Source organism: Bradyrhizobium barranii subsp. apii (assembly GCF_011516635.5).
Taxonomy (GTDB): domain Bacteria; phylum Pseudomonadota; class Alphaproteobacteria; order Rhizobiales; family Xanthobacteraceae; genus Bradyrhizobium; species Bradyrhizobium barranii.
Genome location: NZ_CP096255.1, coordinates 4523482 through 4578297 on the forward strand (window position 1 = coordinate 4523482; position 54816 = coordinate 4578297).

General features: G+C 63.7%; 59 protein-coding genes and 3 pseudogenes (1 of these 62 only partly in view). 32 read left to right on the plus strand and 30 right to left on the minus strand.

The genetic code is table 11. From position 1 onward, the window contains the following. Both HAP41_RS21425 and HAP41_RS21430 read left to right on the plus strand, forming a co-directional pair. Positions 1 to 557, plus strand: the 3' portion of a protein-coding gene (locus HAP41_RS21425; protein WP_039147674.1) for a vWA domain-containing protein. The gene continues 187 nt to the left of window position 1, outside the view; 557 of the gene's 744 nt are visible here — the last part of the coding sequence; the start codon falls outside the window, past its left edge; its stop codon occupies positions 555 to 557. A gap of 59 nt (positions 558 to 616) precedes the next feature. Then, complete coding sequence (locus tag HAP41_RS21430; RefSeq protein ID WP_063982763.1) at positions 617 to 1342, plus strand: DnaJ domain-containing protein; 726 nt, start codon at positions 617 to 619, stop codon at positions 1340 to 1342. Between the two features lie 218 nt (positions 1343 to 1560). Here the strand turns inward: HAP41_RS21430 and HAP41_RS21435 are convergent, their stop codons facing one another. After that, positions 1561 to 3411, minus strand: coding sequence for a D-alanyl-D-alanine carboxypeptidase (locus tag HAP41_RS21435; RefSeq protein ID WP_166097126.1), 1851 nt, complete (start codon positions 3409 to 3411; stop codon positions 1561 to 1563). 389 nt (positions 3412 to 3800) lie between these two features. On the opposite strand from HAP41_RS21435, the gene HAP41_RS21440 reads away from it, so the two are divergent. From HAP41_RS21440 to clpA, 4 genes are all read left to right on the plus strand, one after another. After that, positions 3801 to 4139 (plus strand): phasin family protein, encoded by a 339-nt coding sequence (locus tag HAP41_RS21440; RefSeq protein WP_014494653.1) that lies wholly within the window; start codon positions 3801 to 3803, stop codon positions 4137 to 4139. Positions 4140 to 4303: 164 nt separating this feature from the next. Beyond that, positions 4304 to 4666 carry a hypothetical protein gene (locus HAP41_RS21445; protein WP_166050421.1) on the plus strand — a complete coding sequence of 121 codons (363 nt, stop codon included), beginning with the start codon at positions 4304 to 4306 and terminating at the stop codon, positions 4664 to 4666. Between the two features lie 299 nt (positions 4667 to 4965). Then, entirely contained in the window at positions 4966 to 5298 is a 333-nt protein-coding gene (gene clpS / locus HAP41_RS21450) for an ATP-dependent Clp protease adapter ClpS (RefSeq protein WP_014494655.1), read from the plus strand. 291 nt (positions 5299 to 5589) lie between these two features. Next, complete coding sequence (gene clpA, locus HAP41_RS21455) at positions 5590 to 8004, plus strand: ATP-dependent Clp protease ATP-binding subunit ClpA (RefSeq protein ID WP_166097125.1); 2415 nt, start codon at positions 5590 to 5592, stop codon at positions 8002 to 8004. A 71-nt stretch (positions 8005 to 8075) separates the two neighbouring features. Here the strand turns inward: clpA and HAP41_RS21460 are convergent, their stop codons facing one another. The 10 genes and pseudogenes from HAP41_RS21460 to HAP41_RS21505 all read right to left on the minus strand — a co-directional run. Then, positions 8076 to 8534 carry a PEGA domain-containing protein gene (locus tag HAP41_RS21460; RefSeq protein ID WP_092193127.1) on the minus strand — a complete coding sequence of 153 codons (459 nt, stop codon included), beginning with the start codon at positions 8532 to 8534 and terminating at the stop codon, positions 8076 to 8078. Between the two features lie 122 nt (positions 8535 to 8656). Then, a complete protein-coding gene (locus tag HAP41_RS21465; protein WP_166097124.1) occupies positions 8657 to 10078 on the minus strand; it encodes an MFS transporter in 1422 nt (473 codons plus the stop codon). Positions 10079 to 10261: 183 nt separating this feature from the next. Further along, positions 10262 to 11287 carry an aldo/keto reductase gene (locus HAP41_RS21470; RefSeq protein WP_085405546.1) on the minus strand — a complete coding sequence of 342 codons (1026 nt, stop codon included), beginning with the start codon at positions 11285 to 11287 and terminating at the stop codon, positions 10262 to 10264. 116 nt (positions 11288 to 11403) lie between these two features. Next, positions 11404 to 11640 (minus strand): hypothetical protein, encoded by a 237-nt coding sequence (locus HAP41_RS21475; RefSeq protein WP_028150544.1) that lies wholly within the window; start codon positions 11638 to 11640, stop codon positions 11404 to 11406. A 99-nt stretch (positions 11641 to 11739) separates the two neighbouring features. Next, a pseudogene (locus HAP41_RS21480) lies at positions 11740 to 12234 on the minus strand (helix-turn-helix transcriptional regulator); the annotation flags it as partial. Positions 12235 to 12276: 42 nt separating this feature from the next. Further along, positions 12277 to 12879 carry a plasmid pRiA4b ORF-3 family protein gene (locus tag HAP41_RS21485; protein ID WP_166055583.1) on the minus strand — a complete coding sequence of 201 codons (603 nt, stop codon included), beginning with the start codon at positions 12877 to 12879 and terminating at the stop codon, positions 12277 to 12279. Next, positions 12876 to 14441, minus strand: a complete 1566-nt coding sequence (gene tnpC / locus HAP41_RS21490; RefSeq protein ID WP_166055670.1) for an IS66 family transposase — start codon at positions 14439 to 14441, stop codon at positions 12876 to 12878. The genes HAP41_RS21485 and tnpC overlap by 4 nt, the downstream gene beginning before the upstream one ends. Positions 14442 to 14492: 51 nt before the next feature. Next, a complete protein-coding gene (gene tnpB / locus HAP41_RS21495) occupies positions 14493 to 14846 on the minus strand; it encodes an IS66 family insertion sequence element accessory protein TnpB (RefSeq protein ID WP_166065968.1) in 354 nt (117 codons plus the stop codon). Next, positions 14840 to 15262, minus strand: coding sequence for an IS66-like element accessory protein TnpA (tnpA, locus tag HAP41_RS21500; protein ID WP_166055731.1), 423 nt, complete (start codon positions 15260 to 15262; stop codon positions 14840 to 14842). The genes tnpB and tnpA overlap by 7 nt, the downstream gene beginning before the upstream one ends. An 86-nt stretch (positions 15263 to 15348) precedes the next feature. Next, positions 15349 to 15819 (minus strand): annotated as a pseudogene (locus HAP41_RS21505) (cupin domain-containing protein); the annotation flags it as partial. A 195-nt stretch (positions 15820 to 16014) separates the two neighbouring features. On the opposite strand from HAP41_RS21505, the gene HAP41_RS21510 reads away from it, so the two are divergent. Together HAP41_RS21510 and HAP41_RS21515 are read left to right on the plus strand one after the other, a co-directional pair. Further along, positions 16015 to 17031, plus strand: coding sequence for a carbon-nitrogen hydrolase family protein (locus tag HAP41_RS21510; RefSeq protein WP_166097123.1), 1017 nt, complete (start codon positions 16015 to 16017; stop codon positions 17029 to 17031). 28 nt (positions 17032 to 17059) lie between these two features. Next, a complete protein-coding gene (locus tag HAP41_RS21515) occupies positions 17060 to 18100 on the plus strand; it encodes a phenylacetaldoxime dehydratase family protein (RefSeq protein ID WP_166097122.1) in 1041 nt (346 codons plus the stop codon). On the opposite strand, the gene HAP41_RS21520 is transcribed toward HAP41_RS21515, so the two are convergent. Then, complete coding sequence (locus HAP41_RS21520; protein ID WP_166097121.1) at positions 18097 to 18735, minus strand: HAD family hydrolase; 639 nt, start codon at positions 18733 to 18735, stop codon at positions 18097 to 18099. The two genes, HAP41_RS21515 and HAP41_RS21520, sit on opposite strands and share 4 nt — an antisense overlap. 298 nt (positions 18736 to 19033) lie before the next feature. Here HAP41_RS21520 and HAP41_RS21525 point away from each other — a divergent pair, with 298 nt between their 5' ends. The 6 genes from HAP41_RS21525 (at position 19034) to HAP41_RS21555 (ending at position 23799) form a co-directional block, all read left to right on the plus strand. Continuing rightward, positions 19034 to 19228 (plus strand): hypothetical protein, encoded by a 195-nt coding sequence (locus tag HAP41_RS21525; RefSeq protein WP_063982774.1) that lies wholly within the window; start codon positions 19034 to 19036, stop codon positions 19226 to 19228. Between the two features lie 56 nt (positions 19229 to 19284). Next, on the plus strand, positions 19285 to 19533 hold the full coding sequence (locus HAP41_RS21530; RefSeq protein WP_071913045.1) for a type VI secretion system-associated protein TagO: 249 nt from the start codon (positions 19285 to 19287) through the stop codon (positions 19531 to 19533). A 108-nt stretch (positions 19534 to 19641) separates the two neighbouring features. Next, on the plus strand, positions 19642 to 21927 hold the full coding sequence (locus HAP41_RS21535; protein WP_166097120.1) for a glycosyltransferase family 4 protein: 2286 nt from the start codon (positions 19642 to 19644) through the stop codon (positions 21925 to 21927). Positions 21928 to 21961: 34 nt separating this feature from the next. Further along, positions 21962 to 23260 carry a glycoside hydrolase family 130 protein gene (locus HAP41_RS21545; RefSeq protein WP_166097119.1) on the plus strand — a complete coding sequence of 433 codons (1299 nt, stop codon included), beginning with the start codon at positions 21962 to 21964 and terminating at the stop codon, positions 23258 to 23260. 59 nt (positions 23261 to 23319) lie between these two features. After that, complete coding sequence (locus HAP41_RS21550; protein ID WP_063982778.1) at positions 23320 to 23562, plus strand: hypothetical protein; 243 nt, start codon at positions 23320 to 23322, stop codon at positions 23560 to 23562. Positions 23563 to 23604: 42 nt separating this feature from the next. Then, entirely contained in the window at positions 23605 to 23799 is a 195-nt protein-coding gene (locus tag HAP41_RS21555; RefSeq protein ID WP_063982779.1) for a hypothetical protein, read from the plus strand. 82 nt (positions 23800 to 23881) lie between these two features. On the opposite strand, the gene HAP41_RS21560 is transcribed toward HAP41_RS21555, so the two are convergent. The 3 genes from HAP41_RS21560 to HAP41_RS21570 form a co-directional block, all read right to left on the minus strand. Then, on the minus strand, positions 23882 to 24730 hold the full coding sequence (locus HAP41_RS21560) for a TRAP transporter substrate-binding protein (protein ID WP_224580782.1): 849 nt from the start codon (positions 24728 to 24730) through the stop codon (positions 23882 to 23884). A gap of 120 nt (positions 24731 to 24850) precedes the next feature. Next, on the minus strand, positions 24851 to 26194 hold the full coding sequence (locus HAP41_RS21565) for an IS1380 family transposase (protein WP_166091063.1): 1344 nt from the start codon (positions 26192 to 26194) through the stop codon (positions 24851 to 24853). Between the two features lie 94 nt (positions 26195 to 26288). Continuing rightward, positions 26289 to 26534, minus strand: coding sequence for a hypothetical protein (locus HAP41_RS21570; protein ID WP_224580781.1), 246 nt, complete (start codon positions 26532 to 26534; stop codon positions 26289 to 26291). 219 nt (positions 26535 to 26753) lie between these two features. On the opposite strand from HAP41_RS21570, the gene HAP41_RS21575 reads away from it, so the two are divergent. The 4 genes from HAP41_RS21575 to tsaA all read left to right on the plus strand — a co-directional run bounded on the left by HAP41_RS21575 (position 26754) and on the right by tsaA (position 29315). After that, complete coding sequence (locus tag HAP41_RS21575; RefSeq protein ID WP_414643254.1) at positions 26754 to 27596, plus strand: transglycosylase SLT domain-containing protein; 843 nt, start codon at positions 26754 to 26756, stop codon at positions 27594 to 27596. A gap of 108 nt (positions 27597 to 27704) precedes the next feature. Then, the gene (locus HAP41_RS21580; protein ID WP_166097118.1) at positions 27705 to 28445 is read left to right on the plus strand and encodes an AzlC family ABC transporter permease; all 741 of its coding nucleotides are present in this window, start codon (positions 27705 to 27707) and stop codon (positions 28443 to 28445) included. Further along, positions 28442 to 28792, plus strand: coding sequence for an AzlD domain-containing protein (locus HAP41_RS21585; protein ID WP_063982782.1), 351 nt, complete (start codon positions 28442 to 28444; stop codon positions 28790 to 28792). Before HAP41_RS21580 ends, HAP41_RS21585 begins: the two co-directional genes overlap by 4 nt. Before the next feature lie 31 nt (positions 28793 to 28823). Then, the gene (tsaA, locus tag HAP41_RS21590; RefSeq protein WP_014494668.1) at positions 28824 to 29315 is read left to right on the plus strand and encodes a tRNA (N6-threonylcarbamoyladenosine(37)-N6)-methyltransferase TrmO; all 492 of its coding nucleotides are present in this window, start codon (positions 28824 to 28826) and stop codon (positions 29313 to 29315) included. A gap of 121 nt (positions 29316 to 29436) precedes the next feature. On the opposite strand, the gene HAP41_RS21595 is transcribed toward tsaA, so the two are convergent. From HAP41_RS21595 to HAP41_RS21610, 4 genes are all read right to left on the minus strand, one after another. Beyond that, a complete protein-coding gene (locus HAP41_RS21595; protein WP_063982784.1) occupies positions 29437 to 29865 on the minus strand; it encodes an HIT domain-containing protein in 429 nt (142 codons plus the stop codon). A 51-nt stretch (positions 29866 to 29916) separates the two neighbouring features. Continuing rightward, positions 29917 to 31158, minus strand: a complete 1242-nt coding sequence (locus tag HAP41_RS21600; RefSeq protein WP_166097117.1) for a GNAT family N-acetyltransferase — start codon at positions 31156 to 31158, stop codon at positions 29917 to 29919. Between the two features lie 217 nt (positions 31159 to 31375). Further along, positions 31376 to 32122 (minus strand): glycerophosphodiester phosphodiesterase, encoded by a 747-nt coding sequence (locus HAP41_RS21605; protein WP_063982786.1) that lies wholly within the window; start codon positions 32120 to 32122, stop codon positions 31376 to 31378. 16 nt (positions 32123 to 32138) lie between these two features. Next, on the minus strand, positions 32139 to 32606 hold the full coding sequence (locus HAP41_RS21610) for a RidA family protein (protein ID WP_014494672.1): 468 nt from the start codon (positions 32604 to 32606) through the stop codon (positions 32139 to 32141). 233 nt (positions 32607 to 32839) lie between these two features. On the opposite strand from HAP41_RS21610, the gene HAP41_RS21615 reads away from it, so the two are divergent. After that, positions 32840 to 33685, plus strand: coding sequence for a cell envelope integrity EipB family protein (locus HAP41_RS21615; RefSeq protein WP_166097116.1), 846 nt, complete (start codon positions 32840 to 32842; stop codon positions 33683 to 33685). Between the two features lie 72 nt (positions 33686 to 33757). Further along, positions 33758 to 34159 carry a RidA family protein gene (locus HAP41_RS21620; RefSeq protein WP_166097115.1) on the plus strand — a complete coding sequence of 134 codons (402 nt, stop codon included), beginning with the start codon at positions 33758 to 33760 and terminating at the stop codon, positions 34157 to 34159. Between the two features lie 87 nt (positions 34160 to 34246). On the opposite strand, the gene HAP41_RS21625 is transcribed toward HAP41_RS21620, so the two are convergent. Then, on the minus strand, positions 34247 to 34648 hold the full coding sequence (locus HAP41_RS21625; protein WP_166097114.1) for an ACT domain-containing protein: 402 nt from the start codon (positions 34646 to 34648) through the stop codon (positions 34247 to 34249). A 202-nt stretch (positions 34649 to 34850) separates the two neighbouring features. On the opposite strand from HAP41_RS21625, the gene HAP41_RS21630 reads away from it, so the two are divergent. Next, positions 34851 to 35006 (plus strand): hypothetical protein, encoded by a 156-nt coding sequence (locus tag HAP41_RS21630; RefSeq protein WP_166097113.1) that lies wholly within the window; start codon positions 34851 to 34853, stop codon positions 35004 to 35006. Positions 35007 to 35022: 16 nt separating this feature from the next. Here HAP41_RS21630 and HAP41_RS21635 read toward each other — a convergent pair whose 3' ends face one another. Beyond that, entirely contained in the window at positions 35023 to 36315 is a 1293-nt protein-coding gene (locus tag HAP41_RS21635; protein ID WP_071913065.1) for a DNA polymerase IV, read from the minus strand. Next, a complete protein-coding gene (locus HAP41_RS21640; RefSeq protein ID WP_166097112.1) occupies positions 36312 to 36623 on the minus strand; it encodes a DUF3572 domain-containing protein in 312 nt (103 codons plus the stop codon). Before HAP41_RS21640 ends, HAP41_RS21635 begins: the two co-directional genes overlap by 4 nt. Positions 36624 to 36851: 228 nt before the next feature. On the opposite strand from HAP41_RS21640, the gene HAP41_RS21645 reads away from it, so the two are divergent. Continuing rightward, entirely contained in the window at positions 36852 to 37217 is a 366-nt protein-coding gene (locus HAP41_RS21645; protein ID WP_008566616.1) for a response regulator, read from the plus strand. A 14-nt stretch (positions 37218 to 37231) separates the two neighbouring features. Continuing rightward, complete coding sequence (locus HAP41_RS21650) at positions 37232 to 38605, plus strand: PleD family two-component system response regulator (protein ID WP_028150565.1); 1374 nt, start codon at positions 37232 to 37234, stop codon at positions 38603 to 38605. A 326-nt stretch (positions 38606 to 38931) separates the two neighbouring features. Here the strand turns inward: HAP41_RS21650 and HAP41_RS21655 are convergent, their stop codons facing one another. Beyond that, positions 38932 to 39537, minus strand: a complete 606-nt coding sequence (locus tag HAP41_RS21655; protein ID WP_166097111.1) for a TetR/AcrR family transcriptional regulator — start codon at positions 39535 to 39537, stop codon at positions 38932 to 38934. Positions 39538 to 39666: 129 nt separating this feature from the next. On the opposite strand from HAP41_RS21655, the gene HAP41_RS21660 reads away from it, so the two are divergent. Next, complete coding sequence (locus HAP41_RS21660) at positions 39667 to 40905, plus strand: MFS transporter (RefSeq protein WP_166097110.1); 1239 nt, start codon at positions 39667 to 39669, stop codon at positions 40903 to 40905. A gap of 189 nt (positions 40906 to 41094) precedes the next feature. On the opposite strand, the gene HAP41_RS21665 is transcribed toward HAP41_RS21660, so the two are convergent. Further along, a complete protein-coding gene (locus HAP41_RS21665) occupies positions 41095 to 41442 on the minus strand; it encodes a hypothetical protein (protein ID WP_166105865.1) in 348 nt (115 codons plus the stop codon). 274 nt (positions 41443 to 41716) lie between these two features. Between HAP41_RS21665 and HAP41_RS21670 the strand changes: the two genes are divergently transcribed. The 8 genes and pseudogenes from HAP41_RS21670 (at position 41717) to HAP41_RS21705 (ending at position 48684) form a co-directional block, all read left to right on the plus strand. Further along, a complete protein-coding gene (locus HAP41_RS21670; protein ID WP_029085027.1) occupies positions 41717 to 42577 on the plus strand; it encodes a tyrosine-type recombinase/integrase in 861 nt (286 codons plus the stop codon). A gap of 20 nt (positions 42578 to 42597) precedes the next feature. Beyond that, complete coding sequence (locus tag HAP41_RS21675; protein ID WP_166061603.1) at positions 42598 to 43824, plus strand: IS91 family transposase; 1227 nt, start codon at positions 42598 to 42600, stop codon at positions 43822 to 43824. A 393-nt stretch (positions 43825 to 44217) separates the two neighbouring features. Then, positions 44218 to 44628, plus strand: coding sequence for a helix-turn-helix domain-containing protein (locus tag HAP41_RS21680; protein WP_166097109.1), 411 nt, complete (start codon positions 44218 to 44220; stop codon positions 44626 to 44628). A gap of 82 nt (positions 44629 to 44710) precedes the next feature. Next, positions 44711 to 44899, plus strand: a complete 189-nt coding sequence (locus tag HAP41_RS21685; protein ID WP_166097108.1) for a transposase — start codon at positions 44711 to 44713, stop codon at positions 44897 to 44899. A 151-nt stretch (positions 44900 to 45050) separates the two neighbouring features. After that, positions 45051 to 46592 (plus strand): IS21 family transposase, encoded by a 1542-nt coding sequence (istA, locus tag HAP41_RS21690; RefSeq protein WP_166065845.1) that lies wholly within the window; start codon positions 45051 to 45053, stop codon positions 46590 to 46592. A 16-nt stretch (positions 46593 to 46608) separates the two neighbouring features. Further along, the gene (gene istB / locus HAP41_RS21695; RefSeq protein WP_166063422.1) at positions 46609 to 47370 is read left to right on the plus strand and encodes an IS21-like element helper ATPase IstB; all 762 of its coding nucleotides are present in this window, start codon (positions 46609 to 46611) and stop codon (positions 47368 to 47370) included. 102 nt (positions 47371 to 47472) lie between these two features. Then, a pseudogene (locus tag HAP41_RS21700) lies at positions 47473 to 47784 on the plus strand (transposase); the annotation flags it as partial. A 543-nt stretch (positions 47785 to 48327) separates the two neighbouring features. Then, positions 48328 to 48684 carry a hypothetical protein gene (locus tag HAP41_RS21705; RefSeq protein WP_223154002.1) on the plus strand — a complete coding sequence of 119 codons (357 nt, stop codon included), beginning with the start codon at positions 48328 to 48330 and terminating at the stop codon, positions 48682 to 48684. 41 nt (positions 48685 to 48725) lie between these two features. On the opposite strand, the gene HAP41_RS21710 is transcribed toward HAP41_RS21705, so the two are convergent. The 6 genes from HAP41_RS21710 to HAP41_RS21735 all read right to left on the minus strand — a co-directional run bounded on the left by HAP41_RS21710 (position 48726) and on the right by HAP41_RS21735 (position 54718). After that, complete coding sequence (locus HAP41_RS21710) at positions 48726 to 49856, minus strand: L,D-transpeptidase family protein (protein ID WP_166097107.1); 1131 nt, start codon at positions 49854 to 49856, stop codon at positions 48726 to 48728. Between the two features lie 350 nt (positions 49857 to 50206). Beyond that, entirely contained in the window at positions 50207 to 51055 is an 849-nt protein-coding gene (locus HAP41_RS21715) for an SDR family NAD(P)-dependent oxidoreductase (RefSeq protein WP_166097106.1), read from the minus strand. Positions 51056 to 51494: 439 nt separating this feature from the next. Beyond that, the gene (locus HAP41_RS21720) at positions 51495 to 51821 is read right to left on the minus strand and encodes a BA14K family protein (protein WP_014494689.1); all 327 of its coding nucleotides are present in this window, start codon (positions 51819 to 51821) and stop codon (positions 51495 to 51497) included. Further along, positions 51808 to 52122 carry a hypothetical protein gene (locus HAP41_RS21725; protein ID WP_166097105.1) on the minus strand — a complete coding sequence of 105 codons (315 nt, stop codon included), beginning with the start codon at positions 52120 to 52122 and terminating at the stop codon, positions 51808 to 51810. Before HAP41_RS21725 ends, HAP41_RS21720 begins: the two co-directional genes overlap by 14 nt. Positions 52123 to 53017: 895 nt before the next feature. Continuing rightward, the gene (gene rpmG / locus HAP41_RS21730) at positions 53018 to 53185 is read right to left on the minus strand and encodes a 50S ribosomal protein L33 (protein ID WP_007603295.1); all 168 of its coding nucleotides are present in this window, start codon (positions 53183 to 53185) and stop codon (positions 53018 to 53020) included. A 207-nt stretch (positions 53186 to 53392) separates the two neighbouring features. Continuing rightward, positions 53393 to 54718: an LLM class flavin-dependent oxidoreductase gene (locus tag HAP41_RS21735; protein WP_166097104.1), complete on the minus strand. Its 1326-nt coding sequence runs from the start codon at positions 54716 to 54718 to the stop codon at positions 53393 to 53395. Positions 54719 to 54816 lie beyond the last annotated feature (98 nt).

Consider the following 54816-nt stretch of genomic DNA (forward strand, 5'->3'; position numbering starts at 1 on the left):
AGCCGACCTGGGACATGGCCTGCGCGCTCCAGGCGGACATGTTCCGCGAGGCCGCAGCGATCGGCAGCCTCGACATCCGGCTCGTCTATTATCGCGGCTTGAACGAGTGTCGCGCCACGGGCTGGATCTCCGACAGCGCGAAGCTCGCGACGTTGATGAGCAAGATCGACTGTCGCGGCGGCGACACCCAGATCGGCAAGGTGCTGAGCGACGTGCGGCGCGAGGCGGTCGCCTCGGGCGTGCGCGCGGTCGTCTTCGTCGGCGATGCCATGGAGGAGAAGGTCGACGAGCTCTGCGCCAAGGCCGGCGAGCTCGGCATGCTCAAGGTGCCCGTGTTCGTGTTTCAGGAAGGCGCCGACGCCGTGGCCGAGCAGGCCTTTCGCGAGATCGCGCGGCTGACCGGCGGGGCCTGGTGCCGGTTCGATCCCGGCGCGGCGGCGCAGCTTCGCGAGCTGCTGCGCGCGGCCGCGGCTTATGCCGCCGGCGGCCGCGAGGCGCTGTTGAAACTCGCCAAGAGTGCGAGCGGTGCGGCCAAGCTGATCGGGCAGATGAAGTAGCGGCCCGCGTCGGAGACGGACGCCATGCATTTTGCCGTGAGGGCGACTATATTCCGGCCATGACCCTGATCGCCGGCGCCATCGCCGTTATCACGCTTTATCTGCTGCTCCAGATGTTCCGCTCCGCCAATCCGGCGGTGCTGGCGCGCACCATCAAGTTCGGTGGCGGCGTGGTGGCGCTCGCGGTCGCAGCGTTCACTGGCCTGCGGGGCGAGCTGGCGGTGGCGATCCCGCTCGGGATTTTCGGCGCCGGGCTTCTGGGCTGGACGCCGCTGGCGAATGCCGGCTTCGGCAATATCGGCGGGCTGTTCGGCGGTGGCGCAACGCGCCCGGCCGGACAGGCCTCGCGCGTACGCTCGCAATTCCTGGACATGCGGCTCGACCACGATTCGGGGCAACTCGCCGGCCAGATCGTCGCCGGTCCTCACGCCGGGCGCGATCTCCAGGAGTTCGATCTCGCTGGCCTGCTGGCGATGGCTCCGGCGTTCGACGCCGAGAGCGTGGCCCTACTTGAAAGCTATCTGGACCGCCGGTTTCCCGCTTGGCGTCAGAACGCGCAGGGCGATGCGGCAGGGCGGCAGCGCCGCACGGCGCCGAGCGGCAAAATGACGGCGGAGGAAGCCTATCAGATCCTTGGCCTGCAGCCGGGCGCGGGGCGCGACGACATCAGCCGGGCGCACAAGTCCCTGATGAAGAAACTCCATCCCGACCAGGGGGGCTCGACGTATCTCGCTGCCCGTGTGAACGAGGCCAAGGATACTCTGCTTCGCACGCATAACGGCTAACTCCGGCACTACGCTACAAACGCCCGTACCGCGTAAGCTCCGCTTGCTCTGTCTGCCGTCGCCCCGATGCCCGCCTTTGTCGGCGTGGTCGATCCCTTGAGTAAAGTTTTAACCGTAAATCCTTGACGAGAGGTTGTCGCGGAACTGGCATCGCCGCATCCCCCAAACAAAAATGCCCGCGCAAGGCGCGGGCATTTTGATTGGACCGGTGAGACAGATCAGTTGCGGACGGTGATGCAGGAGATGTCGGCGCGCTTCAGGGCGCGGCAGACGGCTTCGGCCTGGTCCCGCTCGAGCCCGGCGAAACGGGCCCGGTAAAGCTTGCGATTGTCCTTGGCGAGGACCGGCTCGGTGAACGGGTCGGCCTTGCTGAGCAGGCCGCGGGCCGAGCTGCGGGCGGCGTCGATGCGTTGCTGGGCTTCGTTCTCGCTCTCGAGTGCGCCGACCTGGACGATCCAGCCGCTATGGGTGACGACCGGCTTGGTGGTGGCGCTCATCTGGATCGGCTGCGGCACAGGATCGGCCGAAGCGAGCTTCGCAGCAGCCGGAGTGGGCGCGGCGGCCGTTGCGGCCGGCAGCACGCCGAGGATGCCGTTGCCGGTGCCGAAGCCCGCCGGCTGACGGGGCATCTCGGTGCGGGCGAGCTCGGCCTTCGGCGCTTCCGGCTGGCTCGCCATCTCGGGCTTGTTGATGAGATCGGCGCGGGCGACGACGGCGCCGGAGGTCTCCGCGACCTCGGAGCGGGCCGCAATCGTGCTCGTGACCTGCGGTGCGACCTGAGCCGGGGCGGTGGAGGCAACCTTCACGGTGCCGGCCTTGACCTGAACAGTCTTCACCCGGACCGGCTTCATCGGCTCGGACGAGCCGGGGATGATGGAGAGCGGCTGGCTGGAGATCACGCCATTGGTGAGCGGCGCGGGCTCGATCCTGGATTCAGTCGGCCGAACCTCAGGCTTGCTGGTGTCAGGCCTGGCTTGAGCCGGCGGCATCGCGGCGGTCGCGGCCGCCAGCGCCGACAGGCGCGAGGCGAGACGTTGCGGGGCCGTCTCGGGGGCAGGGGCGGCCGCGGCCTGCTGGACCTGCGGAGCGGGGCGGGCCGGGGTCTCCGATGCATCGGCGACGTCGGTATTGGCATCTGCGCCGTTGCGCTCGGTGACAGCGACGACGGTGTGGGTGGTGGCGCCCTTCTCGAGGTTCTCCGCGAGCAGGTTGCGCATGGTGGCGTCGCGCGAGCCGCCGCTGCGGCCGCCGAGCACCACGCCGATCAGGTGGCGGTTGCCGCGACGCATCGAGGTCACGAGGTTGAAGCCGGAGGCGCGGGTGTAGCCGGTCTTGATGCCGTCCACGCCCTCGACGCTGCCGAGCAGGTGGTTATGGTTGCGGATCGACTGTCCGCGCCAATTGAACGTCGAGGTCGCGAAATAGCGATAGTAGCGCGGGAAGCGCTCCTGGATGGCGCGGCCGAGCGTGGCCTGGTCGCGCGCGGTCGTGACCTGCTCGTCGTTGGGAAGGCCGTTGGCGTTGCGGTAGACCGTCTTGGACATGCCGAGCGAGCGCGCCTTGCGCGTCATCATCTGGGCGAAGTCGTCCTCGTCGCCGCCGATCGCTTCCGCGATCACGACGGCCGCATCGTTGGCGGAGCGGGTGACGAGGCCCTTGATCGCGTCCTCGACGCGGATGGTCTGGCCGGCACGGAGGTTCAGCTTGGTCGGATCCTGATCGGCGGCGTGCTGCGAGACCGGCATCTCGGTGTCGAGCTTCATCCTGCCGGACTCGAGGCGCTCGAACAGCAGATAGAGCGTCATGATCTTGGTGAGCGAGGCGGGGTGGCGGATTCCGTCTGGGCTCGTTGCCTGGAGCACGGAGCCGGAATTGCCGTCGACGATGATCGATGCGAATTTCGGGCTGGAGCTGTCGGACACATCGCGCTGCACCCGGTGGTGAGCGTATTGGCGCCGGTGACGCCGTGCCTCGGCAGCATCGGTGAAGATGACTACGGCGGTGACCGTAAGAAGCCCGAAAACGCCAACCCGCGCCAAGCGCGAGGAAGACAAGTTTTTACGAAGCATGAAACCCCGTCCCCGTTTCTGACTTGATCACCGGCCCGTGAGGCGAAATTGTGCCCACTCGACCCGGGATCATTACCTGCTCAGGCTGTCTCTCCGCTGGTGTTCGCTGCGGGAAACGTTGGGCCTAAGCCGCTGTTCTGGCTAAGGTGATGTTCTCGAACGGCTTTTGACCGTTCGCGGAAGCTGAACACGTCCAGGGAATCAGGGTAGGGGTCCGCGGTTTCCAAAAGCTTAAGGAACCATTGCGGGAAACCCCGGGAATCTCAGCGATTTGCATCTAATTTTGTGCGTCGCACAAGATTCTTGACTTTTTTGTGCGTTGCACTATTTTTGGGCGGAGTCAGGGAGCCGGGGCTTCCGGACCAAAGCCAGGGAAAAAGGATTCCGAAATGTTCAAGGTTGAAGACTTTCAGAGCTACGGGAAAGAGCAGTTCGAGCAGTGCGTTGCTTCCGCGACCTCGATGCAGCATGGCCTCCAGGCGATCGCCAGCGCGTATGGCGACTACACCAAGAAGTCGTTTGAAGACACCAAGTCCTTCGTCGAGAAGCTTTCCGGCGTGAAGTCGCTGGACAAGGCCGTGGAAGCGCAGACCGACTTCGCCCGTTCCAGCTACGAGACCTTCGTTGCGGAATCGCAGAAGATCGCCGGCCTTTACAGCGACCTCGCCAAGCAGGCGTTCAAGCCGGTCGAGACCATCGTTTCGAAGTTCACCCCGGCTGCCAACTAACTTCCTCTGGAACTCCTGGAATCGAAAAGCCCGGCTGGTTCAGCCGGGCTTTTTTTGTCGCGACAGAGATCCGGTTCAGCGCGCCACGCGCAGCTTCGACAGCGACGTACCGGCGGCAACCCCACACGGTCTGACTCGCCGACATCACCGGACAGAACGCGTCGATGCCGCTCGCCTTGGCGTCGTCGCGCAGCTTCTTCCGCCGCGTGCGAGGCATTGCTGTACCACCAGCGATTCTGCGCATCGAGACCGCCGGCGAGGAGCACGAGGCCACTGAGCTGATCGACCAGGTTCTTCGCGGCCGTCGGCCCGACATCTTGCCGTCCTGGGCCATCGAGCCGGCGTTGTCGAGCAGCATGGCGACGCGCACGCGCACCAGGGGCCACGCGATTGAACGGCAGCTCGATTGGACCGTAGAAAACCGGAGGTATCCCGCGAAACCGCCGCTGCCGCTTAACGGCCGGATTCCTAGTCAAGATGTTCTAAACGGTGCCGGCCGAAACTTTTGTCAAATCGGTCCGGATTGACTAACCTTGGTCAGGATAGCCGGACCGGGAATCGGGACTGCCTCGACCATTTTGGCCAGACCGTTGCACGCTTGCGGCGAGCCGGGGGCGGGCCCATATTCCCTACAATCGAGCCGGGCTTGACCGGACCGGTTGGAAGCGGTGATCCAACAAGGCGGCGCGCCCGTGCAAAGCTCCGAAGGGCGGGGCCGCGCGGCTGACCGTCACTCGCTTCCGTGGGGAATTTGAACGCCTGAGCCATGCCGCACCTGACTTTCAGACTAGACCTGTCCGCGCAAGCCGCTGCCCACGCTCCTCGTATGAGCAATGACGAGAACCGTTCGGGCGGACCGACGGGGCCGAATACGTCTGTCATCACCAAGGTCAAGCCGAAGACCAAACGGCCGAACCTGTATCGTGTGCTGATCCTGAACGACGACTACACGCCGATGGAATTCGTCGTCCATGTGCTGGAGAAGTTCTTCCAGAAGGACATCGAGGCCGCGACCAAGATCATGCTGCATGTCCATCATCACGGCATCGGCGAGTGCGGCGTATTCACCTACGAGATCGCCGAGACCAAGGTGACGCAGGTGATGGACTTCGCCCGCAAGCACCAGCATCCGCTGCAATGCGTGATGGAAAAGAAATAGCTGCGCGTTCACATCCAGAGTTATTTAGATCGGTTCTGGTTGCGCGGTATGTGACGGCAGCACATCCTGCTGCGTGATCCCGCGAAAATCAGCGGCGTCAATCCTGCCCAAATGGGTAGTTCTGCCCAAATCGGAACGGGTTTTGCATCGAGCATGCCGTGGGCGCGTAATGCCCATTTGAGTCGCGGAACCGGTCTTTCGCCGCGGTCTTGTATAACTATATGTGACAAAGGTTGTTGTTGCCTGACCGGGCGATGGCGATCATGATGGTGGGGGCCATAGAGGACGCGAATGCCGACTTTTTCCCAAAGCCTTGAACAATCCCTGCATCGTGCGCTGGCGATCGCAAACGAGCGTCATCACCAATACGCGACGCTCGAGCATCTCTTGCTCTCCCTGATCGACGACTCCGATGCAGCCGCCGTCATGCGCGCCTGTAGCGTCGATCTCGACAAGCTCCGCACGAGCCTCGTCAATTACCTTGAAACCGAATTCGAGAATCTGGTGACGGATGGCGCCGACGACGCCAAGCCGACCGCCGGTTTCCAGCGCGTGATCCAGCGCGCGGTGATCCATGTGCAGTCGTCCGGTCGCGAAGAGGTGACCGGCGCCAACGTGCTGATCGCGATCTTCGCCGAGCGCGAGAGCCATGCCGCGTACTTCCTGCAGGAGCAGGACATGACGCGCTATGACGCCGTCAACTACATCAGCCACGGCATCGCCAAGCGGCCGGGCGTCTCCGAGGCGCGGCCGGTGCGCGGCGTCGACGAAGAGACCGAGGCAAAGGGTACCGAGGACGCCAAGAAGAAGGGCGAAGCGCTCGAGACCTATTGCGTCAACCTCAACAAAAAGGCGCGCGACGGCAAGATCGATCCGGTGATCGGACGCAATTCCGAGATCAACCGCGCGATCCAGGTGCTGTGCCGCCGGCAGAAGAACAATCCGCTGTTCGTGGGCGAGGCCGGTGTCGGCAAGACCGCGATCGCGGAGGGCCTCGCCAAGCGCATCGTCGACAGCGAGGTGCCGGAGGTTCTTGCGGCTGCGACCGTGTTCTCGCTCGACATGGGCACGCTGCTCGCGGGCACGCGCTATCGTGGCGACTTCGAGGAGCGCCTGAAGCAGGTGCTGAAGGAGCTCGAAGCGCATCCCAACGCCATCCTGTTCATCGACGAGATCCACACCGTGATCGGTGCGGGCGCGACGTCGGGCGGGGCGATGGATGCGTCGAACCTGCTCAAGCCGGCGCTTGCCTCGGGCACGATCCGCTGCATGGGCTCGACCACCTACAAGGAATACCGCCAGCACTTCGAGAAGGACCGCGCGCTGGTGCGGCGCTTCCAGAAGATCGACATCAACGAGCCGACGGTCGAGGACGCGATCGCGATCCTCAAGGGTCTCAAGCCTTACTTCGAGGACTACCATCGGCTGAAGTACACCAATGAGGCGATCGAGGCCGCGGTGCAGCTCTCCTCGCGCTACATCCACGACCGCAAGCTGCCGGACAAGGCGATCGACGTGATCGACGAGTCAGGCGCGGCGCAGATGCTGGTGGCCGAGAACAAGCGCAAGAAGACGATCGGCATCAAGGAGATCGAGACCACGATCGCCTCGATGGCGCGGATCCCGCCGAAGAGCGTGTCGAAGGACGATGCCGAGGTGCTCAAGCATCTCGAGCAGACCCTGAAGCGCACCGTGTTCGGCCAGGACAAGGCCATCGAGTCGCTGGCCGCATCGATCAAGCTGGCGCGTGCCGGTTTGCGCGAGCCGGAGAAGCCGATCGGCTGCTATTTGTTCTCGGGACCGACCGGCGTCGGCAAGACCGAAGTCGCAAAGCAGCTCGCAGCGTCGCTCGGCGTCGAGTTGCTGCGCTTCGACATGTCCGAATACATGGAGCGGCATACCGTGTCGCGTCTGATCGGCGCGCCTCCCGGCTATGTCGGCTTCGACCAGGGCGGCCTGCTCACTGACGGCGTCGATCAGCATCCGCATTGCGTGGTTCTGCTCGACGAAATCGAGAAGGCGCATCCCGACCTCTACAACGTGCTGCTCCAGATCATGGATCACGGCCGGCTCACCGACCATAACGGCAAGCAGGTCAACTTCCGCAACGTGATCCTGATCATGACCACGAACGCAGGTGCTTCGGATCTCGCCAAGCAGGCGTTCGGCTTCACGCGCTCGAAGCGGGAAGGCGACGACCACGAGGCGATCAACCGGCAGTTCGCGCCGGAATTCCGCAACCGTCTCGATGCCATCGTCTCGTTCGGCCATCTCAGCGTCGAGGTGATCGGTACGGTCGTGGAGAAGTTCGTGCTTCAGCTCGAAGCGCAGCTCGGCGATCGCGACGTCACCATCGAACTGTCCGAGCCCGCCAAGACCTGGCTGGTCCAGCATGGTTACGACGAGCAGATGGGCGCACGGCCCATGGCCCGCGTCATCCAGGAGCACATCAAGAAGCCGCTGGCTGACGAGGTGCTGTTCGGCAAGCTCAAGCGTGGCGGCCACGTCCGCGTCGTCCTGGTCAAGGACGAGGCCGACGAGACCAAGGACAAGATCGGGTTCGAGTTCCTCGACGGTCCGATCACGCCGAAGCAGGAGAAGCTGCCCGGCGCCCGCAAGCGTCCGCCGGGCAAGTCCAAGCCGGGCGGTGGCGGCTCCGGCGGCTCGAAGGGGCCGACCTCGAAGGGCCCGCTGGTCAAGGCTTGATTGCGAGCGATATGAATTGAAAAGGCCGGCTGAAAAGCCGGCCTTTTTGTTTGCGTGGCGGTCGCGAGGCGCTAGGTGCCGGTGTCGGGCGCAGGCGCTGCCGGCGGCCGCGGCTTCTTCGGCGCGGGTGGCCTTGCGCGGGCAGGGGCTGACGGCTGCATGGTCACGATGACAGGATTCGGCTTGTGATCGGTTGCCGCCCCGGTGGCAGCATCGACGCCCATGCCGACGACACCTCCGAGCAAGAGATTTCCCGCGAAGCCTGCGGCCCCGGAGGTCGGTATGTCCCGGCTGAGCGGCACGATCTGCGGTTCATAGCCTTCCTTCTGGAAGGTGATCGAAATGTCGGCGTTCCGCTTGACGACCACGGAGCACGGCGTCGTGCAGGTGGTCGGAACTTCCATTCCGCTGACGACGGCTTCCACGCCCGACGGTGTCGATGAGATGCTGATGTTTTCGGTCGTGCCACGCGTGACAGACGCGCAGCCGCCCAGCATGACGCTGAGCGCCACAATTCCAAATGAACGCATGAAATGCCCCTTATTCCCCGCGTCAATGAAGCGCAACCGGAGCGGGAGGGCAATACGTCATTGGTCCAGATAGTTAAGCCACGCACAAGTTGCGCGCGAGAGCAGCAGAACCTGGACGTGAGCTATTCGCCGCGCAGGCGCTGGTCGTCCTGTACCCGGACGTGCTCGGCGCCGCGCGCGCCCGCGGGCGACAGCCGCAGCATGCTCAGCACTGCACCGCACAGCGCAAATCCGACGCCGACAAGGAGCGCGATCCTGGTTCCCTCGGTCGGATAGCGGCCGAGCAGCAGCGCCACCAGCGCCGCGCCGGTGGTCTGGCCGAGCAGGCGCGCCGTGCCCAGCATACCGCTGGCGCCGCCGGCGCGCTCGCGCGGGGCGGCCGCGATCATGGTGCGGTTGTTGGGGGTCTGGAACAGGCCGAAGCCGGCCCCCGCCAGCGCCATCCGCCAGATCACGTCGAGCGGCGTCGGGCTTGCAGGCAGGAAGGCGAGTGCGCCGAGGCCGCAGGCAAACAGCGTGAGCCCGATGCCGCCGAGCAGGCCGGCCGGATAATGCTCGACCAGGCGGCCGGCGAGCGGGGCTGCGAACGCCACCGCGATCGGCCATGGTGTGATCAGGAGCCCCATATGCACGGCGGAATAGCCGAAGCGGCTCTGGAGGTAGAAGGGGATCGCGACGAAGGCCAGCATCTGTCCGCAGAACGAGGCGATCGAAGTGGCGATCGACAGTGCGAACACCGGGATGCGCAACAGGTCGACCGGCAGCAGCGGCGAGGTCATGTGGGTTTCGCGGTAGATCAGCAGCGCGCCCGCGACGATGGCGATGGCGAATTGGACGAGACAGGTGATGGCGGCTTCGCCATGACCGACGCTGTCGACGGCCGCGATGCCGACGCCGAAGGTGATCGCGGACAGGCCTGCGCTCTGCCAGTCGAAGGAGCGGCTGGCGGGTTTTGTGTGCGGCAGGCTACGCAGGCCGAGCACCAGCGTCACTGCACCCAGTGGGACGTTGATGGCGAACAGCCAGGGCCAGGTTCCGACCGCCAGGATGCCCGCGGCGAGCGTCGGGCCGACCGCGGCCGAGAAGGCGACGACGAGCGCGTTGATCCCGATGCCGCGGCCGAGCTGGCTGCGCGGATAGGTGAAGCGCACCAGCGCCGCGTTGACGCTCATGATGCCGGCGGCGCCAAAACCCTGGATGATGCGCGCGATCGTCAGCAGCGGTAGCGTATGCGCCAGCGCGCAGAAGGCAGATGCGAGCGTGAACAGTACGAGCCCGGCCAGATAGACGCGGCGATAGCCGACGATCTCGCCGAGCGACGCCAGCGGCAGCAGCGAGATCGTGATCGCGAGCTGGTAGCCATTGACGATCCAGATCGAGAAGGCCGGGCTCGCGTCGAGGTCGGCTGCGATCGTCGGCAGCGCCACGTTGGCGATAGCGCTGTCGACGACCGCCATGATGATGCCGAGCGCAATCGTCAGCACCGCCTGGTTGCGCTGCGGCTGCGGCAGGCCGTCGGCATGCTCGATCGGGGCAGACGACATGATGGAGGCGCGCCTGATTGGAGCCGTGAGTCATCTCCGGATTAGGAAATTGCAGGATGGATCGCAACCCGGCAGGACCCGGACGGTTCCTGTGCCGGAAGCAGGCCTTCCGGCACAGGAAAACGGGTCGGGACCGCTTTCGCGAGGGCTCGGGGAGCCGAGCGGTCGGGCAGTTGGCCGTCTCTACACCGCCGGCGGATTGCGGTCGGTGAAGGTGGTGCGCTGGTGCCAGTAGGGATAGGGCAAGGTCACCTTGCTCGCGGCATCGAGCTTTGCGATCTGGTCCTTGGTCAATGTCCAGCCGACCGCGCCGAGATTTTCGCGCAGCTGCGTCTCGTTGCGCGCGCCGATGATCAGCGTCGAGACCGTCGGACGCTGGAGCAGCCAGTTCAGTGCGATCTGCGAGACGCTCTTGCCCGTCTCCTTGGCGACCTCGTCGATCGCCTCGACGACGCGATAGACGTGCTCATCGGGCACGGGCGGGCCGAAATCGGCGGTCTTGGGCAGGCGACTGACCTCGGGCTTCGGTTGACCCCGTCGGATTTTTCCGGTGAGGCGCCCCCATCCGAGCGGCGACCAGACCACGGCGCCGAGCCCCTGGTCGACGCCGAGTGGCATCAACTCCCATTCGTAGTCGCGCCCGATCAATGAATAATAGGTCTGGTTGGCGACGTAGCGTGGGAAGCCATGCTTGTCGGCAACCGAGAGCGACTTCATCAGGTGCCAGCCCGAAAAGTTGGAGACGCCGACATAGCGGATCTTGCCGGCGCGCACGAGCACGTCGAGAGTCGCAAGCACCTCTTCAGGCGGGGTGAACGCGTCGAAGCCGTGAAGCTGGAACAGGTCGATGTAATCGGTGCCGAGCCGGCTCAGCGAACCATCGATGGCCGCGAGCAGATGCTGCCGTGACGAGCCGATGTCGTTGGGTCCGTCGCCGAAGCGGAAGGTGGCCTTGGTCGAGATCAGAACCTTGTCGCGGCGGCCCTTGATGGCCTCGCCGAGGACACGCTCGGATTCGCCGAGCGAATAGACGTTGGCGGTGTCGAACATCGACACCCCGGCATCGAGGCAGATATCCAGAAGGCGCCGCGCCTCGGCCGCGTCCGTCGTGCCCCATGCAGCAAGGCGGCCGACGCCGCCGAAGGTGCCCGTTCCCAGGCTCAAAGCGGGCACCATGAGGCCGGATCGGCCCAAGCGTCGGTATTCCATCGATATGCTCCTCGGCTGGCCGCTGGTTGATCGGTGCGGCCTTGGGGTGCGATGGTAATGCAAGCGCGGGCCGTGTCCTATCACGCGCTCACATACCGGCCTTGCTCGGGAATGGCCTAGTCGTGCAGGCGCATGTCATCGAATGCTGCATCGGCAACGCGCGCGCCTGGTGTCTTCACCGATGACTGAGCCTCGACCCTGGTTGCGGGCGAGGGGAAGCAGGCAGCTTCGCCGTCACGCGCCTGCCGCGGCAGCAGCGTCAGGCCCCAGCCCACCAGGACCAGCACCGCGAGCCTGATCGCGATCACACCCAGCAACAGCTCCGATCCGCTTATGGTGGCGTGAGTCCTCATGCACGCCAGCCTGATGCGCGCAGCCGGACAAGGCAATCTGGAATTGACGAGCCTTGCCTTCGCCTGCAGCGAAGGCTCAAGGTGATAGCTGGCTGGATGTCAGTGCCGCAACTGGCTCTGCCTGAAGTCGCGCGGCGACATTCCGAAATGCTCGCGGAAAACGCGGCCGAAATGCGAGAGGTCGTTGAAGCCCCAGGCGAAGGCGATCTCGCTGACGTGGCGATGGGCCAGCACGGGCGAGGCGAGGTCACGCCGGCATTGGGCGAGACGCTCGGCAAGCACGTGGCGCTGGAACGAGGTATCCTCGTCGGCAAGGAGATCGTTCACGTAGCGCGGCGAGATGCCGAGTGCAGCCGCGGCCTCCGACAGCGAGAGGTCGGGATCCGCGAGGTGAGCGCGGATGTGGGACTTCAAGCGGTAGAGCAGGGCGGAGCGGTGGGTGGAGGACGGCAGCGATGTCTTGCCGAGCCGTTCGCTCAGCGCCATCGCGAGCAGATCGACGGCCTGCTCCGACAGCGCCGCAGCGTTGTCCGGGGCAAGTCGGTCCGCGCTCTGGCAAAGCCTGAAGATGAAATCATAGGCGAGCCGTTCGAGCGTAAGCGTAGCTCTGCGGCCCTTTTGAATGGCGCTTGACGCCTATTTTGTTCGCGTGGCGCGTCGCCGCGGCTTCCTTGTGTCGGACAACGCGTTGACGGCGGCTTCGAGTGCCTTCCGGTCGACGACGTTGGGATCGAACCGCTCCGGGCCCCAGAGGCGCATGTGTCCGTGCTCGGGATGGGCGGGGTCGCTGATGGCGGCGAGGTATTCGGCATAGCCTGGCGCACCGCCGACGTCTTCCGGAGGACAACGACCGGCGGCCTCGAGCAGGAAGGGAAGCCCCTCCGTCGTGGTGTTCTCGAACCATTTTTCGAGCTTGATCACATGGTCCCAGCTGTCGCCGAAGTCATAGAGATAGTGGATCGTCTTGGCGCCGGTCTCGCGAACGATATCGCACAGCCGCGCTTTGCGGGCATCCATGGGCTGGTGACCGTAATCATTGTCGGGGTCGGGAATCCCCCAATGTGCCTCACCAGCAAAGAACTCGAAGAGGTGACTGTTCGTCCAGCCGAATGCCTCCTGAAGCGTCAGATGCAGCCGATCAAGGCGCAGGGTGACGGGTACGACAAGGCGACGCATCACCTCCGGCTTCACATCCTTGAGGGTCACCTTGATCCGGACCGCGGTCGTGTTCAGGCTCATGCCGCCAGCCTCGGATCGCGTGTATGCATCGTATAGGTCGACGCCCAGGGAAGCAGTTCGTCCAGTCGCGCTGCAGGCCAACCATTGACGAGCTTGGCGAGAACGTCAGCGAGCCAGTGCTCGGCACTGACGCCATTGAGCTTACAGGTCTCAATGAGCGAAGCCAGCAATGCCCAATTCCCGGCGCCTTCGTCGCAACCGGCAAAAAGAGAGTTCTTGGCGTTGAGCTTGATCGGTCGCATCGCACGCTCGACAGCATTCGTGTCCATTTCGATGCGCCCATCATCAAGATAGAGCGTCAGGCCGTCCCAATGACGTAGTGCATAGCGCAAAGCCTTCGCCGTGTCGCTCTTCTGCGCAAGGTGATCGAGCTTGGCCTCAAACCACTGCTTCAAGGCTGCAACCAGAGGCCGGGTATGCGCTTGTCGGCCAGCACGGCGCTCGTCCGCAGATCGGCCGCGGAGGGCCTTCTCGACCGCGTAAAGCTGGGCGATGCGCTCAAGAGCCTCGCGGGCAACCGGAGCTGGCGCAGGCGCAGCCTCCCGCTCGATCTTCACAAACTGGCGCCGCAGATGCGACCAGCAGAAGGCGAGCGTCCCGGACAGGGCGTCCGCACGCGTCTCTCGGGTCATGGTCTTGTAAGCCTGATAGCCGTCGCAGTGGATGATGCCGCGATAGCCCTCCAGCAGCCGCAAGCCATGAACGGCGCCGCGGCCCGGTGCATAGGCATAGACTACCCCAGGCGGATCAGGTCCGGCCCAAGGCCTGTCATCGCGTGACAGCGCCCAGAAGTAGCCGGTTTTTGTTCTGCCGCGCCCCGGATCCAGCACCGGCGCCGGGGTCTCATCGACACAGAGCTTCGAGGAGGCGAGCAGAAGCTGGCGCAGACGATGCCACACGGGCTTCAATTCCTGGGCGGCATAGCCGACCCAGAAGGCGAGCGTGGAACGATCCAGCGCTATTCCGTGCGTCGCCAGCATCTGCGCCTGGCGGTAAAGCGGCAAATGCCAGTGATACTTGGCATCGATCACATGCGCGACCAGCCGCTCGGTGGGCAATCCTCCCCTGATCAATCGCTCGGGAGCCGCGTGCTGCAGGACGACGCCATGACAGGCGCGGCAGGCCAGCTTGGGACGGCGGGTGATGATGACGCGATACTGCGCCGGAACGACGTCGAGCCTCTGGCTCTCATCCTGACCAATCTCGAAGAGGTTGCCCTTACAAGACGGGCAGCAGCTCTCGGCCGGCATCATAGTCTCGATGACGCGCGGCAAATGCTCCGGCAGCTGACCACGGTTGGCTCTGCGCGCGGCAGCTCTCTTCTCGCCTGTTTTGGGATTGGCACGATTCTCGGCGGCTTCGAGAGCCGCAACGGCCTGATCGATATCCTCCAGAACAAGCTGCAGCTGATCAGCGTCCAGCTTTTCCGAGGACCGACCGAACTGCGCATCTTTCGCAAGCTTGAGCAACCGCTCGAGCCGGGCGCAGCGATCCAGCAGAGCCGCGGCAAAGGCACGCAACTCGGCTGGATCGCTCGGTAGCTCATCAGGCAAATCACTCATTGGCCCGAGCTTGCCATGCTTCGCGTCACGATGCAGCGATGATTTGCATTTTTACGCAAGCGCTTTCGGCTGCGGGATCCGAGGCGCGTGCATGCGCGTCCAATCCATGCCGGCCAGCAGTGCTGACAGCTGGGCCCCATTCATCCGCATCACACCGGCCACGATGGGTGGCCATTTGAAGCCGCTGCCATCGAGCCGCTTCCAGTACATCACAAGGCCGCTGCCATCCCAGACGACGATCTTCACCCGATCGGCGCGCTTCGCACGGAACACCACCGCCACGCCCTTCATCGGGTCATGGCCCAGCGTATCCTTCGCCAGCAGCGCCAAGCCCTCTGCACCCTTCCTGAAGTCCACAGGTTGCGTCGCCACGTAGATCATGAGGCTCGCCGGCATCGTCAGCATGAACGTGTCCGTCGCAGCGCAATGAACACATCGCTCAACGCAGCAAGGCCAGGCGCCCCGCGCACCTCCACGCGCGCGCCCTGGAACTCAACCGTAACAATGGCTGCTTCCGGCGAACCGGAGGGCTCTGCGGCCGCAGGCAACGCTAATTCCGACACCACCGGCACGAACGACAGCGTGTCCGCCGACGCCGGCAATACCAACTGGCCCAAACGCGCCCGGCGCCGCCAATCATGCACCTGCTGGGGCCGGCAGCCATGGCGACGAGCGACGTCTGTTACAACCGCCCCCGGTTCGAGGCTTTCCGCCGCAATCTGCGCCTTCAAATCATCCGGCCAGCGCTTTCGACCTGCGCCAGCGAACACTTCAATACGCGGTGACAACGGTCGTCTTATGTCGTCAGAATGGTCGTCCATTGTGAGCACCCTTCCAGAAGATGACTCTTCTAACGGTGCTCTCAAGACTCCGCACAAACAATCAGACGGGCCTCGGCGCTACGCTTACGTTCGAGCGGCACATCGGCGCCGAACGACATCGCGGTGAGCGTCTCGGTGGCGCCGAGCCGGCGCTGCAACATCTCGCGCGGCACCTTGAAGATCGTTTGCGTGAAGGCGTGGTTGAACTTCAGCTCATAGGGACGCGTCGTGTCGTAGAGCGCGAACTCGCCGGGATGGATCACGGTCTCGCGGCCGTCCTGCACCACGCCTCCGTCGCCGCGATTGCCGAGCGCAACCAGGACAAAATCCTGATCCGAACGCGCGATGCGGGATGGCGTCCGGAACACGTGCTGGCGGTCGGAGCAGACCTCGGAGCACACGGCCCTGCCGAGCGGGGCCTGCGTGACCGAGCCGCGAAAGGCGCTGCCGAGGTCGGACTTGCAGTCGAGCCCGACGAAAACGTCGCAGACGATGTCCTGCCACAGCGCCAGCCGCCGGTAGCCGGGGCTGCCGTCTGTCGTGAACTGGATTGGCATCGGCAAGCCTCCCTGTCACATCCAGCAAACCGCATGTTGGCGCAGACCCAGCCAGACCGAAGGCAAGTCCCGTACCCGTCGGCGATCCCGGCCAGTCGAGTTTTTGTTCCACTGCGGTCGAGCGCCCGGCCGGGTGGCTTGGCCAAATAGACTGCATCGGACGTGGCTTCCGATCAACCGGCAATGGAGGCGGCAATGGGCATCGAACATCCGAAATACAAGGTCGCGGTGGTGCAGGCGGCGCCGGCCTGGCTGGATCTCGACGCCTCGATCGACAAGTCGATCGCGCTGATCAGGGACGCCGCCGAGAAGGGCGCCAAGCTGATCGCCTTTCCCGAGGCCTTCATCCCCGGCTACCCCTGGCATATCTGGATGGACTCGCCGGCCTGGGCGATCGGCCGCGGCTTCGTCCAGCGCTACTTCGACAACTCGCTGTCCTATGACAGTCCGCAGGTCGAGCGGCTGCGCGACGCCGTACGCAATGCAAAGCTCACCGCCGTGCTCGGCCTGTCCGAGCGTGACGGCGGCAGTCTCTATCTGGCGCAATGGCTGATCGGGCCGGACGGCGAGACCATCGCAAAGCGCCGCAAGCTGCGGCCGACCCATGCCGAGCGCACGGTCTATGGCGAGGGTGACGGCAGCGATCTCGCCGTCCACGCAAGATCGGACATCGGCCGCATCGGCGCATTGTGCTGCTGGGAGCATCTCCAGCCACTGTCGAAATACGCGATGTACGCCCAGAACGAGCAGGTGCATGTCGCGGCCTGGCCGAGCTTTTCGCTCTACGATCCCTTTGCGCCGGCGCTCGGCGCCGAGGTCAACAATGCCGCCTCGCGCGTCTATGCGGTGGAGGGCTCCTGCTTCGTGCTCGCGCCGTGCGCGACGGTCTCGCAGGCCATGATCGATGAGCTCTGCGACCGTCCGGACAAGAATGCGTTGCTGCATGTCGGCGGCGGATTCGCCGCGATCTACGGTCCCGACGGCAGCCAGATCGGCGACAAGCTGGCGCCGGACCAGGAAGGGCTGCTGATTGCCGAGATCGATCTCGGCGCCATCGGTGTTGCCAAGAACGCTGCCGATCCCGCCGGGCATTATTCGCGGCCCGACGTGACGCGGCTCCTGCTCAACAAGAAGCGATATCAGCGCGTCGAGCAGTTCGCGCTGCCGGTCGACACCATTGAGCCCACGGACATCGCGGCGGCGGCGAGTTGATCGCCGGGATCAAGGGGAGGGTACGATCATGGAATCCGCAATTCCTCTGCATCTCGAGACCCAGCGCACGCGCCACAAGCGCGTGCCGGACGATTACCAGCCGCCATATCCGTCGTTCGTGGCGCGCTACAAGCCCGCCGTAAGCCGCGTCGTGATGGCCTATTTCGGTGTGCAGTATCGCGACGCGGCGCCGTCGGCTGCGACGGCGGCACTCGCCGAGATCGCGGCGCGGTTTGCTGCCGAGGGCGGGCCTTCGCATTGGGACCGCGCCCGCTACGTCGACCGCGCCGGTTATGAGACCGTCGTGTCGGTTGCCTATTGGGACGACGTCGCGCGCTTCGACGCATGGTTCGCGCCGGCACGCGAGGCGTGGACAGTGAAGGCGCGCGAGGGCATCGGCACCTTCATCGAGGTGCTGCGTCCCACGGTCGCCCGGCACGAGACGCTGTTCTCCTCGCTCGACCGGCCCGAGGGCGTGGCCGCAGTCGCCGACGGCATGAGCGGCGAGGTGCAGGAGCACGCCTATTGGGGCGGCATGCGCGATCGCATTCCGCTGTCGCAGACCGATCCGATGACGCCGGGCGGCGCGCCGGAATTGATCCGCGACGGCGCGCGGCTGCGGGTGAAGGCGCACGACAATCTCTGCCTGATCCGCTCCGGGCAGGACTGGAGCGATACGGAGGCGTCGGAGCGCAAGCTCTATCTCGACGATGTCGAGCCGGTGCTACGCGAGGGCATGGATTTCCTGCGCGACGACGGGCTAGCCATCGGCTGCTACGCGAACCGCTACATGCAGGTACTTTCGGCCGCCGGCAGCGTGAGCGAAAAGTCCTACGGCCAGAGTTGGTGGAAGAGCCTCGCCGCACTTGAGCGCTGGGCGGAGTCGCATCCGACCCACGTCAAGATATTCGGCGCGGCGATGAAATACCTGTCGACGCTCGGGCCGTCGGCAAAGCTACGGCTCTATCACGAGGTTACGGTGGCGGCCGCGGACGAGCAGTTCTTCGAATATCTGAACTGCCATTCGAAGACCGGCATGCTGGCGGCGGTCGAGACCGTCAGCGCCTAGGCTGCGCAGTGGCCGAGCAGTTCGGGATGCGCGGCGCAGATGTGATGCGCGCCGGCATCCCGCAGCTCGGCCTCGCTGCCATAGCCATAGAGCACGCCGATCGCGGTCATGCCGTTGGTGCGGGCGCCGACCACGTCGTGGCTGCGGTCGCCGATCATGATCGCGCTGACGGGATCGACCTTCGCTTCGACGAGCGCGTAGCGCAGCAGGTCGCGCTTGTCGACACGCGTGCCGTCGAGCTCGGAGCCGAACACGCGCTCGAAATACGGTTTCAGGCCGAAATGATCGACGATGCGGGTGGCGTAGACCGCGGGCTTGCTGGTGGCGACGAACATGCGCTGGCCGGTTGCGGCGATCGTCGTCAGCGTGTCGATGATGCCGGCATAGGCCTCGTTCTCGAACAGGCCGATATCGGCAAATCGCTCGCGATAAAGCAGTAGCGCGCGGTCGGCGAGCTCGTCGCTTTCGGTGAGCTTCTTCAGGCTGGCGTGCAGGGGCGGCCCGATGCACCAGGTCAGCTCGTCCTCGCTCGGCACGGCAAGGTCGAGCCGCTCCAGCGCGTATTGGATTGAGCGGGTGATCCCGGGCTTCGGGTTGGTCAGCGTGCCGTCGAGATCGAAGAAGATTGTAGCCATGCCAGTCGTGCCCGTGTTGATACCGCCGTTGTTTGACCTAAACGACGCGGCTGCTCAAGGCAACGCCGCCGCGTCGATGTCGCGTACCGTTTTAAAGCTCGCTATTGGCAGGGCATAAGCGTAGAGTCCTGCGATCACCGCCCTTCCCATGGCATCCATCGGTGACTGAGGGTCACTAGCGCTCCCGCCGAACGAGGAGGAGCGCGCATGCCTCGCTTTAATCTGGCCGACTGGATCGTGCCGCCGGTGATCGTCCCGCTGTTTCTGTTGCTCCTGGTGGCCGCTGCGGCTTTTCTGCATGGATAGGACGCCGCTCCAATATCTGGTGAGCGGACGCGATCAAAGCGGCTATGTCAGCCTGGCCCGCACCACGACGGCCGCCGCCCTGAAGAAGGCGAGGGAGCTGTTGCAGGAAGGCTATGTCGACGTGCGGATATGCACGCCGCAGGGCCGGGTTCTGCTGTCTGACGAGTTCGACCAGTTCGAGGCATGAGGAACGCAGGGGCGTCAAACGGCGCGCCCGGATCCTCCGCGAGGAACGATACCCGTATGAAAATGCTTATTGTCGCATTGGCGCTTGGCACATTCGTGCAAAGTGCAGTCGCCAAAGAGCCGGACTGCCGCGCGATCGAGAGCACGAGCGGACGGCTTGCCTGCTACGACGCTGCGTTTCCGCCGAAAGCGAAGCAACCCACTGCTGCCGAACAAGACGCAGCGCGGGCTGCCTACAAGGACCCGTTCATTGCGGAAGAGGCCAGAACCGCAGCGAAGCTGAAGAATATCTGTCGCGGCTGTTGAGGTTTGCAATCAAGCAGCGCGTGGCAGAGGTGACGGACGACAGAATTCGCCGGCGCGTCCGCCCGCCGTGCACGCTCCGACATCAAGCGAAATCATAGAGGTGCCGACATGACGCCGCTCCGCCGTATCGCCGTGATCGGCAACTCGCTGCCTCGACGATGCGGAATTGCGACCTATACGACCGACCTGAAGAACGCGATATCGATTTCGCGCCAGGATCTGGAGACCTGCATCGTGGCAATGACCGATCGCGGTCAAGCCTATGATTATCCTCCGGCGGTCGCGTTCCAGATCAAGGACGGCAATATCGAAGACTACATGCGGGCCGCGGATTTCCTCAATGCCGGCCGGTTCGATGCCGTGTGTTTGCAGCACGAGTTCGGGATTTTCGGTGGTGAGGCCGGGGCCCATATCCTCGTGCTGTTGTCCCGCCTTGCCATGCCGGTGGTGACGACGTTCCATACCGTGCTCGCCGATCCGACATCTGCGCAGCGGACGGTCATGGAGCGCATCGTCGAGGCGTCGTCGAAGGTCGTGGTGATGGCCAATAAGGGCCGCGAACTGCTGCGCGACGTCTACCGAGTGGCTGACGACAAGATCGAGGTCATCGCCCACGGCATTCCGGATGTCGCCTTCGTCGAGCCCGATGCAGCGAAGGCCAAGCTTGGATTTGAGCAAAAATCGGTCATCCTGACATTCGGCCTGTTGTCACCGAACAAGGGCATCGAAATCATGATCGACGCCTTGCCGTCGATTCTGAAGCGCTGCGCGAATGCGGTGTATGTCGTGCTTGGCGCAACGCACCCCAACCTGGTCCGAAACCAGGGCGAGGCCTATCGCGAGAGCCTGATGGCGCGGGTGCGCGAACTCGGAATTGATGACCACGTGGTGTTCTTCGACCGGTTCGCCGATCTCGCCACGCTGCTCGAATTCATCTCGATGTGCGACGTCTATGTCACGCCCTATCTCAACGAAGCCCAGATGACGTCGGGAACCCTGGCCTACAGCTTCGGACTGGGGAAGCCAGTCGTCTCGACGCCTTACTGGCACGCCCGCGAGCTGCTTGCCGACGGGTGCGGCGTGCTGGTGCCTTTCAGCGACGCCGCGGCGATCGGCAACGAGATCGCAGGCCTGCTGACCGACGACGCCCGCCGGCAGGCGATGTCGCGGCGCGCCTATGCGGCGAGCCGGATGATGACATGGGAACGGGTGGCCGAGCGCTACGTGTCCGTCTTCGAGAATGTACGGCAAGGCCATCGGCTTAAACTCTTCGCGTGCTCGGAGATGAATATGCCGGAGCCACGTAGCCCCGCATCGCCCGATATGCAGATCGGCCATTTCCTGTCGATGTGCGATGATGTCGGCCTGTTCCAGCATGCGGTCCATTCGGTGCCGGATCGCGCGCACGGCTATTGCGTCGACGACAATGCCCGAGCGCTGCTTCTGGCCTGCGCCCTCAATGGTCCAGGTGAACAGCCGCTGTCCGAAATCCTGACGAGCCGGTTTGCGGCATTCGTGCAGCACGCCTGGAATCCCGACACCGGGCAATTTCGCAACTTCATGGGGTTCAATCGAACCTGGCTTGAGGACAGAGGGTCGGAAGACAGTCACGGGCGGACGCTATGGGCTTTGGGCGAGGCTGCACGCAGAGACGCCAGCCCGGCCCGGCGCCTGTGGGCCGCTGCTTTGTTCGCCCAGGCATTGTCGATCGCTGCGAGCTTTCGTTCGCCCCGCGCATGGGCATTCATGCTGCTGGGCTTGGACGCCTATTGCGCTGTGGCTCCGGACGATCTCCACGCCAGGGACGTCCGGCATTCCCTTGCCGGCAGGTTGATGGCGTGTCTGGCGTCGGTCGAGACGTCGGACTGGGTGTGGTTTGAGGAAGGGCTGGCCTACGACAACGCGCGGCTGCCGCAGGCGTTGATCCTCACAGGCATGGCGACGCAGGCGCCCCAATATCTCGATGCCGGATTGAGGTCTCTGCGCTGGCTCATGACGCAGCAGACGACCGCGGCAGGGCATTTCCGGCCGGTCGGCACCGCCGGCTTCGGCGAGCGGCGGCAACGTCCCCGTGCGTTTGATCAGCAGCCCGTGGAGGCAACGGCGACGATCGCCGCCTGCCTCGCCGCGTGGCGTGCCGATGGCGATGCCGAATGGAAAGCCATGGCAACTCGAGCCTTCGCCTGGTTCCTTGGCAGCAACGATCTCTCAGTGGCGCTGGTCGATCCGCTCACTGGCAGTTGCCGGGATGGTTTGCACGCTGATCGCGCCAACGAAAACCGCGGGGGCGAGTCCGTTGTTTGCTATCTCCTCGGGCTTGCTGAGATGCGCCAGCTTGCGCGCGTCAACCCGAGCTTGACGAGGCCCACAGCCTTGCGCGCCGTGAGCGCCTGAACTTCATCTTTTCATTCAGCACGCCGAGGATACCGTGTCACAAGCTTCTTTCCTGAACCGGCAGGGGCTTAATCTGCGCCCCGATCCAGCGCGAGTCATCGTGCGACCCTTCAAGCCGGCAACCGAACCCCGCGACCTGAACCCGACCGACAAGATGCGTGCAAATCATATCGTCGACCGGGTTCTGGCGCTCAGTTCGGAGGCCGTTGCAGTTCAGCTTGCGGATGTGCTCGACAATTTCCAGGGGCGACATCGTAACCTCCTGGAGCGGTTCGAGACCCGAGCGGATGAAATGGAGGACGCTTTCGCCACGCATGGCGTCTTCTCGAAGACGCAGCGCCAGCTGATTGGTGCCTATTTTCTCAGTGAGTATTCGTTCGAAGCCTCTGCCTTGTTCAACCCCAGCATCGTCCCGCACCCCGATCAATCGGGAGCACCGAACGGAGGTTCGCGATTCATCGTCAGCCTCCGGGCCATCGGCGAGGGGCATGTGTCGTCACTGACGTTTCGAACCGGAACGATTGCGGCTGACGGAAGCCTGGCCGTCGATCCGACGGCGCGCCTTGCCTCGGTCCCCCGGATCAGCCATCGCGTATCCGGATCGGACGGCGACCGTGTGGAATTGGTGTTCAGGCCCGAGGAAGACCTCAGCGAGCGGGTCATCTTTCCCGTGACCGAATCCCAATCCAACGGGATCGAGGATGCGCGCTTTGTCAAATTCAACGACGGCGATCGGGAGATCTACTACGCGACCTATACGGCCTATAGCGGACGGGCGATCCGGTCTGAATTGATCGAGACCAGCGACTTCATGTCGTTTCGACTAACGCCTTTGCGGGGGGCTGCAGCCCACAACAAGGGCATGGCGCTGTTCCCACGCAAGATCGACGGCCGCTATGCCATGATCGCGCGACAGGACAATGAGAACCTGTATCTGGTCTATTCGGACGACCTCTACACATGGGAGGGCGGCCGGGTGCTTTTGAAACCGCAATTTCCCTGGGAGTTCGTCCAGATCGGCAATTGCGGGGCGCCCATCGAACTTGACGAAGGTTGGCTGCTGCTGACGCACGGTGTCGGCCCGATCCGGAAATACTCGATCGGAGCGGCTCTGCTCGACAAGCGCGACCCGTCCAGGGTGCTGGCTCGCTCGGCCGAACCGCTGTTGCGGCCTGAACCGTCCGAGCGCGAAGGGTATGTCCCCAACGTCGTCTATACCTGCGGTGCGATGAGGCACAATGACCAGATCATCCTGCCATATGCCGTGTCGGACACCTTCTCCAGCTTTGCAACGATCAGGATTTCCGCGCTCATCGAAGCGATGCGCGGCTGAGCGCGGTTGTCGCGGTCGTTGACGTCAACTCCGTGTGTCAACAGGTCAGAGGTGCCGTCATGGTCCGCGAAACAACCTACGTGGTGCAGGCGTTCAACGCCGGCAAGGGTGGAAATCTGAAGGCCGACTCTCCCATCGTCTGCAAGTCGGAAAGCGGCGCGCTGCGCACGGCGGAGAGACTGGCCTTGAGCAAACTCGGCGTCGTCGCGTTCTCGTCCAGCGGCGATCCCGAAATGGGTGACTATGACGATGAGCCTACGGTGTTCTTCCGAAAGGGCGAGCTTCCGGCTGGTTTCGACTGAGGCCCTGATCGTGGTCGAGCAGATATTGGCGGAGAGGCACAGATGAACGAGCGACTGGACATATTGAAGAAGGCCCGCGATCGAATGATCGAGGACAGGGACACGCATGCGAAGGTGCTGGCCGCTCCCTTTGATCGCGACAATGCCGAGCGAGCACGGAACAAGTTTGTCGAGCTTCAAACGCTGATCGATGCCCTGGACCGCGCAATCAGCGCAGAAAAGCCGGCCTCGGCATAGGACCGAAGCGAGTGAAGGGCGGGACTGGCGGACATTTCAACGCAGCACCGCTGTGGCAAGCCGGCGGCCGCCACGGCTCGCCCTATTGCTGTCTCGCCCATTCGACGATCGCCGCGGCATCGGCGCCCGCCTGCGTCTCCCATGTGGCGATCGCGGGCGTTGCCGCTTTCCGGAGCGCGGCGACGAGGGATGCCGGCGCCGGCTCGGCGATGCGGACGCCGTTGTCGCGCATGCGCGCATAATTTTCGATGGTGCGATGGGTCAATAGCGCGAATTGGCTTTGCTCGGTCTCGGCCGCCGCGGCCAGGACCTCGCGCTGCACCGGCTCGGACAGTTCGGCAAATGCGTCGCTGCGGACGAAGGCGATCGAGACCGGCATCGCGTAGTTGATCGCTGTGAAGTAGGGCAGGAAGTCCCAGAGCTTGCGTCCCGCGCCGCCGTCGCCGGAGGTCAGGAACGCATTCAGCCGGTGCTCCCTGAGGCCAGCGAGTGCCGCGTCCATCGGCAGGAACTGTGCATTCGCGCCGGCCGCGCGCATGACCTCGCCGGAGTTGGCGTCGTAGGCCCGCAAATTCAGTCTCGGCAGGGCGTCGGCGCCTTCCAGCGCATGGTCCGACCAGAGGCCCGTGGCCGGCCAGATCGTGACGTAGAGCAGCTTCAGGCCGCGCGCCGCGAGCGCCTTCTCGTAGAGCGGGCGCGCCCGCAGATTGGTGGCGCGGGCGAGGTCGACGGACTGCACCAGAAAGGGCAGGGTGGACAATCCGAGCACCGGGTCGAGGCCCGAAAGCGCGCCCGCGAAGGCGTCGCCGCCGGCGATGCGACCATCCAGCGCGGCGCGCGGCATTTCGCCCGAGTTGATCTTGAGCTCGTTGTCGAAAGCGCTAGCCCGCCCTATTCGTGAGAGCGCGGTATTTTGGTCCGACTGGTGCATCCGCACACCTCCGCTGACGAGGCGCACAGGATTGCCTTCGGCTTTTCACCGCCTGACGACCGGTACTTTGCAACGCGCTTGAGGGATGGGTTGGGTGAACGCGGGCGGACGCCCCACCGGTCAAGGACCGAGCGGCAGCAGCGCGCCGGGCAAGCTGCGGATCAGGTCGGCTTCGGGACATGCCGCGGCGAACGCAAGGCGAATGCGGCTCTTGGTCTCGACAACCCGGGCGGCGATTTTCAAGAGCCGAAGACGCAGCGTCGCGAACTCGGCAGTGGCCAATTCCCGGACTTTGGGAATGGCGTCGCGCACGGTCAGCATCAGCCAATAAGCGGCGGTATGGAGAACGAGGCGGACTTGATTGGCGAGCGCCGAACGGCAACTGGTGCGATCGGAGGCGAGCTGCGTCTTATGCAGCTTGATCAGATTCTCGGCTTGGCCGCGCGCGCAATACAGGCTGTCGTAGATCCACTCGGCCGAGCCGACATCGAGGCTGGTGACGACGAAGCGGATGTCGAGGCCGAGCATCGTCGCCTCAATACGGGCGACGGTGCGCCGTTCGCGATCCCAGGACTTTGCCTTGTGGCGCGTCTCGGTATAGCCGCGCAGAACAGCTAGGTTCTCGATGGCGCGTCGGGTGCGGATATCGTCGGCGACCTCGTCGACTTTTCTGGCGAGCGGCCTGGTACCGGACAGACCGAAGATGTAGTCGATGCCGTTGTTCTCGCACCACGTCATCGCCTCCGGCCGAGCATAGTGCCCGTCGCCACGGAACGTAATTCGCGTCTTGTGCCATCGCGTGCGGATGTGCCGCACCAGGCGGCGCAGATGGGCACGCACCTCGACCCCGCCAGGCGTCTTGCCGGGCCGCAGCACGACCGCCACGGGCCGGCTCTTCTCCGTGTCGTAGACGTGGATCGGCAGGAAGCAGCGTTCGTCATAATGAGCGTTGAACAGCGAGAGTTGCTGATGGCCGTGGACGACATCGCAGGTGTCGTCAATGTCGAGCGTGACGGATGCAGGCTCGCACGGATAGCTATCCATCCATGCATCGACCAGGGTGTAGGTCAGGCGGATCACGTCGCGCAGGCGGGGAGCATTCTCCAGCCGCGACAGCGTCGGTTGGGAACACAGATCGCGACCGCTGTCTGGTAGCCGTCCACAGGCCAGCTTGAATGCGGGATCGGACCGCAGATGATCGAGGTCATCGGCGTCCTCGTAGCCGCAGCAGATCGCGAACATGCGAGCGCGAAACATATCGACAAGGCTGTGCACGACCCGCGTCGGATCGCGCCGATCCGGGAACACCCGGGCCAAATTGTTGGCCAAACCGAGACGTCGCTCGGCCATCGCAAGAAGCATCACGCCCCCGTTCGAGGTCAGCCGACCGCCATCGAAGGCAGCTGTGACTTTCTTGGCGTGAACGGCTGGAAACGAGAAGGGTAGACTCGTATCATCGGTCATGGCGGGCGTGGCGTTCGCGGTGGAAGGTGATGGGGTTGGCTTCGCAACCGAATCCTACGCTTCATCAGCGCTTTACACCACGCTCGCCAGCCTCTCAGGCGCCCTCTGACGAATAAGACGGGCTAGCTACGGTCACGAAACCGTTTGTGCGCGCCGCGACGCGATCGGCGAAACTGGTGAGCCCGATCCCGGAAATGTTGTTTTGCGGATATTCCGTGGTCATCCGCCAGTTGACTTGCGCCATGGCGGGCGCGGCGGACAGGACGAGGGCTAGGAGGACGAGGATCGCGCGGATCCCCTGGGCGGGGCAGCGCATTGGGAGAAGCGGGTCAAACAGCATATATTGGCAACTCGTCGAACCATGGCACGATGCCACAACATGGCAGATCATCTTGTTGCATGCCGCGCCGGAGCACGCCACAGCGATGCTTGGGCACGGCTGACGCGAACTGCATCACTAATCATCGCCGCACTGCTCGTCTCGGCGACACGGGTGGCGGCGTGGGACAGTTCGCCCGCGAAGACCAATATTGCTGTCCCCAGCGTCGAGGAGCTTGCGATGCCACCGGCGAATCCGGTCGCTGCGCGCGAGAGCGATACGCGGGAATCGATCTGCCTGATCGTCGAGGCCGCCGCACGGGATGCCAATCTGCCGCTGGAATTCTTCGCCCGCGTGATCTGGCAGGAAAGCCGATTCCAGGCCGATGCCGTGGGACCCATGACGCGCAGCGGCGAGCATGCGCAGGGGATCGCGCAGTTCATGCCGGGCACTGCGAGCGAGCGCGGGCTGCTCAATCCCTTCAACCCGGTGCAGGCGCTGCCGAAGTCGGCCGAATTTTTGAACGAGCTGCGCAACCAGTTCGGCAATCTCGGTCTGGCCGCGGCCGCCTATAACGCCGGGCCGCGCCGGGTGCAGGAATGGCTCGCCGGCACCGGCGGCATGCCGGAGCAGACGCGCAACTACGTCTATGCCATCACCGGCACGAGCGTTGACGCGTGGGCCAAGGCGGGAGCGACCGGCAAGGGACCGCCGAGTTCGCCGCCGACGAGCTGCCGCGATCTCATGGCGCTTCTGAAGCGCGCGCCGAATGCCTTCGTCGCCGAGCTCGAGCAGCATGTGGAGCTCGCCGCCGCAAAGGTCTGGGGCGTACAGCTCGCTGCCGGCTTCGACCGCAACAGGGCGCTGGCGATGTATTCCCGCGCCGTCACGCGGCTGACCGCGGTGATTGGCGAGCGCGATCCGAGCCTGCTAAGCTCGGTGATGCGCAGCCGCGGTACGCGCGCGTTCTACCAGGTGCGCATCGGCGCGGACACGCGCAGCGAGGCGGATGATCTGTGCAACCGTATCCGCAAGGCCGGCGGTGCCTGCTTCGTGCTGAAGAACCGGGGTGTGAGCGGGTAGGCGCGTCTGCCCGCGCGCGCATGCCAGCCCCGCCGCGCGCTTCCTTGACGCCGGCCACGGCATTGCCCGTTATGCAGGCACGATTCCGCAATCCGGCCAAAGACTCCCGTGGCGCTTCCTCCGCTCGATTCCCCTCAATGGCAAAGTTCCTGGCGCGCCTTTACGTGGGGGCTGCGTTCGATCACGCAGACGATCCTCACGCTTGTCCTGTTCGCGACCTATCTCGGCATCGGCGCGCTCGCCCATGACACCCATTTCAGCCTGCTCTGGGCGCTCTGCTCGACGCTGTTCGTCTGGGCGGGCCCCGCGCAGATCATTCTGATCACCACGCTCGGCTCCGGCGCGACCATCATCCAATCGGCGATCGCGGTCACCGTCAGCGCGATCCGGCTGTTTCCTATGGTGGTCTCGGTGCTGCCCCTGATGCGCACGCCGACGACCAAGCGGCGCGAGCTGTTCTTCGCCGCGCATCTTACGGCGGTGACACTGTGGGTCGAATGCCATCGCTTCCTGCCGCAGGTGCCGCGCGAGCGGCGCATCGCCTTCGTCAACGGACTTGGTTTTGGTCTGGTCTCCGTGTGTCTCACCGCCAACACGGTCGGCTATTTCCTTGCCGCCAACTTGACGCAGACGCTCGGCGCCGCGATCCTGATGCTGACGCCGCTGTCGTTCCTGTTCTCGACCGCGCGCAACAGCCGGGAGGCCGCCGACATCGTCGCGCTGACGCTCGGGGTTCTGCTCTATCCGTTAGCGGCGAAGATGAACTCCGGGCTCGACATTCTCGTCAGCGGTTTGGTGGCCGGCACGATCGCCTATGGCGTGCATTGGTGGCGGGAGGTGCGCGCATGAGCTTTGCGCAGCTCATCGGTGACTGGCACGCACTCGTCGTGCTGTTCGTTGCGGGCGTTGTTCCCAACCAGATATGGCGCATGCTCGGCCTGTGGTTCGGCGGTGGCATCGACGAGGGCTCGGAGCTGCTGGTCTGGGTGAGGGCGGTCGCCACCGCGATCCTGGCCGGCGTCATCGCCCAGATCGTGGTGGAGCCGCCGGGGGCGCTCGCCAGCGTGCCGGACGTCTTGCGCTATGGCGCGGTCGGCGCAGGCCTCGTCGCCTTCCTGCTGACCCGCCGCTCGATCTTCGCAGGCGTGGTGACAGGCGAAGTCTTCATGCTGGCCGGAAAGTGGTGGTTAGGCTAAAACCACCGGCGAACAGCAAGGAACGGGAAATATGGTTCGCGAAAACGAGCTCCGCGAGGGCGAGGTCGCCATCGAGTTGCCGTCGACGGAGGATGCCGGCCTCGTCTTCATCGGCCGCATCCGCACGCCCTGGACCTCGCGGATGGAGACGCCGCGACAGGGGCGTCAGGACGGCCCGGTGTGCCGGCTCGAGATCTTCGAGCCGTTCGTGCCGGCCATCAAGGGCGTCGATTTCTACAGCAATCTTGAAGTGCTCTACTGGCTCGACAAGTCGCGCCGCGACATCGTCCTGCAAAGCCCGAAGAACAACGAGAAGACCCGCGGCACGTTTTCGCTGCGCTCGCCGGTCCGACCCAACCCGATCGGCACCTCGATCGTCAAGCTGGTCGGCATCGAGGGCAATGCCATTCTCGTGCGCGGGCTCGACTGCATCGACAACACGCCGCTGATCGACATCAAGCCAGATCGTTGCGAATTTACGCCGCTGGCGGCCCCGCAGGCAGGGGATTTCCAGACGGAGTGAGGGGCGCGCCGCCCTGACCTCGTCATTGCGAGGAGCTCTTGCGACGAAGCAATCCAGACTGTTTCCGCGGAGGCAGTCTGGATTCCTTCGCTGCGCTCGCAATGACGGAGTGTACCTGGCGCTATCCCGCCTTCAGCGCCGCGATCAGCTTGGCCGCATTCTCTTCCAGGACCTTGACGTCTTCCTTGCGGCTGGCGGGCGGCAGCATGGCCACGCCGTCGTGGCGCGGCATCACGTGCATGTGGAGATGAAACACCACCTGGCCGCCGGCGGGCTCGTTGAACTGCTGCACGGTGATGCCGTCGGCCTCGAACGCTTTCATCGCAGCGGCCGCGATCTTGTGCGCGCCCCGGGCGACGTGGGCGTAGTCGTCAGGCTTGATGTCGAGGATGTTGCGGGCAGGGGCCTTCGGGATCACCAGCGTATGGCCCGATACCCGCGGCATGATGTCGAGGAAGGCAAACACATGCTCGTCCTCATAGACCTTGTGGCAGGAAAACTCGCCGCGCAGGATCTTCGCGAAGATGTTGTTGGGGTCGTAGGCGGTCATGGCGGCGGCTCCTCGAATTTTGCGCTTACTGTCATCAGCCGTGGCAAACCGTCAAGGCGCCTCGTCGACGCCTTTGCGGAACGGGCCGAGCTCGGCCAGCTCCCGTCCGGCCTCGGCGACATAGGCGCGCTCGCGCTTGAGGTAATCGTCGATGGCGCGGCGCAGGCCGGGATCGGCGATGAAGTGGGCGGAATGGGTCGTCCGCGGCAGGTAGCCGCGCGCGATCTTGTGCTCGCCCTGCGCGCCGGCCTCGACGTTGTCGAGGCCGTGTTTGATCGCGAAATCGATCGCCTGATAGTAGCAAACCTCGAAATGCAGGAACGGATGATGCTCGACCGCGCCCCAGTTGCGGCCGAACAGCGTATCCGAGCCGATGAAGTTGATCGCGCCCGCGATCCAGCGGCCGTTGCGGCGGGCCATCACCAGCAACACGTCTTGGCTCATGGTCTCGCCGATCAGCGAGAAGAATTCGCGCGTGAGATAAGGCCGGCCCCATTTGCGCGAGCCGGTCTCCATGTAGAATTCGAAGAAGGCGTCCCAGGCATCCTCGGTGATGTCGCTGCCGGCGAGCCAGTGGATGGTGATGCCGCCGGCAAGCGCATCGCGCCGCTCGCGCTTGATCGATTTGCGGTGGCGCGAATTGAGCGTGGTGAGGAAATCGTCGAAGGTCGCAAATCCCTCGTTGCGCCAGTGGAACTGCTGATCGGTGCGCTGGAGGAATCCGTGCCGGGCGAGCCGTTTCCACTCCGCCTCACGCGCGAAGGTCACGTGCACCGAGGAGGCCTTGCTGACGCCGCACAGCGCCACCAGGCCGCTCGCCAGCGCCTCCGCGATGCGCTCGCGATCGACGCCGTCGCGGACCAGCAGCCGGGGCCCTGTGGCCGGGGTGAAGGGAACCGAGACCTGGAGCTTCGGATAGTACCGTCCACCGGCGCGCTCATAGGCGTCCGCCCAGCCGCGGTCGAACACGTACTCGCCTTGGGAATGCGATTTCAGATAGCAGGGCACGACCCCGGCGACGCGGCCATCGACCTTGGCCACCAGATGCCGCGGCCCCCAGCCGGTGCGGATGGTTGCTGAACCCGATTTCTCAATTGCGGATAAAAACGCGTGCGAGACGAAAGGGTTATAGGCGGGTTTTGAGAGGCCGAGGGAATCGCCTGGAAGCCCGGATGAAGTTCCCGCGCCATGCCCGTTGCAAGCCTTGTCGGGATTGGCACATGCGTCCCAATCCTCGGCAGATACCTCGCCAATCGAGGGTACAGCCTCGAGTGTGATTTCAGATGATGCCATCTTGCCCAAGATCGTGCATTGCAGCAGCGACTTCAAGAGGCGGGAACCGAGCTCTCTCGTGCCCCGGACGCGCCGCAGCGCGCAGCGGTGCGATGCAGAGCCGGGGCCCATCTCTCTGCATAGCGTGCCGCCTTCGGGGTCCCGGCTCTGCGCAGCAACGCTGCGCATTGCGGCGCGTCCGGGACACGAGAGCGAGCGCTGTGCAACGGGCGGAGCCCTACGGAACGAACCCCTCAAAGATCATCTGATCCGCATATTGCCCGACCCGCGTCCGCTGCTCCGGGGTGCGCACGGTCCAGCCGAGCAGGGCGCAGCCGAGGACGTTGCGGGCGATCCAGGGGGCGGGGGCCGGCAGGTGGTCGACCTTGAAGGCGACGAAGTGCGGCTGGGTCTGAAAGCCGTGGCGCAGATACAGCATGCTGTCGCGCTGCGCCTGCGTCAGCTTCGCCCAGTACTCGTCCTCGTAGGTCCGCTGCGCAACGATGCCGCGCGGGCGGGACGGCAACAGCTCACGCAGCGCCAGCACCTGGTCGGGATCGAACGACATGCCGACGGCGGGCCCCTGATAGGACGCCAGCACCTCGGCCATCCGCTTCACCAGCTTGCGGTCGCCGCCAAAATGGCTCTTCACCTCGATCACCAGCGGCACGCGGCCGGCGACCATGGCGCAGAGGTCGGACAGCGACATCATCCGCTCGTCCGTGTCCTTGAACTTGACCGCCTTCAGCTCGGCCGCGGTCTTCTCGACCACCTCGCCGGTGGCCTCGGTGAGGCGGCCGAGCGCGTGGTCGTGATGCACCATGGCCTCGCCATCGGCGGAGAGCTGGATGTCGACCTCGATCGAGAAATTGCCCGCGATCGCAGCCTGCACCGCGCCCGGCATGTTCTCGACGACACCGCGGGAAATGTCATGCAGGCCGCGATGGGCGACCGGCCGGGCTGTCAGCCAATCAGGAGCGCGCAACGCCGTCAGCTCCGTGTCAGGCGACCTCGAACACGCCTTCGACCTCGACCGCCGCATCCGCGGGCAGCGAGGCGACGCCGACGGTGGTGCGGGCATGGCGGCCCTTGTCACCGAAGGCGGCGACCATCAGGTCGGAGGCGCCGTTGAGCACCTTCGGCCCGTCCAGGAAGTCGGGCGCCGAGTTGATGAAGCCACCGAGGCGCACCACGCGCACGACCTTGTCGAGGTCGCCGAGCGCCGCCTTGACCTGGGCCAGCAGGTTGACGGCGCAGCCGCGCGCCGCCGCGGCACCGTCCTCGATCGAAACGCCGGCACCGAGCTTGCCCTTGGCGATCAGCTTGCCGGCGGGGTCGAAACAGACCTGGCCGGAGACGAACAGCAGGTTACCGGTGCGCACGAACGGAACGTAATTGGCGACAGGGGTAGGGGCCTCGTGCAGCTTGATGCCCTGTTCCGCCAGTTTCTGCTCGACCGTGCCCGCCATGTTCGACCTCGTTGTCCAAATTTCATCCGCCCGGCTGCGTCCATTTGGCGGCCGGGCGCGCCCTGTTTCGCCCATCGTGCCGTCACATGCAAGCAACCGGAGCGACTGCATTTTGTTGTGGCCAGGCAGCAGGTTCAAGGCGGGGGCCGCAACTTTACGTGAAACGGCCTCAGTTGCGACGCAATGGAACGGTCATTAAAATGTCGAATCTGCGCTTTCCCCAGGGATGACACATGGTGCACCTTTTCCGGACTTCGCTTGGTGTGATGGCGCTCGCGGCGGCTGCTTTCGGTGCAGGCGGTGAAGCGCAGGCGGCCAGCGGTCCGTTCCTTGCGCACCAGGCGCTCTATGACCTCAGCCTGGTCAAATCGCGCTCCAACTCGGTCAACAGCGCGCGCGGCCGCATCCTCTACAATTTTACGGGAAGTTCGTGCGAGGGCTACACCTCCGAATTCCGCCAGGTCTCCGAGCTCGACAGCGGCGAGGGCAAGATCACGCTGAGCGACCTCCGCTCGAACTCCTGGGAGGACGCCGCGGGAAAAAGCTACCGCTTCAAGATCGAGACGCGGATGAACGAGGCCGACGCCGGCCGGGTCGACGGTTCGGCCGAACGCGACGGCGACCACATCAACGTCAAGCTGAAGCTGCCGGCGCCGAAGAGCTTCACCCTCGACGGCAAGATCGTGTTCCCGACCGAGCAGATCCAGCGCATCATTGCCGCCGCCAAGGATGGCAAGTCGCTGCTCGAGCTGTCGGTGTATGACGGCTCCGACGACGGCCAGAAGGTCTACAACACGCTGACCGTGATCGGTCAGCCGATTCCCGCCGACCGCACTGCTTCGCCCGATGCATCGACCACGGACGAGCACATGAAGTCGCTCAAGCGCTGGCCGGTTACCGTCAGCTATTTCGACCGCGAGTCCCAGCAGAAGGAAGGCGAGCAGACGCCGGTCTACGCGATGGCGTTCGAGCTCTACGAAAACGGCGTTTCGCGCCAACTCGTGCTCGATTACAACGATTTCGTGATTTCCGGCGCGATGGGCAAGTTCGACGCGAAGGACAGCAAGCCCTGCAATTGAGGGGCGAGGCTAGCCCTCCGCTCGCTCTCCAGCTACGCTCCCTCCCAACCACAAACCCGGGAGGCAAGCACCATGCCCAAGCTCGACCATCTCCGCCCCAGCGGCCTGCATCACAATCCGGCCTATTCCCACGTCGTGACCGCTTCAGGTGCGCGCACCATCTACATCTCTGGCCAGGTGTCGGTGGACGAGGAAGGGCGGATCGTCGGCGAGGGCGATATTGCCGCGCAGACGACGCAGGTGATGCAGAATCTCGGCCATGCGCTGAAGGCGGCCGGTGCGACCTACGCCAACATCGTCAAGATCACGACCTTCGTCGTGAACTACAAGCCGGAGCTGCGCCCGATCATCGGCAAGGCCCGCACGGCCTTCTTCGAAGGCATGGAGCCGCCGGCCAGCACCCTCGTCGGCGTCTCCGCGCTCGCCGCGCCGGAATGGCTGATCGAGATCGAGGCGGTGGCGGTCGCGGATTGATCCGACCGTGGGATGGGTAGAGCGAAGCGAAACCCATCACCCTTGTTGCGCAGGAAGCTCGATGGGTTTCGCTTCGCTCTACCCATCTTACTTTGCTGCGGACATAGCTCGCAAAGCAGTCATCGCCTCATCGGCGCGCTCAGCAGGTACGAAAAGATGATCGTGGTGGAAGGCCGACACCGCATTCACGCTGATGCCGGCTTCGGCCAGGTGGGCCGTGACCGCAGCCAGGAAGCCCACCGCATCGAGCGCGGAGTGAACCGTCAGGGTGATCAGGCGCGAGGCGAACGCGTAGCGTAAGCCTGACGCCTCGGCTTCTTCGCGCAGGATCACCAGCGTGGTTCCTTCCTGCTCGCGAAACGTTAGCCGCGGATTGAGCGCTTTGGAAATGGGTTCGTTTGCTGGAACCGTGCAAAACACGAAGATGCCGTCCAGCAGCTCCGGCTTCTTGTTTCTCAACAGCGCGTCGAGGTCGCGTTCGCCTGTCACGATGGTCAGCCTCTCAGCGCGTTCGGATGGGTACAGCCCCTGCGAAACCGGTCAGCGCCGGAACCTGACAGGGCCTCGCCAACATACCTTTGTATATCTCTTCCAATCCTTCTCATACGCTGACCTTACGCTGGTACAATTGAGCGACGGCCGGAGATTCTTACAATTTGAGTCTACTCGGGTCACTGCGAGGAAGCTCAAAATGAACGTCATGATTGGAAAGCTCAACGGCCTGTGGCACCTCATCGTCGGGTCTTGTCAGATCCGAACGCCGTTCCTGGCGAGTCAGGATCGGCAGTTGGTCATTCAGTATGCCCGGCGTGTCTATCCGGGTGCGAGGATCTTCGAACGCGACTGAATTGAGCAGGGCTCGATCACTCCTGCTGTCCTGTTTCAGGGCCATCATACGCGATGCCGCGAATGACGGCGGAGTTGCCGAACTTCTTGCGCAGACTGTCCACCGCGCGCTCGGCATGCGCAGCACGGCGGTCGAGCATATCGGTGTCGTCGGCAGGCGAGCCCTCGCGCAGCGCGCTGACGCCGGCGCCCATCAGGCGGAAGGCGGTGCCGTCGATCTCCTTTGCCAGCATCTCGCGGCAGATCGAGAAGATCTTGGCCGCAAGCTGCGTCGGGCCTGCGATCGATTGCGAGCGGGTGCGCTGGCGGAAATCGGCGGTCTTCAGCTTCAGCGTGACGGTCGAGCCGGCAAGCTCGCTGCTCTTCAGCCGCGACGACGTCTTCTCGCAGAGCCGCCACAGGATCTTCTCCAGCGTCGCGAAATCGCGGATGTCGGTCTCGAAGGTGGTTTCGCTCGAAATCGTCTTGGCGCCCCGATCGGGCTCGACGCGGCGGTCGTCGATGCCGCGGGCGAGCCGCCACAGCCTGCGGCCGTCGCTCGGAAACTGCCGCATCATCTCGATCTCGTCGGCCTTTTGCAGGTCGGCGATGATGCGGAAGCCGCGCTGCACCAGGCGCTCCTGCGTGGCCGGGCCGACGCCGAAGATGAAGCCGACCGGCTTCTCCGCCAGCATCGAACGTGCCTCCTCCTGGTCGAGCGCGGCAAAGCCGCGCGGCTTGTCGAGGTCGGAGGCGATCTTGGCCAGGAACTTGTTGCAGGACAGGCCGACCGAGACGGAGATGCCGATGTCGCGCTCGATGTTGCGCGCGAACCGCGCCAGCACCTTGGCCGGAACCATGCCGTGCACCCGCTCGGTGCCGGAGAGATCGAGGAAGGCCTCGTCGATCGAGAGCGGTTCGACCAGCGGTGTCAGCGCCTGCATGGCCTGCCGCACCTCGCGGCCGACACGGACGTACTTCGCCATGTCGGGCGGGATCACGGTCGCGTGCGGGCAGGCCTCGAGCGCCCTATACATCGGCATGGCCGAGCGCACGCCATAGGTCCGCGCAATGTAGCAGGCGGCCGACACCACGCCGCGCTTGCCCCCGCCGATGATGACGGGCTTGTCGGCGATGTCAGGATTGTCGCGCTTCTCGACCGTCGCATAGAAGGCGTCGCAGTCGATATGGGCGATGGTCAGGCCTGCGAGCGCGCGGTGGCGGACGAGGCGAGGGGAACCGCAGGCGGAGCAGCGCCGCACGCCCATATCCAGATCGGCCAGACAATCCCGGCAGAAGCAGCGGGGTCCGGCCGTATCAGGGACGGTCACGGCACGTCGCGCTCCCAGGAGGGGTCGCCGAGCGCGTCGCCCAGCACCTGCCGCGCCGCAGCAACGTTGGTTGGATGCAGCTCCGCGGTCGAGGCAAAGGCCTTTACGGTGGCGTCATCGCGCATCACGAAATCGAGTACGCTGAGGAGGAAATTCGGGTCCGAGGCGGCATTGCGCAGGGTCTCCGGACCGACGCCTGTCTCAGCCAGGAACAGGCCAAGCCGCTCCGGATCGCCGGCCACGAAGGAGAGCGCCTGAATCGCAACGATTTCAGCGACTTCGCGAGGGTTTTGAACAGGCTTTTTCAAGGGTTCGGTTTGCCTTTCCGTTAACTTTCGGTGTCTACTTTGAAACCATCATGCCCGAGTCTCAAGACCGCCGACAAGCAACTGGAAACCACATCGCAGAAAGTCGGCCCTCGGGTTTAACGAAACTCAAGCGAATCTGAGGCTAGTTTGAATCCAGTTTTCGAAGCGCCGGCGAGCGGCGCCTGAGGCGTCACATGTATAGGGCTTCGTGCCAATCAGGAGGGCGGGATGGCTAAGACCGTCCTGATCGTGGAAGACAACGAGCTCAACATGAAGCTCTTCCGCGACCTGTTGGAGGCACACGGTTACCAGACCTCCGGCACCAGCAACGGCTACGAGGCGCTCGACCTCGTTCGCAAGATGCGGCCCGACCTTGTGCTGATGGATATCCAATTGCCGCAGGTTTCGGGTCTCGAGGTCACGCGCTGGATCAAGGACGATCCGGAGCTGCGCGCCATTCCCGTCGTCGCGGTCACGGCGTTCGCGATGAAGGGCGACGAAGAGCGCATCCGCGAGGGCGGCTGCGAGGCCTATTTGTCCAAGCCGATCTCGGTCGGCAAATTCATTGAGACGGTCCGGCGTTTTATCGGATAGGAAGTGAGTTCAAAGTGTCCGCGCGTATCCTGGTTGTCGATGACGTTCCCGCCAACGTCAAACTCCTCGAAGCTCGCCTGTCCGCCGAATATTTCGACGTGATGACCGCCTCGAACGGCACCGAAGCGCTGGCGCTGGCCAGCCGCGCCGAATGCGACATCATCCTGCTCGACGTGATGATGCCCGACATGGACGGCTTTGAAGTCTGCCGCCGTCTCAAGACCGATCCGGCGACGCACCACATCCCCGTCGTGATGGTCACCGCGCTCGACAGCCCCGCCGACCGCAATCGCGGGCTGGAAGCCGGCGCCGACGATTTCCTGACAAAACCCGTCTCCGACGTCGTGCTGATCGCGCGCGTGCGCTCGCTGACGCGGTTGAAGATGATGACCGATGAGCTGCGCATGCGCGCCATCACCTCGCTCGAGATCGGCATGCAGGCGCCCGAGCGCAGCGCCGTGGCCGACACCGGCCGGGGCGGCCGCATTCTGCTGGTCGACGACCGTCAGTCCTCCTATGAGCGGCTGGCGACGATCCTCGCCGCCGAGCACACCATCGACGTCGAGCCGAACCCGACAGAGGCGCTGTTCCACGCCGCCGAAGGCAATTACGACCTGCTGATCGTCTCGCTCGACCTCAACAATTTCGACGGCCTGCGGCTGTGCAGCCAGGCGCGCTCGCTGGAGCGCACGCGCCACGTGCCGATCCTGGCGATCGCGGACCCCGAGAACTCGACCCGGCTGCTCCGCGGCCTCGAGATCGGCGTCAACGACTACCTGCTGCGCCCGATCGACAAGACCGAGCTGCTGGCCCGCGCCCGCACGCAGATCCGCCGCCGCCGCTACACCGATCATTTGCGCGACAACGTGCAGAACTCGATCGAGATGGCGATCACGGATGCGCTCACCGGCCTGCACAATCGCCGCTACATGGAGAGCCATCTGGCGACGCTCGCTGACCAGGCCTCGACCCGCGGCAAGCCCCTGGCGCTGATGATTCTGGACATCGACTATTTCAAGTCGATCAACGACAATTACGGCCACGACGCCGGCGACGACGTGCTGCGCGAGTTCGCGGTGCGCGTGCGCAAGTCGATCCGCGGCATCGACCTGGCCTGCCGCTACGGCGGCGAGGAGTTCGTCATCGTGATGCCGGAGACCGATCTCCACGTCGCCGGCATGGTCGCCGAGCGCCTGCGCCGTTCGATCGCGGGCGAGCCGTTCGCCGTCCACAAGGGCACCAAGCGCATCGAGGTCACGATCTCGATCGGCCTCACCACGCTGGAGCAGAAGGGCGAGGCGGTCGCCGACGTCCTCAAGCGCGCCGACACCGCGCTCTACCGCGCCAAGCACGACGGCCGAAATCGCGTGGTGTCGCAGGCGGCGTGAGGCTGCCTGCAACAAAAACTGCGAAAACAACCCCATGCACAGTAGCCGGCGTTAGTCGGATCAACGGCTTATGCGGGTAGCAAATGCATCAGCAAAGCCGTTTGACACGTCGGGCAAAACAGGAGCATTTTGATAGGATCGGGCAGGGCGCGGTTGTTGCGCGAAGCCGTCTCCCCAAGCTCCGCTGTTCCACAAGCTCCGCTGTCGTTCCCGCGCAGGCGGGGAATCCAGTACGCCGCGGCCTCTCGGTTCAATCACAACCGCCTCTGGAATACTGGATCACCCGCTTTCGCGGGTGATGACACCGAGTGATGCGGCAGCAGTGCTCAGTGTGGCGTGCGCTTGGCTGCCGTTGCCGGCTTCTCCGCATCACCCACATCCACCCCGGCATTCCGCAGCAGCACCTTCGCCGCTTCCTTTGCCGCGCGGGCCATCGCGGGGTCGTCGCGCACGAGGTCCTGCGCGATCGAGCCATCGACCAGGAGCACGAGCTGGGTGGCGAGCGCATCCGCCTCCGTGACGCCGAGCTCATTGAGCCGCTCGCGAAACCAGACGCGGCGGCTTTCCTTGAAGGCGATCGCGATCTTCTTCACCGCGCGGTCCTTTGGGCCAAGCTCGGCGACCGCATTGACGAACGGGCAGCCGCGAAAATCCTTGGCCGCAAAGCGCCGCTCCAGCGAATCGAAGGTGCCGAGAATCTGCTCGGCCGGCGGCTTGTCGGAGGGGCGCGGCTTGACGAAGCGGCGCTCCAGATAGGCCGCGATCAGCGCGTCCTTGGAGGGGAAGTGGTTGTAGAGCGTGCGCTTGGAGATGCCGATCTCGGCCGCGACGGTGTCGACGCCGATGGCGCGAATGCCTTGCAGATAGAACAGCTTGTCGGCGGTCTCGAGGATCCGCTCCTTCATCGTCTGTGGTGTGGGCGGGGGAGCCATGCGGCAGCGTGCGTCCTGTTCGCTTGACAGCGTGCACCTTTCATAGCCTAAGTACACAGGTCTGTGTAACTAAAAACATCGAGAATTGCAGACGCCGGCACGCGCGTCGCGCCGACGAGGGAGAAAAATATGCCCCTTTTGCAGGTCCTGCGTCCGACATTGCCCATCCTGATCGGCGCCTCGATCATGCTGACGCTGAGCATGGGGCTGCGGCAGAGCCTCGGCATCTTCATGCAGCCGCTGACGCGCGACATCCACATTTCGATCTCGGATTTCACGCTGGCGCTGGCCGTGCAGAACCTCGCCTGGGGCTTTCTCCAGCCGCTCGCCGGCGCGATGACGGTGCGCTACGGCTTCCGCCCGATCATGATCGTGGGCTCGCTGATGTACATCGCGGGCCTCATTCTGATGGCGACCGCGAACGGGCTCGTCAGCATCATGATCGGCGCCGGCGTGCTGATCGGCACCTCGCTCGCCTGCACCGCGGCGGCGATCGCGATGTCGGTGGCCGCGCGCGCTGTGCCCGAGACCGTCCGCTCCACCGTGCTCGGCATCGTCTCCGGCGCGGGTTCGCTCGGCGCGCTGCTGTCGGCGCCGATCGGGCAGTTGCTCAACGAAGGATTTGGCTGGCGCGTCGGGCTCGCCGGTTTCGTGATCATGTCGGTGCTGATGATCCCTGCGGCCTGGTATGCCGGCCGCATCGACGCGATTCCGCTGCCGAAGCCTGCCGCCGACGACATCGGGGATGCCACCGCCGCGACGGCAGCGAAGACGGCGTTCGGCAACGCGTCCTTCGTCGTGATGACCTGCGCCTATCTCGTCTGCGGCATGCAGCTCGTGTTTCTCACCACGCATCTGCCGTCCTATCTGGCGATCTGCGGCCTCGATCCGATGCTGAGCGCGCAGACGCTCGGCATGATCGGCGGCTTCAACGTGCTGGGCTCGCTGTTCTTCGGCTGGGCCGGCCAGCGCTGGAACAAGCTGGCGCTGCTGGGCGGCATCTACATCCTGCGCTCGCTCGCGCTTGCCTGGTACTTCACGCTGCCGGCGACGTCGTTCTCGACGCTGCTGTTCGGCGCGATCATGGGCTTCCTCTGGATGGGCGTCGGCCCGCTGGTCGCCGGCGCGGTCGCCGAGATGTTCGGCCTGCGCTGGCAGGCGATGATCCAGGGCCTCGCCTTCATGAGCCACCAGATCGGCAGCTTCCTCGGCGCCTACGGAGGAGGGGTGCTCTACGACACGCTCGGCTCCTACACCATGGCCTGGCGCATCGGCGTGGCGCTGGGCCTGGCCGGCGGCATCATCCAGGTCGCGTTCGCGCTGATCCGGCCGTCGCAGCCGCCGTCGCCGGTGCTGCGGACGGCGTAGCGGGGCGGTGCTCGCGAACGTCAGAGGGAGCTTGCAGGGGACGCCGTGCTGTTTCGTCGTGATGGCAGCGTGTGACCCGAAGCTTGGCGCGCGGACGAACTTTTCTCCGGCTGTGACGTTGCAACAATTCATGATCCTGCAGGCGGATGGCGCGTCGTCGCGTGCGCCATCCGCTCCTCCACATGGGCCCTAAGCTTTCAGGTCCGTGATCCGCATAATCGCGACCACATTCCCGCCGTTGTACGCCTGTTCTTTTGTTTCCTTGTTGCAGGTCCAGACAAAATTCTTCTTGCCCGTAAAGGTCTTTCCGTCCTGCTCAAGCCGAAGCTCCCCTTCGGTGATATGGCAGATCATGGCATTCATCATCGGGGGCCCCATGGTCTTCGCCCCCGGCTGCATGATGACATCGCGCATTGAGACGGTCTTAAAACCTGGGATCAGGGATGGTGTCTCGCCTTCATATTCACGCACCACGACACCTGGCCAAGGCGTCATATCCTTGTAGCCTGTGGTTTGAGCGGCGGCTGGCCTGACCATGGCAGCCGAGGCCGCTGCCAACGCGATTCCCAGTGCGGACCTTCGATCGTCGTCCGTGAACAAGGCTCTAAGCGATTGAGCGAGAGTCTGTTTTTCGGATTTGAGACGGTTTGAGATTGCAGGGATTGGGAGGTAAAGACCGCCAAAGCCTGCAAATTCGATTGTGGATTGAACGAAGCCGCTGCCGCGGCGTAGGGGGCAAGGTGGCATAGATCGCCTCCTGGCTGAGAGGATGTGGGTGTTGGAGCCCACCCCCTCAGACAGGAGTATCGAGATGGCCGATTTGAGCCCTCTTCGCCGCCGCATGATCGAAGACATGACCGTCCGCAATCTGTCGCCGGCGACGCAAAGATCCTACATCAGCGCGGTTTCGAAGTTCAGCCGCTATTTTGGCCGATCGCCTGACCGGTTAGAGCTGGAAGACGTCCGCGCCTTCCAGGTGCATTTGGTCTCGACCGGCATCTCATGGCCGGCGCTGAACCAGATCGTCTGTGCGCTACGGTTTTTCTACGGCGTCACGCTCGGCGAGGCGCTCATCCCAGAGCGCATTCCCTATGCGCGAGAACCGCGCAAGCTGCCGGTCGTTCTCAGCGCCGACGAAGTGGTTCAGTTTCTTGAAGCGGTATCGAGCCTGAAGAGCCGCGCCGCGCTCACCACCGCCTATGCGGCCGGGCTCAGGGCCTCGGAGGTTGCGGGACTGCGGATCGAAGACATCGACAGCGCCCGCGGCGTCATCCAGGTGCGCCACGGCAAGGGCGCGAAGGATCGCAACGTGATGCTGTCGCCCCAGCTGCTGGGCATCCTGCGCACCTACTGGCGGCTCGCCCGGCCGCGGCTTTATCTGTTCCCTGGTCGTGACGAAGATCATCCGATCGATCAGACCGTGCTGCATGCCGCCTGCCGGTCGGCGGTGAAGGCTGCGGGCCTGACCAAGCGCGTCACGCTGCACACGCTGCGCCACAGCTTCGCGACACATCTTCTCGAGAACGGAACCGATATCCGGATCATCCAGGTCTTGCTCGGGCACAATAATTTGTCGTCGACAGCGCGCTACACGCAGGTCGCCACCGATACGATCCGAGCGACGCAGAGCCCGCTCGATCGCCTGTCGCTGGAGGTGACGCCACCTGGATGACCCGCAGCGGGATGCGGGTCATGACCCGCTCCGACATCCGCTCCAACAGGCCCGCCATCGAGATTGCCGATATTCTGCGCCGGCATGGCGACGCCTATCGCCGTGTACATGCCGGTCATCTGGGGCGGGTCGAGCGGCGCGTGATGAGCGCGATCGTTGCGTGCCGGACCGAGGCGCTCGGCGGCCACATGCAGGCTTGCGACGACTGCGGCACGACACGCGTTGCCTATAATTCCTGCCGCAATCGGCACTGTCCGAAGTGTCAGGGGAGAGCCCGAGCCGCGTGGCTCGCCGCGCGTCAAGCCGACCTGCTTCCGGTTCCCTATTTCCACGTCGTCTTTACACTTCCCGCACCGATCGCCGCGATCGCTTTCCAGAACAAGGCCGTCGTCTATGCCATCCTGTTCAAGGCTGCCGCCGAGGCGATGACGACGCTCGCCGCCAATCCACGCCGGCTCGGCGGTGCGATCGGCGGCGTCGCCGTCCTCCACACCTGGGGACAGACGCTGATGCATCATCCCCACGTCCATTGCGTCGTTCCGGGTGGCGGCCTCTCGCCCGATGGCGCGCGCTGGACCGCTTGCCGACCGAACTTCTTCCTGGCCGTCAAACCGTTGTCCAGACTATTTCGCACACTTTTTCTCAAACGTCTGTCGGCAGCCTTCAACTCCGGTGCCTTGCGTTTCTTCGGCGATCTCGGAGCTCTGGCCGAGCCGGCTGCCTTTGCGGCCCACCTCGACGCCATGCGACGCATCAACTGGGTTGCTTACGCCAAGCGGCCCTTCGGCGGACCCGCACAGGTCCTGGCCTATCTCGGCCGCTACACCCATCGCGTCGCGATCGCCAACAGCCGGCTCGTCGCACTCGACGACGATCATGTCGCCTTCTCATGGAAGGACTATCGCCAAAACAGCGCGACAAAGATCATGAATCTCAAGCCCGATGAGTTCATTCGCCGTTTCCTGCTTCATACGCCGCCTGACGGCTTCCACCGCATCCGCCACTTCGGCTTCATGGCCAACCGCCATCGCGCTGCCAAGCTCGCCCTTTGCCGCGAACTTCTCGATCATGAGCGAACAGCCCCAAACGATGGCCAGCCGTCGCCTGTGGATTCGGAGGCTCAAACCTGGGCCGAGGTTCCTGCCTGTCCCGATTGTGGTGGCGTCATGCGCATCATTGAGCGCTTTCGACATAGCTTCAGACGCCCCAGCCCTCGAACATCACCGTTCCGATGCGACACATCGTGAGCCAAGTCATGTCGTGCACGACGATCATCATTCGTCATTTCGCTCCCAGCGTCTCGATCATCGCGGACGATGTCGAATCCGTGCTGTCACACTGCGCGACAACAACCGTCCGATGCAGCAAAAGGCCTATCGCGATCTCAGGCGAAGCGCGTCTGATCTCAACTCTTCCAGGATGCGCACTCCTGTGTCTCTGCCTCACGCGCCGAGCCAGCAGATCGGGCATGGCGATCTCGAACAATCCCCATAGCTGCAAAACCGCGAATAGCCTCCCGCGCCTTCGTTCAATCCGGCTTCAATGAGGTCGCGTCATAAGCGCCTGCCGCGCCCTCGCGTGAGCGCGACCTCACAGAACCCTCCAGATTCCCAGAGGGGACAATTTCTGATTCAAACTCCATGCTGGAACGGGGGCCAGCATGGATGACGCGACCCTATTCGGAAGATCTTCGTGAACTCGCTCTGGCGCGGGCTGATGCTGGCGAGACGGTTCGTTCGATTGCAGAAGCGCTTCGGATCAGTCCTTCCTGTGTGACGAAGTGGAAGAATCTGCGGCGGGAGACCGGCGGCGTTTCTCCCGGCAAGATCGGCGGTCACAAGAAGCCGGTTCTGTCCGGCACCAATGCCGACTGGCTGCGCAAACGCATTCGCTCCGGCCCATTCACTTTGCGGAAGCTGACGCAGGAACTGGCTGCGCGCGGGATCAAGACCGACGTGCGGGCAGTGTGGACGTTCGTCCATGCCGAAGGGCTGAGCTTCAAAAAAAACGATCCTGCCGGCCGAACAAGATCGTCCCGATATCGCGCGTAAACGGACGCGCTGGAAGACCCATCAGGGCAGGATCGACGCTTCGCGCCTGGTCTTTATCGACGAGACCTGGATCAAAACCAACATGGCGCCGCTGCGAGGCTGGGGACCGAGTGGGCAACGCCTCCAGGCGTCTGCGCCTTTCGGCCATTGGAAGACCATGACCTTCATCGCGGCGCTGCGCCACGACCGGATCAGCGCGCCATGGGTCATCGACGGCCCCATCAATGGCGAACTCTTCACCCTCTATGTTGCATGTTTCGCGGGATCGTGAGCACGGATTTCAGGGGATCGTGAGCAGAGATTTCAGACGATCGTGAGCACGGATTTCGCGGGATCGTGAGCAGCTTTTCAGCAACTCAGCCCGCTTCGGCCGACAACTCAACCGGCTTAGGAACTGCCTCGTCAGTGAACGAGGAAGGCCGATGCCCACCCAGAGATTGTCGATGCGCCGGATCAAAGAGGTTCTCCGCTTAAAACATGTTCAAGGCTTGCCGGAGCGAGCCATCGCGCGCACCTTGGGCATCAGCAACGGCGCCGTGCACAGCTATCTACGCCGAGCCGGGGCTGCCGGGCTGAACTGGCCGTTGCCGGCCGGAATGAGCGACGAGGACCTGGAGCTGCTGCTTTTCCCGGCGCCGAGGCCTGCGTCGCAGAGCCCCCAGCGGGCCGTTCCCGACTGGGGCTATGTCGACAAGGAGCTGCGCCGACGCAACGTGACCCGTCGGCTGCTGTGGGACGAGTATCGCGCCACCCATCCCGATGGCTTCGGCTACACCTGGTTCTGCACGACGTACGAGGCCTGGAAGGGGCGAGCCCGGCCTTCGATGCGGCAGACGCATCTGGGCGGCGAGAAGGTTTTCGTGGATTTCGCCGGCGACACCATCGACGTCATCGATCCCTCAAACGGGGAAGTGCAGTCGATGAAGCTGTTCGTCGCGGCGATGGGCGCCTCCAACTATACCTATGCCGAGGCCTGTCCAAGCGAGGGGCTCGCCGACTGGATCCGGGTCCACATCAATCTTTTCGCCTTCCTCGGCGGCGTGCCGACATTCGTAGTCTGCGACAATCTCAAGGCCGCCGTCACCAATCCCGACCGCCACGATCCCGGCCTCAACCGAACCTATGCCGAGATGGCGAGCCATTACGGCACGGCCATTCTCGCAGCCCGGCCGCGGCGCCCAAAAGATAAGGCAAAGGTCGAAGTTGCGGTGCAAGTCGCCCAGCGATGGATTCTGGCGCGGCTGCGCAACCAACGCTTCTTTTCGTTGGCGGAGCTGAACGCAGCCATCAAAACACTCGTCGTCGAACTCAATGCAAGGCAGATGCGCGACTTTGGCGCCAGTCGCGCCGAACTGTTCGCCGAGCTCGACAAGCCCAAGCTTACAAAGCTGCCGGACCAGGCTTACGCTTTCGCACGCTGGAAGCGATGCCGGATCGGCCCCGACTATCATATCGAGATCGATGGACACTGGTATTCCGCGCCGTATCGGCTCATCCGTGAGCTTGTCGACGCACGCATCGATGACAGAACGGTCGAGATCTTCCACAACGGCCGCAGGATCGCCAGCCACGCCCGCGCGCCCAACCGGCGGGGCCACACCACCATCGCCGACCATATGCCCAGCGCCCATCGGCGCTACGGTCAATGGACGCCCGCCGGAGTGATCGTCGCCGGCGAGCGGATCGGTCCGTCGACCGCCGCCTTCTTCCAGGCCGTGATCGCGGCCCGGCCGCATCCCGAGCAAGGCTTTCGCACCTGCCTCGGCATTCTGTCACTGGTCAAAAGCTACAGCGCGGAGCGCGTCGAAGCGGCCTGCCGGCGCGGCATTCTGATCAAGGCGCGATCCGTCGCCTCGATCCGCTCCATCCTCCAGAACGGTCTGGATCGTACCTTTCTCGACGAGCCCTCCGAACACCAACCCCTGCGCCACGGCAACATCCGCGGCCGCGATTATTTTCACTGAAGCCAAGGAGACCTGTATGCTCAACCATCCCACCCACGAACGCCTGATCGAGCTCGGCTTGAGCGGCATGGCCAAGGCCTTCGAGGAGCAGCGACGATCGCCTGATCTCGAAGCCTTGCCGTTCGAAGATCGCATCGGCCTGCTGGTCGACCGGGAAGCGGCGGAACGCGACACCAGGCGGCTCACCACGCGCCTCAAGCTGGCCTCGCTCCGCCAGAATGCCTGCGTGGAGGACGTCGATTTGCGCACGCCGCGGGGTATCGACCGGGCCGTCTTCGCCAAGCTCGCCAGCGGCGACTGGATCGATCGCCACGAGAATTTGCTCATAACCGGGGCGACCGGATTGGGCAAAAGTTGGTTAGCCTGTGCCCTCGGCCACAAGGCCTGCCGAGATAATCGCTCGGTCCTCTATCACCGCGTCCCAAGATTGTTCGAAGCGTTGGGGCTCGCGCGGGGCGATGGACGTTATGCCCGCTTGCTCAAAACCCTTGGCCGCGCCCAGGTTCTGATTTTGGATGATTGGGGATTGTCGGTGCTCACCGCTGCCGAGCGGCGCGATCTACTGGAAATCCTTGACGATCGCCATGGCCGCTCCTCCACCATCGTAACCAGCCAACTCCCTGTGGACACATGGCACGAAGTTATCGGAGATCCCACGCTAGGCGACGCGATTCTGGATCGCCTCGTCCACAACGCTCACCGCCTCCAGCTTGCTGGCGAAAGCATGCGAAAACGCAACGCCAAAACCATCACCCTTGACGAGCAGCCAGAACGCTGACCCTATCACCGCCTCGGCCGGAGCGAGGCTGCTCACGATCGTCTGAATTCGGCGCTCATGATCGCGCGAAATCGCTGCTCACGATCACTGAAATATGCACTCTATGTCGAGCAGGTGCTGGCGCCGACCCTCGCAAAGGGCGAACTCGTCATTCTCGACAATCTCGGCAGTCACAAGGGCAACGCGGCGCGCAACGCCATCCGCGCCACAGGAGCCCATCTGCTCTTCCTGCCGCCCTATAGCCCCGACCTCAATCCGATCGAACAGGTCTTCGCCAAGCTCAAACACCTGATGCGAGCCGCACAGCCGCGTGATGTCGAAGCGACTTGGCGCAAGGTCGGCGAACTCCTCGACGTCTTCTCTAAGGAGGAGTGCGCCAACTATCTCAAAAATTCAGGGTACGTTTCCGTATAAACACATCATGCTCTAGATGTCCGCTCCTTGGGGCTGAAGCAGACTTGATATGCTCAGCCCGAGTTCTTCGGGGGGTGACCCGAAGCGGACGTGCGTCGTGGTCGCAGCGATATCCGCCTACTGTGCCGACATCGAAATTAATAGCGGGTTGACGATCGGAGCAGGCGGATTTGTCATCTCGGACGGAGATACTGCTGCGTCGTTGAGATTGCGGACCGGGCGCTGCGATGCGGAGGGCGTGCTTAGGGCCAAACTCAACTTCTTCAGCATGCGCCGGAACTCGTGATCATACGACGCGTCGACATCGCGCATCGTTGAAAACGATGTGACGAAATATTCCTTTAATCGGGTCGATCGATTCTCCATCTCCAGAGAGAATACAAGCACTGTTGGCCTTTCATATCCGGTGGTGAGTGAGCAAGCTTAAACTCTGCGGTACCGGGGCGGCGATGTGTGTGGCCCTGGAGTGGCTACTACGGGCCCAGTTTGGCGTGCCTTGACGTGTTCGGCGTGTGGGACTTCCACTGCGGGATTAGGAGTAAGATGAACAATCACCTTCGGCATGCAGCGCTTGCTGTATTCACTGTCATGCTGCCGATCTTTACAATCGGTCACGCTCGCGCCCACGATTATCAGCACCCCGAGTTGAACAGCTGGTATGAGAGCTTGCACAGTGGCAAAGGGCCTTGCTGCGATGGCAGTGATGCGAAGCGCGTTGATGACGCCGATTGGGAAACTAAGGACGGTCACTATCGCGTACGCCTTGATGGCGAGTGGGTTGATGTTCCGAACGAAGCTGTCGTGGATGGACCGAACCGCGCTGGCCGTACGATGGTCTGGCCTTACTACCTAGATGGTCATCCGAAGCCGCGCTGCTTCATGCCGGGGAGCATGGGCTGATAGCGAGCGCGGGGATGCAAGCCTGAAGTAGACCGGGCGCTCTAGCACCCGTCGTCTCCTTCCACGACGGTCGACAGGAAGCTGGAACGAGCCAGATCACATGCAATCGGTTTCGAGAACGAGGTGCCAAACCATCTACTCGTCAACGAACCATCGTTGGTGACCGAGGGGATTGGCGGCAGTTGCGGCAGATAAGATGCATACGGCATCACTTTCGCAAGCGTCGCTCTGACCAGATACTTTGCTAGAAAAGCCTCGTTCATTCCGCCGTCCAGTCCGCTATAGATCGGGGCTGCCGGCACGTTGTCATTGAGCAATCGCGCGAATTCGAGTTCGTCGGTACGTTGCTTCTCAAGCGCCCGCCGCGCAATTTTGGAATCCACGACAAACGCGGGGCATTTATCGGTGGGACTGAACACGAGAGGATACGGCGAATTTGGTGGAGCTTGCGCATCGAACACATAGCGTCGATTGCACACGTCCACCTTAGGTTCGAGATGCGTCGTCTCGAAGTGATCGTTGCCGACTTTGAGCATTTTCCAGAAGGAGAGGTTCGGGCTATTTCGATGCTGCGCCAGGTTTGCCGGCGTCAGGCGGAATGGATAAGCCTGGACCTGAAAGGACGGTCGGCCGCCGAGGGAGTCCCGCGCTAGCGAATAGATCTCGCTTATCTGTTCGTCGGTCATGGCATAGCAACCGCTCGATGAGCAGTCGCCATGGATCATGAGTAAGCTGCCGTCGCGATTGTTTGCCTTGTCGAAGCTGTTGGGAAAGCCGACGTTGATCGCGAGATGGTAATCGGAGTTGGGATTCATCAGCTCGGGAGTAATCGTATAGAACCCCTCTGGAGCCTGACGGTCACCCTCCTTCAGTTTCGGCCCGAGATCCCCCGACCACCGACAGATCGGGTACACCTTGAGGATTTTGAAGAGGCCGGTGGTGTCCTGTTTCCAGACTTCGAGCTCCGCCTCTTGCTTGAAGACGCGCACAAGGATAGGCGAGTATTTTGGCATCTTCTTTTGTCGGAGCAGCGAGAGCAACTCGGGTGGTAGCTCCTTTGTAGCCTTGGCCGGCAAGCGGTTGCTGTTTTCGCCAAGGCAGGTGGCCGGCGACAACGTCGCGAAAAAAGCTGCAGTCAGCACAAGCGCACGGAGTGCCGTGGCGCCGATCATGACCTTACCTCGGGCGTGGAATCTGCTCATTTGGGTAGCGTGTAGTCAGTGGGTTCGTAAGGCAAGCCCAGATGGACGCAGTCACCGGAGAAGTTCGAGCTTATCGTTGGCCTTGGGGATGCCAAGACGCTCGGTCTCGTCGTCCGCTTCTGGCCCATCAGCGAAGTGGCGACACCTTTCATTGAGGTCCGCCTGGTGAGGTAGAGCGGACTGACTTTGCTCACTCTGAGTTCTTCGCATTTTGATCCAACTGAGACATTGGCGGTCCACTGCGCAACGGCTTTGAAGCCGGTTTCAGCCCTATCCGAATATTCGTGTTAGCCGCTAAGGCTGGTGGAAGGGCTGCGCGCTCAACGTTTCGGGGTGCGCCCGCGGATGTGGTCAAAGCCTTGCTTGATTGCGGCGAAGCGCGCTTCGATCATCGGCTCGAATTCGAGGTCGGTGAAGATATACGGCAAGTCCTTTTCGACGCCTTCGCGGACGAGTTCACCGACATAGTTGGGTTCTATGCCCTGAGAGATGCGTTCCCGGAGCATATTGATCCACTCGGCACGTGGGCCCGAAGTCGGCAAGGCAGGGAGCGCCCCCTCGAAGCGCTTGGGGAGATTGCGTCTTGAGTCCATGATTTGAGTGCGGATGATCCCTGGACACAGCACCGATACGCCAATCCCTCGGGGCGCGAGTTCACGCCGGAGGCCCTCGGACAGCGCGACAACGCCATACTTGGAGACGTTGTATGCATTGCTCTCCCCTGAAATGAGGCCAGCGATCGAGGCTGTGGAGACGATGTGTCCACCCTCACCATGCTGCTCGATCAACGGCCCGAAAATCTCGATCCCCCAAATGGTCGCCATCAGGTTGACGCCCATGGTCCAGTTCCACGACGCCTCGGTCCAGGCGCCATAAGGCCCACGGGCGCCGACGCCCGCGTTGTTGACGAGGATATGCACCTTGCCATAGCGGGCAGTCGTGGCTTCGGCGGCCGCCACGAGTTCGGCTTTGAGTGAAACGTCCGCTTTCACGCCGTCGACATCGACGTTGGTGAGCCTCAGTTGCTCGAGCGCTGCGGACAGAGCCGCTTCTTCAATGTCGCAAAGCATGACCTTCGCCCCCGCTTGGGCGAAGGCGGTCGCGATCCCCAGTCCAATGCCTGACGCTGCACCGGTCACGAACACAGTCTTTCCAGCGAGTTCCTTCACGCGCGTTCTCCCCGTGCAAGCGGACACCCTCGCGCCAAAACGCCAAGTCTGCCCGGACGCCATATGACCGCGTTTTCGAGGGATTGAGAAGCGTGCCGGATGTCCGTTCGTGGTCCATCGTTGACATGGGCAACCAGGTGTCAACGTCGTCTTCCATGCGCATAGCGGGCGCGACAATTCAGGAGCATACATCTACGTCTGCGCTCGTGCCTTGGACGCAACGCGGCGCTTCGGGGGCGCGCTGTCACAAGCGTCGGCACCCGAGGCGTCTCCGGCAGAACGACGAGCATGAGGACCCGAGGAGAGTCACACGTTGGCCGTGACGCGTAAGGTGTCATGGGAAAGTTCGAGACGCCATCTCGACGGCGCCTCGAATCCAACCGGGTCATCTGGCCATCCGTTCGGACGTCCACTTGATCCGGTGACTTGCGGCTTTGCATTACCTGCAGATATGGCGGTTGCCGTCCCACCCGAGGTAGGTGCCCGTTGCCGGATCGTAGGATCGATAACGCTCCGCGCAGGAACGTGAAGCAGTGCCATCCGCGCGAGCCATGGCGCTGTCCGCGCCTTGCGCAGGAGCTGCGCCATCCGGCAACTCGAGGCCCAGCCGACCGGCCGGCGTCAGCGTGCCGTTCAGGTTGCGATTGGGGTTCTCGGCCTCGTACGTATCGGGATGGCTGCTCGCAAAGCCGGATTGCGCGTAGGCGGCGCTTGCGGTCAGGCCCGACAACAAAGCCACGGCAGCGAGAATTTTAAGTCCAGTCATGGTCCATCTCCATCATTGCCCGGTGCAATCGTGCTGCCGGTGCGAGAGGAGTTGGATCGACATCTGCGCTGAACAAGCTCGCTTGATCCCATGCGCGCGACCTGACGCGATCTCGTCGTTCAAATGCAGAAAGAATCGTTTGCTTGTGGAACGCAAAAGAATGGGCCACCGCCGCCAGCAGCGCGCCTGTCTTTGCTCTCGTGCCCCGGGCGCAGCGCAGCGTCACCTCGACGGTGCGCTTGCGCGCGACCGGCGGGCGACGCTGGGCTAGCTGCGGCCAGCGCTGGCCGATCGGGTCCAAGTTCAACTGAAACAGAAAGCCAGCGGGCGGTATGAACTAGCGACGTCCTGATCGCTTGAGTTCGGCGACTTTAAACCTGTTGCCGGCCTGCAGGCTGCTGCAAAACCAGTGGGCCTTGTTTCGGTTTTCGCCCAGGAACACCTTGGTTTCAACGCAACCCTCGTAGGATGTATGGGTGATGGTGTCTCGGCACGTTGGCGAGAAAGGTCCATAGTTCGTACCGCCGCCCGACTCGCTGCATCCGACCCAGGGATCTTTGCCGCTTGGGAAGCTTGATGCACAGCCACCGTTGCAGCTGCTGGCGACTTTCTCCAGGCTGGCAATCCTCCCCATCACCGAGCCCGGCGCATACGAAGGCGTGCTCGCGGTTGACGTTCGAGCGGTTGACGCAGTCCGACGCGGCGCCGTTGTGTTTGCTCCCCGCTCCGACACGTGAGGCTTTGCCACCTGTTTCGGCGCGTCGACCGTGACAGGGGGAATCGTGGCGGCGGACCCAGTCGGGATTTGCGACGCTGCCGGGGCGCACAGCAAGGCAGTTGATAAGACAGCGACGGCTGAGGGCACGACAAAGCTTGACGAGAACTTCATGAGCATGTCCTTCCCAAATTCGGGACGGAGATGCCGCCCCGGTAAATGCACGGTAACATACATTTCGGATTGGGCAACCGAGGGTTGAGGTGGCATCTGCCTATAAACTCGCCATCCACAAAGCGTGGCCCTCGGCGGAACGGCTCTGGCTTGCTCCGTCGCAAGAGCTCCCCGCAACGACGGCGTGGAGAAGGAGCAGCGCGTCAACTTCGGTCTCGTGCCCCGACAGGAGAGGGCACAAATAAAAACGGGGCCGTGAGGCCCCGTCAAAAGTCCGTAGCTTATTCCGTGATCTTACTTGATCTTCTTACTTGATCTTGGCTTCGCGGAATTCGACGTGCTTGCGCGCGACCGGATCGTACTTCTTCTTGACCAGCTTGTCGGTCATGGTGCGCGAATTCTTCTTGGCGACGTAGTAGAAGCCGGTGTCAGCCGAGGACACGAGCTTGACCTTGATGGTGACCGCTTTGGCCATGTTCAGAACCTCAGGAATGAAGGGAATCTGGAGCCGGCCAAACGGCCCGCGTTGGCCGGCAACCTAGCCAGAAACCGCCTGATGTCAAGGTTTCGAAGCGTTTTCGAGCGAAGTGGGCACCGGTTCGCGTCAAGAAAACGCGTCAAAAACAACAACCTAGAGCCCCGAACGGGGCTCTAGGGCGGAAAACCACCCAAAACGGTCCCATTACGCCTCGAAGAACCGGTTTTTCGGCCGCGGCAGGCCCAGATTCTCCCTCAAAGTGGCCCCTTCATACTCCTTGCGGAAAATCCCGCGCCGCTGCAGCTCCGGCACCACCTTGTCGACGAAATCGTCGAGGCCGGCGGGCAGGAACGGGAACATGATGTTGAAGCCGTCGGAGCCGCGCCCGACCAGCCATTCCTCCATCTGGTTGGCGATGGTCTTGGCGGTGCCGACGAAGGACAGCCCGCCATAGCCGCCGACGCGCTGGGCGAGCTGGCGCACGGTGAGCTTGTCGCGCCTGGCGAGGTCGACCATGCGCTGGCGGCCGCTCTTGCTGGCGTTGGTCTCCGGAATTTCCGGCAGTTGCCCGTCCGGATCGAAGCCCGAGGCGTCCGTGCCGAGGATGACCGAGAGCGAGGCGATGGCGCTGTCGTAATGCACGCGGCTGTCGAGTAGCGCGCGCTTCTCCTTGGCCTCATCGACGCTGTCGCCGACCACGACGAAGGCGCCGGGAAGAATCTTCAGATGTTCGGGATCGCGGCCGATCTTCTCCATGCGGCCCTTGATGTCGGCATAGAGTTTCTGGCCGTCGGCGAGGGGGCCGCCGCCGGTGAACACGGCTTCCGCCGTCTCCGCCGCAAGCTGCCTGCCGTCCTCCGATGCGCCGGCCTGCACGATCACCGGCCAGCCCTGCACCGGCCGCGCGATGTTGAGGGGGCCGCGCACCTTCAGATATTTGCCGTTGTGGTCGAGCACGTGCATCTTCGCGGGATCGACGAACACGCCGCTTTCGACGTCGCGCACGAAGGCGTCGTCGGCGAAGGAATCCCAGAGGCCCGTGACCACGTCGTAGAACTCGCGGGCGCGCTTGTAGCGCTCGGCATGCTCCATGTGGTCGTCGAGGCCGAAATTGAGCGCCGCGTCCGGATTTGAGGTGGTGACGATGTTCCAGCCCGCGCGCCCGCCGCTGAGATGGTCGAGCGAGGCGAAGCGCCGTGCCACGTGGTAGGGCTCGTCAAACGTCGTCGAGCCCGTCGCGATCAGGCCGATGCGCTCGGTGACGGCGGACAGCGCCGACAGCAGCGTGAACGGCTCGAACGAGGTCACGGTGTGGCTGCGCTTGAGCGCGTTGACCGGCATGTTCAGCACGGCGAGGTGATCGGCCATGAAGAAGGCGTCGAACCTGCCGGCCTCGAGCTTCTGGATCAGCGTCTTGATATGGCTGAAGTTGAAATTGGCGTCCGGCCAGGCCCCCGGATAGCGCCAGGCGCCGGTGTGGATGCTGATCGGCCGCATGAACGCGCCAAGCTTGAGTTGCCGTTGTGCCATCGCCCCGTATCCGTTCTGGGTGTCGTTGGGGAAGACATAGGGACGCCTGGGAACTCCGCCATCGGGGGAGGCGGGAAGATTATTTTGTTTTTTGATCG

Bases quoted from the DNA above. Each gene is read 5' to 3' on its own strand.
- HAP41_RS21430 (WP_063982763.1), top strand. From the start codon at position 617: ATGACCCTGATCGCCGGCGCCATCGCCGTTATCACGCTTTATCTGCTG.
- HAP41_RS21435 (WP_166097126.1), bottom strand. From the start codon at position 3,411: ATGCTTCGTAAAAACTTGTCTTCCTCGCGCTTGGCGCGGGTTGGCGTT.
- HAP41_RS21440 (WP_014494653.1), top strand. From the start codon at position 3,801: ATGTTCAAGGTTGAAGACTTTCAGAGCTACGGGAAAGAGCAGTTCGAG.
- HAP41_RS21445 (WP_166050421.1), top strand. From the start codon at position 4,304: ATGCCGCTCGCCTTGGCGTCGTCGCGCAGCTTCTTCCGCCGCGTGCGA.
- clpS (WP_014494655.1), top strand. From the start codon at position 4,966: ATGAGCAATGACGAGAACCGTTCGGGCGGACCGACGGGGCCGAATACG.
- clpA (WP_166097125.1), top strand. From the start codon at position 5,590: ATGCCGACTTTTTCCCAAAGCCTTGAACAATCCCTGCATCGTGCGCTG.
- HAP41_RS21460 (WP_092193127.1), bottom strand. From the start codon at position 8,534: ATGCGTTCATTTGGAATTGTGGCGCTCAGCGTCATGCTGGGCGGCTGC.
- HAP41_RS21465 (WP_166097124.1), bottom strand. From the start codon at position 10,078: ATGTCGTCTGCCCCGATCGAGCATGCCGACGGCCTGCCGCAGCCGCAG.
- HAP41_RS21470 (WP_085405546.1), bottom strand. From the start codon at position 11,287: ATGGAATACCGACGCTTGGGCCGATCCGGCCTCATGGTGCCCGCTTTG.
- HAP41_RS21475 (WP_028150544.1), bottom strand. From the start codon at position 11,640: ATGAGGACTCACGCCACCATAAGCGGATCGGAGCTGTTGCTGGGTGTG.
- HAP41_RS21485 (WP_166055583.1), bottom strand. From the start codon at position 12,879: ATGAGCCTGAACACGACCGCGGTCCGGATCAAGGTGACCCTCAAGGAT.
- tnpC (WP_166055670.1), bottom strand. From the start codon at position 14,441: ATGAGTGATTTGCCTGATGAGCTACCGAGCGATCCAGCCGAGTTGCGT.
- tnpB (WP_166065968.1), bottom strand. From the start codon at position 14,846: ATGCTGACGATGCCGGCGAGCCTCATGATCTACGTGGCGACGCAACCT.
- tnpA (WP_166055731.1), bottom strand. From the start codon at position 15,262: ATGGACGACCATTCTGACGACATAAGACGACCGTTGTCACCGCGTATT.
- HAP41_RS21510 (WP_166097123.1), top strand. From the start codon at position 16,015: ATGGGCATCGAACATCCGAAATACAAGGTCGCGGTGGTGCAGGCGGCG.
- HAP41_RS21515 (WP_166097122.1), top strand. From the start codon at position 17,060: ATGGAATCCGCAATTCCTCTGCATCTCGAGACCCAGCGCACGCGCCAC.
- HAP41_RS21520 (WP_166097121.1), bottom strand. From the start codon at position 18,735: ATGGCTACAATCTTCTTCGATCTCGACGGCACGCTGACCAACCCGAAG.
- HAP41_RS21525 (WP_063982774.1), top strand. From the start codon at position 19,034: ATGGATAGGACGCCGCTCCAATATCTGGTGAGCGGACGCGATCAAAGC.
- HAP41_RS21530 (WP_071913045.1), top strand. From the start codon at position 19,285: ATGAAAATGCTTATTGTCGCATTGGCGCTTGGCACATTCGTGCAAAGT.
- HAP41_RS21535 (WP_166097120.1), top strand. From the start codon at position 19,642: ATGACGCCGCTCCGCCGTATCGCCGTGATCGGCAACTCGCTGCCTCGA.
- HAP41_RS21550 (WP_063982778.1), top strand. From the start codon at position 23,320: ATGGTCCGCGAAACAACCTACGTGGTGCAGGCGTTCAACGCCGGCAAG.
- HAP41_RS21555 (WP_063982779.1), top strand. From the start codon at position 23,605: ATGAACGAGCGACTGGACATATTGAAGAAGGCCCGCGATCGAATGATC.
- HAP41_RS21560 (WP_224580782.1), bottom strand. From the start codon at position 24,730: ATGCACCAGTCGGACCAAAATACCGCGCTCTCACGAATAGGGCGGGCT.
- HAP41_RS21565 (WP_166091063.1), bottom strand. From the start codon at position 26,194: ATGACCGATGATACGAGTCTACCCTTCTCGTTTCCAGCCGTTCACGCC.
- HAP41_RS21570 (WP_224580781.1), bottom strand. From the start codon at position 26,534: ATGCTGTTTGACCCGCTTCTCCCAATGCGCTGCCCCGCCCAGGGGATC.
- HAP41_RS21575 (WP_414643254.1), top strand. From the start codon at position 26,754: ATGCCACCGGCGAATCCGGTCGCTGCGCGCGAGAGCGATACGCGGGAA.
- HAP41_RS21585 (WP_063982782.1), top strand. From the start codon at position 28,442: ATGAGCTTTGCGCAGCTCATCGGTGACTGGCACGCACTCGTCGTGCTG.
- tsaA (WP_014494668.1), top strand. From the start codon at position 28,824: ATGGTTCGCGAAAACGAGCTCCGCGAGGGCGAGGTCGCCATCGAGTTG.
- HAP41_RS21595 (WP_063982784.1), bottom strand. From the start codon at position 29,865: ATGACCGCCTACGACCCCAACAACATCTTCGCGAAGATCCTGCGCGGC.
- HAP41_RS21600 (WP_166097117.1), bottom strand. From the start codon at position 31,158: ATGGCATCATCTGAAATCACACTCGAGGCTGTACCCTCGATTGGCGAG.
- HAP41_RS21610 (WP_014494672.1), bottom strand. From the start codon at position 32,606: ATGGCGGGCACGGTCGAGCAGAAACTGGCGGAACAGGGCATCAAGCTG.
- HAP41_RS21615 (WP_166097116.1), top strand. From the start codon at position 32,840: ATGGTGCACCTTTTCCGGACTTCGCTTGGTGTGATGGCGCTCGCGGCG.
- HAP41_RS21620 (WP_166097115.1), top strand. From the start codon at position 33,758: ATGCCCAAGCTCGACCATCTCCGCCCCAGCGGCCTGCATCACAATCCG.
- HAP41_RS21630 (WP_166097113.1), top strand. From the start codon at position 34,851: ATGAACGTCATGATTGGAAAGCTCAACGGCCTGTGGCACCTCATCGTC.
- HAP41_RS21645 (WP_008566616.1), top strand. From the start codon at position 36,852: ATGGCTAAGACCGTCCTGATCGTGGAAGACAACGAGCTCAACATGAAG.
- HAP41_RS21655 (WP_166097111.1), bottom strand. From the start codon at position 39,537: ATGGCTCCCCCGCCCACACCACAGACGATGAAGGAGCGGATCCTCGAG.
- HAP41_RS21660 (WP_166097110.1), top strand. From the start codon at position 39,667: ATGCCCCTTTTGCAGGTCCTGCGTCCGACATTGCCCATCCTGATCGGC.
- HAP41_RS21665 (WP_166105865.1), bottom strand. From the start codon at position 41,442: ATGGTCAGGCCAGCCGCCGCTCAAACCACAGGCTACAAGGATATGACG.
- HAP41_RS21670 (WP_029085027.1), top strand. From the start codon at position 41,717: ATGGCCGATTTGAGCCCTCTTCGCCGCCGCATGATCGAAGACATGACC.
- HAP41_RS21675 (WP_166061603.1), top strand. From the start codon at position 42,598: ATGACCCGCTCCGACATCCGCTCCAACAGGCCCGCCATCGAGATTGCC.
- HAP41_RS21680 (WP_166097109.1), top strand. From the start codon at position 44,218: ATGCTGGAACGGGGGCCAGCATGGATGACGCGACCCTATTCGGAAGAT.
- HAP41_RS21685 (WP_166097108.1), top strand. From the start codon at position 44,711: ATGGCGCCGCTGCGAGGCTGGGGACCGAGTGGGCAACGCCTCCAGGCG.
- istA (WP_166065845.1), top strand. From the start codon at position 45,051: ATGCCCACCCAGAGATTGTCGATGCGCCGGATCAAAGAGGTTCTCCGC.
- istB (WP_166063422.1), top strand. From the start codon at position 46,609: ATGCTCAACCATCCCACCCACGAACGCCTGATCGAGCTCGGCTTGAGC.
- HAP41_RS21705 (WP_223154002.1), top strand. From the start codon at position 48,328: ATGAACAATCACCTTCGGCATGCAGCGCTTGCTGTATTCACTGTCATG.
- HAP41_RS21710 (WP_166097107.1), bottom strand. From the start codon at position 49,856: ATGATCGGCGCCACGGCACTCCGTGCGCTTGTGCTGACTGCAGCTTTT.
- HAP41_RS21720 (WP_014494689.1), bottom strand. From the start codon at position 51,821: ATGACTGGACTTAAAATTCTCGCTGCCGTGGCTTTGTTGTCGGGCCTG.
- rpmG (WP_007603295.1), bottom strand. From the start codon at position 53,185: ATGGCCAAAGCGGTCACCATCAAGGTCAAGCTCGTGTCCTCGGCTGAC.
- HAP41_RS21735 (WP_166097104.1), bottom strand. From the start codon at position 54,718: ATGGCACAACGGCAACTCAAGCTTGGCGCGTTCATGCGGCCGATCAGC.